Annotated in this window: 50 protein-coding genes and 2 tRNA genes (1 of these 52 running past the window's edge); 10 read left to right on the top strand and 42 right to left on the bottom strand. The window is 68.7% G+C overall.

Features of this window, described 5'->3' with window-relative positions; all coding sequences use genetic code 11:
* The 8 genes from ACR9ZG_RS02425 to ACR9ZG_RS02390 form a co-directional block, all read right to left on the bottom strand.
* On the bottom strand, window positions 1-1,426 hold the 5' portion of the coding sequence (locus ACR9ZG_RS02425) for a C-glycoside deglycosidase beta subunit domain-containing protein (protein WP_481283229.1). Its footprint begins 56 nt before the window's first position; only the first 1,426 of its 1,482 coding nucleotides appear in the window; its start codon is at window positions 1,424-1,426; its stop codon lies beyond the left edge, outside the window.
* A 21-nt stretch (window positions 1,427-1,447) separates the two neighbouring features.
* Window positions 1,448-2,752 (bottom strand): C-glycoside deglycosidase beta subunit domain-containing protein, encoded by a 1,305-nt coding sequence (locus ACR9ZG_RS02420; protein WP_481283228.1) that lies wholly within the window; start codon window positions 2,750-2,752, stop codon window positions 1,448-1,450.
* A 96-nt stretch (window positions 2,753-2,848) separates the two neighbouring features.
* The gene (locus tag ACR9ZG_RS02415) at window positions 2,849-3,646 is read right to left on the bottom strand and encodes an alpha/beta fold hydrolase (RefSeq protein WP_481283227.1); all 798 of its coding nucleotides are present in this window, start codon (window positions 3,644-3,646) and stop codon (window positions 2,849-2,851) included.
* 264 nt (window positions 3,647-3,910) lie between these two features.
* The gene (locus tag ACR9ZG_RS02410; RefSeq protein ID WP_481283226.1) at window positions 3,911-4,348 is read right to left on the bottom strand and encodes a hypothetical protein; all 438 of its coding nucleotides are present in this window, start codon (window positions 4,346-4,348) and stop codon (window positions 3,911-3,913) included.
* Between the two features lie 42 nt (window positions 4,349-4,390).
* Window positions 4,391-5,089 (bottom strand): pentapeptide repeat-containing protein, encoded by a 699-nt coding sequence (locus ACR9ZG_RS02405; protein ID WP_481283225.1) that lies wholly within the window; start codon window positions 5,087-5,089, stop codon window positions 4,391-4,393.
* 473 nt (window positions 5,090-5,562) lie between these two features.
* Window positions 5,563-6,099 carry a hypothetical protein gene (locus ACR9ZG_RS02400; protein ID WP_481283224.1) on the bottom strand — a complete coding sequence of 179 codons (537 nt, stop codon included), beginning with the start codon at window positions 6,097-6,099 and terminating at the stop codon, window positions 5,563-5,565.
* 45 nt (window positions 6,100-6,144) lie between these two features.
* A complete protein-coding gene (locus ACR9ZG_RS02395) occupies window positions 6,145-6,444 on the bottom strand; it encodes a DUF5597 domain-containing protein (RefSeq protein ID WP_481283223.1) in 300 nt (99 codons plus the stop codon).
* Between the two features lie 187 nt (window positions 6,445-6,631).
* Window positions 6,632-7,042 (bottom strand): MarR family winged helix-turn-helix transcriptional regulator, encoded by a 411-nt coding sequence (locus ACR9ZG_RS02390; RefSeq protein WP_481283222.1) that lies wholly within the window; start codon window positions 7,040-7,042, stop codon window positions 6,632-6,634.
* Between the two features lie 145 nt (window positions 7,043-7,187).
* On the opposite strand from ACR9ZG_RS02390, the gene ACR9ZG_RS02385 reads away from it, so the two are divergent.
* On the top strand, window positions 7,188-8,105 hold the full coding sequence (locus tag ACR9ZG_RS02385; protein WP_481283221.1) for an alpha/beta hydrolase: 918 nt from the start codon (window positions 7,188-7,190) through the stop codon (window positions 8,103-8,105).
* Between the two features lie 223 nt (window positions 8,106-8,328).
* Here the strand turns inward: ACR9ZG_RS02385 and paaI are convergent, their stop codons facing one another.
* The 13 genes from paaI to ACR9ZG_RS02320 all read right to left on the bottom strand — a co-directional run bounded on the left by paaI (window position 8,329) and on the right by ACR9ZG_RS02320 (window position 29,096).
* Window positions 8,329-8,763 carry a hydroxyphenylacetyl-CoA thioesterase PaaI gene (gene paaI, locus ACR9ZG_RS02380; RefSeq protein WP_481283220.1) on the bottom strand — a complete coding sequence of 145 codons (435 nt, stop codon included), beginning with the start codon at window positions 8,761-8,763 and terminating at the stop codon, window positions 8,329-8,331.
* A gap of 1,324 nt (window positions 8,764-10,087) precedes the next feature.
* Window positions 10,088-10,498 carry a helix-turn-helix domain-containing protein gene (locus ACR9ZG_RS02375; RefSeq protein WP_481283219.1) on the bottom strand — a complete coding sequence of 137 codons (411 nt, stop codon included), beginning with the start codon at window positions 10,496-10,498 and terminating at the stop codon, window positions 10,088-10,090.
* A gap of 600 nt (window positions 10,499-11,098) precedes the next feature.
* A complete protein-coding gene (locus ACR9ZG_RS02370; RefSeq protein ID WP_481283218.1) occupies window positions 11,099-11,314 on the bottom strand; it encodes a hypothetical protein in 216 nt (71 codons plus the stop codon).
* Between the two features lie 89 nt (window positions 11,315-11,403).
* On the bottom strand, window positions 11,404-11,937 hold the full coding sequence (locus tag ACR9ZG_RS02365; protein WP_481283217.1) for a hypothetical protein: 534 nt from the start codon (window positions 11,935-11,937) through the stop codon (window positions 11,404-11,406).
* Window positions 11,938-12,967: 1,030 nt separating this feature from the next.
* The gene (locus ACR9ZG_RS02360; protein WP_481283216.1) at window positions 12,968-13,336 is read right to left on the bottom strand and encodes a hypothetical protein; all 369 of its coding nucleotides are present in this window, start codon (window positions 13,334-13,336) and stop codon (window positions 12,968-12,970) included.
* A gap of 53 nt (window positions 13,337-13,389) precedes the next feature.
* Window positions 13,390-19,590: an RHS repeat-associated core domain-containing protein gene (locus ACR9ZG_RS02355; RefSeq protein WP_481283215.1), complete on the bottom strand. Its 6,201-nt coding sequence runs from the start codon at window positions 19,588-19,590 to the stop codon at window positions 13,390-13,392.
* 76 nt (window positions 19,591-19,666) lie between these two features.
* The gene (locus ACR9ZG_RS02350) at window positions 19,667-22,480 is read right to left on the bottom strand and encodes a LamG-like jellyroll fold domain-containing protein (RefSeq protein ID WP_481283214.1); all 2,814 of its coding nucleotides are present in this window, start codon (window positions 22,478-22,480) and stop codon (window positions 19,667-19,669) included.
* 456 nt (window positions 22,481-22,936) lie between these two features.
* Window positions 22,937-23,028 (bottom strand) — tRNA-Ser (locus ACR9ZG_RS02345).
* A gap of 67 nt (window positions 23,029-23,095) precedes the next feature.
* Window positions 23,096-23,779, bottom strand: a complete 684-nt coding sequence (locus ACR9ZG_RS02340; RefSeq protein ID WP_481283213.1) for a DUF2510 domain-containing protein — start codon at window positions 23,777-23,779, stop codon at window positions 23,096-23,098.
* A 100-nt stretch (window positions 23,780-23,879) separates the two neighbouring features.
* Window positions 23,880-26,900, bottom strand: a complete 3,021-nt coding sequence (locus ACR9ZG_RS02335; RefSeq protein WP_481283212.1) for a fibronectin type III domain-containing protein — start codon at window positions 26,898-26,900, stop codon at window positions 23,880-23,882.
* A 190-nt stretch (window positions 26,901-27,090) separates the two neighbouring features.
* A complete protein-coding gene (locus tag ACR9ZG_RS02330) occupies window positions 27,091-28,608 on the bottom strand; it encodes a SulP family inorganic anion transporter (protein ID WP_481283211.1) in 1,518 nt (505 codons plus the stop codon).
* Between the two features lie 111 nt (window positions 28,609-28,719).
* Window positions 28,720-28,971: a hypothetical protein gene (locus ACR9ZG_RS02325; protein ID WP_481283210.1), complete on the bottom strand. Its 252-nt coding sequence runs from the start codon at window positions 28,969-28,971 to the stop codon at window positions 28,720-28,722.
* Window positions 28,968-29,096, bottom strand: coding sequence for a DUF2599 domain-containing protein (locus tag ACR9ZG_RS02320; RefSeq protein WP_481283209.1), 129 nt, complete (start codon window positions 29,094-29,096; stop codon window positions 28,968-28,970). Before ACR9ZG_RS02320 ends, ACR9ZG_RS02325 begins: the two co-directional genes overlap by 4 nt.
* 212 nt (window positions 29,097-29,308) lie before the next feature.
* On the opposite strand from ACR9ZG_RS02320, the gene ACR9ZG_RS02315 reads away from it, so the two are divergent.
* Window positions 29,309-29,761, top strand: coding sequence for a hypothetical protein (locus ACR9ZG_RS02315; RefSeq protein ID WP_481283208.1), 453 nt, complete (start codon window positions 29,309-29,311; stop codon window positions 29,759-29,761).
* Between the two features lie 243 nt (window positions 29,762-30,004).
* Here ACR9ZG_RS02315 and ACR9ZG_RS02310 read toward each other — a convergent pair whose 3' ends face one another.
* The 3 genes from ACR9ZG_RS02310 to ACR9ZG_RS02300 form a co-directional block, all read right to left on the bottom strand.
* A complete protein-coding gene (locus ACR9ZG_RS02310) occupies window positions 30,005-30,793 on the bottom strand; it encodes a sugar phosphate isomerase/epimerase family protein (RefSeq protein ID WP_481283207.1) in 789 nt (262 codons plus the stop codon).
* Between the two features lie 9 nt (window positions 30,794-30,802).
* Window positions 30,803-31,369: a dihydrofolate reductase family protein gene (locus tag ACR9ZG_RS02305; protein WP_481283206.1), complete on the bottom strand. Its 567-nt coding sequence runs from the start codon at window positions 31,367-31,369 to the stop codon at window positions 30,803-30,805.
* A gap of 76 nt (window positions 31,370-31,445) precedes the next feature.
* On the bottom strand, window positions 31,446-32,201 hold the full coding sequence (locus ACR9ZG_RS02300; RefSeq protein ID WP_481283205.1) for an ABC transporter permease: 756 nt from the start codon (window positions 32,199-32,201) through the stop codon (window positions 31,446-31,448).
* A gap of 90 nt (window positions 32,202-32,291) precedes the next feature.
* Here ACR9ZG_RS02300 and ACR9ZG_RS02295 point away from each other — a divergent pair, with 90 nt between their 5' ends.
* Complete coding sequence (locus ACR9ZG_RS02295) at window positions 32,292-34,100, top strand: vWA domain-containing protein (protein ID WP_481283204.1); 1,809 nt, start codon at window positions 32,292-32,294, stop codon at window positions 34,098-34,100.
* A 7-nt stretch (window positions 34,101-34,107) separates the two neighbouring features.
* On the opposite strand, the gene ACR9ZG_RS02290 is transcribed toward ACR9ZG_RS02295, so the two are convergent.
* The gene (locus tag ACR9ZG_RS02290) at window positions 34,108-34,623 is read right to left on the bottom strand and encodes a MarR family winged helix-turn-helix transcriptional regulator (RefSeq protein WP_481283203.1); all 516 of its coding nucleotides are present in this window, start codon (window positions 34,621-34,623) and stop codon (window positions 34,108-34,110) included.
* 91 nt (window positions 34,624-34,714) lie between these two features.
* Between ACR9ZG_RS02290 and ACR9ZG_RS02285 the strand changes: the two genes are divergently transcribed.
* The gene (locus ACR9ZG_RS02285; RefSeq protein WP_481283202.1) at window positions 34,715-35,284 is read left to right on the top strand and encodes an NADPH-dependent F420 reductase; all 570 of its coding nucleotides are present in this window, start codon (window positions 34,715-34,717) and stop codon (window positions 35,282-35,284) included.
* A 25-nt stretch (window positions 35,285-35,309) separates the two neighbouring features.
* Here ACR9ZG_RS02285 and ACR9ZG_RS02280 read toward each other — a convergent pair.
* The 10 genes from ACR9ZG_RS02280 to melA all read right to left on the bottom strand — a co-directional run bounded on the left by ACR9ZG_RS02280 (window position 35,310) and on the right by melA (window position 45,601).
* Window positions 35,310-35,394: transfer RNA gene (locus ACR9ZG_RS02280), tRNA-Ser, on the bottom strand.
* Between the two features lie 128 nt (window positions 35,395-35,522).
* On the bottom strand, window positions 35,523-36,815 hold the full coding sequence (locus tag ACR9ZG_RS02275; protein ID WP_481283201.1) for an LCP family protein: 1,293 nt from the start codon (window positions 36,813-36,815) through the stop codon (window positions 35,523-35,525).
* A gap of 92 nt (window positions 36,816-36,907) precedes the next feature.
* Complete coding sequence (locus ACR9ZG_RS02270; RefSeq protein ID WP_481283200.1) at window positions 36,908-37,720, bottom strand: HAD family hydrolase; 813 nt, start codon at window positions 37,718-37,720, stop codon at window positions 36,908-36,910.
* A gap of 11 nt (window positions 37,721-37,731) precedes the next feature.
* On the bottom strand, window positions 37,732-38,997 hold the full coding sequence (serS, locus tag ACR9ZG_RS02265; protein WP_481283199.1) for a serine--tRNA ligase: 1,266 nt from the start codon (window positions 38,995-38,997) through the stop codon (window positions 37,732-37,734).
* Between the two features lie 33 nt (window positions 38,998-39,030).
* A complete protein-coding gene (locus ACR9ZG_RS02260) occupies window positions 39,031-39,990 on the bottom strand; it encodes a carbohydrate kinase family protein (RefSeq protein WP_481283198.1) in 960 nt (319 codons plus the stop codon).
* Window positions 39,987-40,895, bottom strand: coding sequence for a carbohydrate ABC transporter permease (locus ACR9ZG_RS02255; protein ID WP_481283197.1), 909 nt, complete (start codon window positions 40,893-40,895; stop codon window positions 39,987-39,989). The genes ACR9ZG_RS02260 and ACR9ZG_RS02255 overlap by 4 nt, the downstream gene beginning before the upstream one ends.
* Window positions 40,895-41,788 (bottom strand): carbohydrate ABC transporter permease, encoded by an 894-nt coding sequence (locus ACR9ZG_RS02250; protein WP_481283196.1) that lies wholly within the window; start codon window positions 41,786-41,788, stop codon window positions 40,895-40,897. The genes ACR9ZG_RS02255 and ACR9ZG_RS02250 overlap by 1 nt, the downstream gene beginning before the upstream one ends.
* 68 nt (window positions 41,789-41,856) lie before the next feature.
* Window positions 41,857-43,188 (bottom strand): ABC transporter substrate-binding protein, encoded by a 1,332-nt coding sequence (locus ACR9ZG_RS02245; protein WP_481283195.1) that lies wholly within the window; start codon window positions 43,186-43,188, stop codon window positions 41,857-41,859.
* A 62-nt stretch (window positions 43,189-43,250) separates the two neighbouring features.
* Window positions 43,251-44,132 carry an SIS domain-containing protein gene (locus ACR9ZG_RS02240; protein ID WP_481283194.1) on the bottom strand — a complete coding sequence of 294 codons (882 nt, stop codon included), beginning with the start codon at window positions 44,130-44,132 and terminating at the stop codon, window positions 43,251-43,253.
* A 119-nt stretch (window positions 44,133-44,251) separates the two neighbouring features.
* Window positions 44,252-45,601, bottom strand: coding sequence for an alpha-galactosidase (gene melA, locus ACR9ZG_RS02235; protein ID WP_481283193.1), 1,350 nt, complete (start codon window positions 45,599-45,601; stop codon window positions 44,252-44,254).
* A 104-nt stretch (window positions 45,602-45,705) separates the two neighbouring features.
* Here melA and ACR9ZG_RS02230 point away from each other — a divergent pair, with 104 nt between their 5' ends.
* Genes ACR9ZG_RS02230 through ACR9ZG_RS02215 form a run of 4 tightly spaced genes read left to right on the top strand, consistent with a single transcriptional unit; the run spans window position 45,706 to window position 48,537 of the window.
* The gene (locus ACR9ZG_RS02230) at window positions 45,706-46,521 is read left to right on the top strand and encodes a DeoR/GlpR family DNA-binding transcription regulator (RefSeq protein ID WP_481283192.1); all 816 of its coding nucleotides are present in this window, start codon (window positions 45,706-45,708) and stop codon (window positions 46,519-46,521) included.
* 3 nt (window positions 46,522-46,524) lie between these two features.
* Complete coding sequence (locus tag ACR9ZG_RS02225) at window positions 46,525-47,190, top strand: NADPH-dependent F420 reductase (RefSeq protein WP_481283191.1); 666 nt, start codon at window positions 46,525-46,527, stop codon at window positions 47,188-47,190.
* 9 nt (window positions 47,191-47,199) lie between these two features.
* Complete coding sequence (locus ACR9ZG_RS02220) at window positions 47,200-48,267, top strand: diacylglycerol/lipid kinase family protein (protein WP_481283190.1); 1,068 nt, start codon at window positions 47,200-47,202, stop codon at window positions 48,265-48,267.
* 6 nt (window positions 48,268-48,273) lie between these two features.
* Window positions 48,274-48,537 (top strand): hypothetical protein, encoded by a 264-nt coding sequence (locus ACR9ZG_RS02215; protein WP_481283189.1) that lies wholly within the window; start codon window positions 48,274-48,276, stop codon window positions 48,535-48,537.
* 6 nt (window positions 48,538-48,543) lie between these two features.
* On the opposite strand, the gene ACR9ZG_RS02210 is transcribed toward ACR9ZG_RS02215, so the two are convergent.
* Both ACR9ZG_RS02210 and pheA read right to left on the bottom strand, forming a co-directional pair.
* Window positions 48,544-49,194 carry a hypothetical protein gene (locus tag ACR9ZG_RS02210; protein ID WP_481283188.1) on the bottom strand — a complete coding sequence of 217 codons (651 nt, stop codon included), beginning with the start codon at window positions 49,192-49,194 and terminating at the stop codon, window positions 48,544-48,546.
* Between the two features lie 24 nt (window positions 49,195-49,218).
* Window positions 49,219-50,196 (bottom strand): prephenate dehydratase, encoded by a 978-nt coding sequence (gene pheA, locus ACR9ZG_RS02205; protein ID WP_481283187.1) that lies wholly within the window; start codon window positions 50,194-50,196, stop codon window positions 49,219-49,221.
* Window positions 50,197-50,235: 39 nt separating this feature from the next.
* Between pheA and ACR9ZG_RS02200 the strand changes: the two genes are divergently transcribed.
* Window positions 50,236-50,850, top strand: coding sequence for a GyrI-like domain-containing protein (locus ACR9ZG_RS02200; RefSeq protein ID WP_481283186.1), 615 nt, complete (start codon window positions 50,236-50,238; stop codon window positions 50,848-50,850).
* Between the two features lie 60 nt (window positions 50,851-50,910).
* On the top strand, window positions 50,911-52,533 hold the full coding sequence (pgm, locus tag ACR9ZG_RS02195; RefSeq protein WP_481283185.1) for a phosphoglucomutase (alpha-D-glucose-1,6-bisphosphate-dependent): 1,623 nt from the start codon (window positions 50,911-50,913) through the stop codon (window positions 52,531-52,533).
* Window positions 52,534-52,540: 7 nt separating this feature from the next.
* Here pgm and ACR9ZG_RS02190 read toward each other — a convergent pair whose 3' ends face one another.
* From ACR9ZG_RS02190 to ACR9ZG_RS02170, 5 genes are all read right to left on the bottom strand, one after another.
* Window positions 52,541-52,951, bottom strand: coding sequence for an ATP-binding protein (locus ACR9ZG_RS02190; protein ID WP_481283184.1), 411 nt, complete (start codon window positions 52,949-52,951; stop codon window positions 52,541-52,543).
* Window positions 52,944-53,276, bottom strand: coding sequence for an STAS domain-containing protein (locus ACR9ZG_RS02185; RefSeq protein WP_481283183.1), 333 nt, complete (start codon window positions 53,274-53,276; stop codon window positions 52,944-52,946). The genes ACR9ZG_RS02190 and ACR9ZG_RS02185 overlap by 8 nt, the downstream gene beginning before the upstream one ends.
* Entirely contained in the window at window positions 53,273-55,231 is a 1,959-nt protein-coding gene (locus tag ACR9ZG_RS02180; protein WP_481283182.1) for a glycosyltransferase family 2 protein, read from the bottom strand. The genes ACR9ZG_RS02185 and ACR9ZG_RS02180 overlap by 4 nt, the downstream gene beginning before the upstream one ends.
* Complete coding sequence (locus ACR9ZG_RS02175; protein WP_481283181.1) at window positions 55,228-56,403, bottom strand: PP2C family protein-serine/threonine phosphatase; 1,176 nt, start codon at window positions 56,401-56,403, stop codon at window positions 55,228-55,230. The genes ACR9ZG_RS02180 and ACR9ZG_RS02175 overlap by 4 nt, the downstream gene beginning before the upstream one ends.
* A gap of 68 nt (window positions 56,404-56,471) precedes the next feature.
* A complete protein-coding gene (locus tag ACR9ZG_RS02170; RefSeq protein ID WP_481283180.1) occupies window positions 56,472-57,368 on the bottom strand; it encodes a M15 family metallopeptidase in 897 nt (298 codons plus the stop codon).
* Window positions 57,369-57,398: the final 30 nt, after the last annotated feature.

Here is a 57,398-nt window from a genome sequence, read left to right as displayed (position 1 = left end):
TGCGCACGAGCACCAGCGGGTCGACCTCGCCGATCTCGGCGAAGGCGTGGCCCTCCCACTCGCTCGACCAGTAGCCGCGGTAGCCGCCCTCGACGAAGACCCGCACGAGCTCCGGGTAGTCGATGGCCGGCTCCTGGCCGTTCTCGTCGATGTCGTAGAACTTCGCGTGCACGTGCAGGATCTGCGGCATGATGTCCGCCCACTCGGTCGGCGGGATGTGGCCGTGCATGTTGAACGCGAGGTGCGCGAACGAGCCGAGGCGGCCCGGGTCGAAGTCGCGGCCTTTGAGGTAGCCGATGAACTCCTCCTGCCGCTCGCGCATCGAGGCGTCGGTCGCCCAGATCGCCTGCAGCCGGTCGATCGCCGCGTCGTCGAGACCCGCGCGGCGGACGGCCCGCAGCAACGTGGGCGACATGCTGTGCATCGTCGACGAGAAGTCGGCCACGAAGCCGAGCAGCGGCGAGTCGAGCTCGGCGTAGACATCGCGCACCTTCATGATCTCGGGCGAGTTGGGGCCGAGCGGCGCGTGGATCTCGTACGCGAGCTTGAGCTCCAGCTCTTCGGCGATCGGGAGGAGGCGGCGCAGCAGCTCCGGCTTGGCGCTCTGGATGCGCACGAGCGGAAAGCCGAGCTTCTTCGCCCCGCGGAAGAGCGTCTCGCTGAACTCGAACTCCTCGTCCGGGGTCATGTCGCGCTCGCGGCGGCGGCCCATGTCGAGGTTGGCGCCGAACGAGCTGGCGTCGAAGCCGTGCCGGTCGAAGGCCGCCCGCCAGGTCGAGACGAACTCGTCGGAGACCACCGGGTAGGTCGGCAGCACCTGCGAGGCGACGATCTCGATGCCCGGGCCGATGCCCAGCTCGGCGACGCGGTCGAGCAGGCCGTCGAAGTCGAACCAGCCGGCGCGGAACTCGGCGCTGGCCGAGTACAGGGTGAGGCCCAGCTTGAACGGGTCCTCCTCGGCGGCCGGCGGAGGCGGCACGAGCCCGGTCTCGAGCACCGGCGGCTCCGCGTCCCGATCGGTCGCGGTCAGCGTGAGCGTCTGGTGCACGACGTTCGGGACGTACATCCCCGGGCCGCCGTCCTCGCCCGGCTTGATCTGCATGTACGGCAGGCGGAGCTCGCCGTGGATCTCCACCTCGTGCGTCTCGCCCAGCTCGACGGCCGGATCGCGGCGGACGATGAGGAGCGGGTGCGCCTGGAGGTACCAGAGCGTCTCCGCCTGCTCCTTCAGCTCGGCGATGGCGTAGCGCACGCCGTCCAGCTCGAAGGAGAGGTCCTCCTCCGGCACCGGGGTGCCGTCGACCGTGAGCCCGATCGTCGTGACCGACGAGAGCCAGAGGCTGCGGTACCAGGGGATGGTGAGGGCGAGCGCGAACCCGTCCGGGTGCACCCGGAGGGCGGCGTCGTCGATGAGTCCGTTGGGCATGGTGTCTCCTGAGTGGGTGGTTCAGCCGAGCGAGTCGGCGATGGTGCGGATGAGGGAGTGCTGGCGGCGCACCTGTTCGATGGAGCGCCACGGCTCGCGTTCCCCCTCGTATTCGCTCGAGAGGTAGCCGGTGTAGCCCGACTCCTTCAGCGCTTTCAGGACGGGACGCCACGGGATCTGCTGATCCTCGAGGTTCTCGTCGATGTCGTGGAACTTGGCCTGGATGAACACCACGTACTGCACGATGTCCTTGAAGTCCTCCGGGTCGACGCCGATGCCGTCGAGGAACGGCGGCCGCGTCTCCCTGGTCTCGCCCTCGCGCAGCGGGATCGGGCGGTCCTGGAAGATACCGGTGTCGATCAGGAGGCCGAAGTGCTTCGTGCCCGTGCGCTCGATCAGAGCGATGTAGTCGTCCACGACCGGGTGCTTGATCGGCGTCGGCGAGTGGATCTCCGGGCAGATGATCACATCGAGCTCGGCGGCGAGGTCGAGCGAGCGCTCCACGGCCTCGGTCCAGATCGGGTCCGGGATGAGGTCGCTGGAGACGACGCCGATCTTCGGCCGGACGTACCGGAAGCCGAGCCGGCTGGCGAGCCGGAGGTCGCCCTGCAGCTTCTCTGCGCCCTCCAGCGCCGTCATCGCGCGAGCGTCGGCCCCACTGGAGTGCAGCCGCGTGTCGATCCACGACCCGTAGTTCGTGGGCTCCAGCGCGTACTTCTCGAGCAGCGCGAACCACGTGTCGATCCACTGCGCAGACGGCTCCGGATAGTTCTCGACGTGCCCCTCCCCCAGGATCTCCACGCCCGTCGCGCCGACATCGGCCACCGCGCGCAGAGCGGTCTCCAGGTCCATGACCGTGCCGTAGTCGGTCATGAAGCTGTAGAGCGAGACGCCGTACTTGAAGGGCTCGCCACCGCCGTCGGGCGACAGCGTCACGTGCTTGGTGAACCGGAAGACCGACGGCTGGTGCTCCTCGGGGATGTACGACATGCGCAGCCGCAGCTCGATGGAGACCTCGTGCACACCCTGGGGCAGGCCGCCCTCGAACGGCACGGTGATCACGGCCGCGTCTTCGAGCTGCCACCGGACGCCGTCGCTGTCCCACAGCTGCTGCAGCGTGTACGTGCGGTCGCCGAAGGTCCAGAGCGGGACGTCGGCCGGCACGTCGACGAGGTCGCCGACCCTGACCGAGACGCCGTCGATGAGCGACGCGGCCAAGCCGCGATAGTTCGGCATCCGCAGCCGCAGCTGGAACCCGATGACCCGGTCGCCCTCACGCACGTTGCGGAAGCCGACGGACTGGATGAGGTCTCTCTCGAGAAGCATCGTTGCTCACTCTCTCCTGGACGGTGGCGAATGCCGATCCCGCCCATTCTGTCTCTTTTCGACAGAAGAATGCAACTGCTAGACAGAACGCGACCGTTATCGGTCCAGCGTCAGGAAGGCCACGACCTCGTCGCGGAAGCGTCGCGGTTCCTCCGCGTTCAGCACGTGGCCGGCGCCGGCCAGGACGACGCCTCCGGCTCCCGGGATGGCGCCCGCGAGCGCATGGCCGTCTGCGGCGGGGATGAGGGCGTCCACCTCTCCCGAGATGACGAGCGTGGGCGCCGCGATGCCGCGGACCCGCGACCGGGCGTCGAAGGCCCGCACCGCACGGTAGAGCGCTCCCCACTCCTCCACGGACTGCGTCCGTTCCTGCTCCTCGGCCGAGGCGAAATACGGCGCGTTGCCCGGGTCGTCGATGAAGCGGGGCGAGTACAGCCAGGGCGCGAGAAGGTCGTAGGTGAGCTTGCCGGAGCGGTGCACTTCGTACGCCGCGAGCAGCGCATCGAGGAACAGCTCGGTCCGCCGCTGCAGGCGCGCGGCCGTGGAGACCAGCACGAGCCGCTCGAGCCGGCCCGGATGCCGCAACGCGAACTCCTGAGCCACCATGCCACCCGTCGAGAAGCCGACAAGGTCCGCCCGGTCGATTCCCGCTGCGTCGAGCACGGCGAGGAGGTCATCGGCAAGATCCGCGATGGTGAACGACCGACCGGTGCCGGGCGTCGAACCCGACCCGCGCAGATCGATCGCGACGACCCGGAACCGCGCGGACCACTCCTCGATCTCCCGCGCCCAGAAGCCGATGTCGCCACCGAGGCCGTGCAGAACCACCATCGGCCGGCCGGACCCGGCTGAGGTCCAATGGATCGGTCCCGCGGAGCCCGTGGTGACGCTCACGGTGGCAGGGTAGCCCATCGTCTCGGCGCTGATGAGTGCGCTCAGGCTCCCGATGGCGAGCTTGGCTATTCTGTTCTGCGAACCCGCCCAGGGCGCATCTACCCGGTAAGGGTGCGCCCTACCCGCAGTCGGCGAGGGTGGCTGCCCGTTCGAGCCGGGCCGGGTCCGGCGGTCTCACGGTTGCTGCGGGCACGGTCGGAGACCGCGCTTCCTTCGCCGGTCGTTCCTGCACGACAGAGCATCCTCTGCGCGACGAAGAGCCGCTCATCTCTTCGTGAAGACGAAGAAGTCATCATCGTCAGGGTCGCCGATCGGTGTGGAAAGCACGATCGAATCCGCGCCACCGCGGGCCGTCAGATAGGTGATCGAGCCAGACTCGCTGACCACATCACCATCAATCGTTTGATCGATATCGACCCACAGCTCGTCGTCGCTTCGCAGTTCCCACGTTCCCTTGACGTCGTAGACGCGCGTCCAGTCGAGTCGCCTGCCACCGAAGAGAACGACGCGGGGTATATCTCGTCCTGAGACTTCGCCGTCGGAGAGAAGTTCGAGTTCTGCTTCTGTCCCCCGCGGGCCGGAATGAACCCACGTACCCACGATCTCAGACGCTTCTACCTTGCCGGCACAACCACTGATCATGAGGACCGATACAACAAGCAGCACCAAGAAGCTTCCGCGTCGATGAGCCTTCATCGTCACCACTGAATCGTCCCCGAGAAGCTCCATGAGTCACGCACTCGTTCAGCTCCGCAAGGCCAGCGCGGCTTGCCGAAAATGATCGAGCACGAAATCAGCGAAGGATTCATCCTCCCAGCGGACGAGGTCCTCACGGGTGAAGATGCCGGTGGAGTCTTCATCACCGGGACGACGGAGGTCGTTCACGAGGATGGCCCTGAGACCGCGAGCGGCAGGTGTGTCGTCCCCAGCGATCCGCTCCAACACGTACAGCGCCGTCACGGGGAAGTGCGGGACGACAAGATGTTCTTGTGATGTCGGAAACTGAACGGACTCGAAACGCGAACCGCGAAACTCCACGTCGAAGAACTCTGCGTCCCGGAAGTCAACAGACTTCATAGGAAACCCGACAGCGCCCGGCTCGTCGAAGTCTCGGTTCTCGAACAGCACATCACGCATCGACCCGGCGAAACGCACCCTCTCCAACTTGGCGTGACGGAACGAAGTACCTCTCAGTTTCGCGTCGCTGAAGTCGACATCGATGAGATCAGCATTGTGAATAGTGGCATCGCGCATGTTGGCCTTGCAGAAAGTCACACCTCGCCACAGGTTGCGCCGGTACTTCGAGCCGGTCCCAATCGCGGCTCGCGAAAGGTCAGCCCGCTCGAAGGATGAGTCCGACATGGATGATTCCCACACCCGTAGCTGGTCAAGCGACGCACCGTCGAACACGCAGTCCTCGACCTCGAGTGAGAACCAGCGCATGTGGTCCAACCTCGCGCCACGAAAATCGAGCGATGTCCACCTCACACCTGTCACGTCACCCCGGCTACCGGAGGGGTGACGACTGTCCAGGTGGTGCATCGGGAACCCGCGAAGGTCCACGCGACCGTCGACAACATCCAGTCCACCCGGGCGCCGACGAGCCTGCCCGTGAAGCCACGCGGACGTCTCGGATGCGAGGCTCCGCCCCTCCGAGGTATCCCATCGCATGCGCAGTTCTGACGCCGTCATAGGGACAACCGGTTCTTGTTCCGGCCCTCTGACTTGCTCGTGGGCATTGGCGTTTCCGGACTATCCCACAACGTGCACCCGCCCAAGAGCAACGCAATTGAGAACGAGATAGCGAGTGCCGCTCGTCCTCTAGCTGGAACTGCCATGTGCAGGGCCCTCCTTCCCCTCGGGTTCGATGACGGTCCGCGCAGATCTTGAAGTGCCGGAGGAAACCGAATCAGCCACTAAGCGTTCGTGCCGCCGATGTAGTCGACTCTGCTGGGCACGAAGTCGGATTGCCAGGTGGGCATCTTTCTCCACAACTCCTCGTCGGAATCGAAGCCATAGTCGGGCGGTGGGACATCGACCCGGCTGGTAGACGACGTTCCGAATCGGATCTCCAAGCGCGCGCACTCGATCATCACTTCGGTCCGGTGGCCGGTGAATGCGGCACGTACGCGACGCTCGGACTGTTCGATCGTCTTGCTTCCGACGGTCCAGTTCCATAGGTCGCGAGCGGGCCGCACGCGAGTGTTCAACTGTTCCACACCGTCCGCGACGATTAGGGCGGACTTGTATGCCTCGAACTCGCCATCGAAAATTATCAACCCCACGCGGTTTCGGTATACAACGTCCCGAACGTCAGCGATCGCCCAATCGTCGAGAATCGAGTCTTCTCGGGAAAACAAATCAATCCGAGGGAGCGTCCCCACCCGCGTCGACGTTCGGAGTTCACTTTCGTATGTAGACATCTGCTCTCCGCTTGCTGACCAGCGGTCCATCGTACTTCTTCAATTGCTGCGCTCAGGTTCCGTGCTTACTCCGGGTCACGGCGGCCTCGGGGATGCGGGCGGGGATCGCGCGGCCGGGCAGCAGGGTGGAGCCGGGGGTGGGAACGGAATCAGCGTGCCGCCGGCCGTTTCGTCGCCATTGAGCTGCCGGGCCATGGTCAACCGGCCATCTGCGTGATCGTAATGGGTCGCCGAGAGGAAGGAGGTCTTCCGACCGTTCCGCGGCTCGAGCGTGATCCAGAGCCCGAGGCCGGACCCGAGACAGAGGCACAGCTGGTCGTCCGGGAGTCGACGGGGGGTCGGTGAGCGGGCCCGGCGCAGCCAGCCAGTACCCATCCGTGGTGGCTAAGAATCCCCCAGGTCGCAGGGATGTCAGCTCCACCAGTTGCATCCACGATCGCAGCCGCTGTCTCCGGCCGAATCGTCAACCACGCTGCGCGAGAGGCGATCGACCCTCGGACGCGCCAGGTGCAACTCCGACGTTCCTCACGAGCACTTGCGGCACGTAGCTCGGGAAACGCGACTAGTTGAGCAGTTTTGCCAGCAGCCGCTGAAGTTCCGTTTGCTCGTCGGTGTCGAGGCGCACGAGCCATTCCTCGAATTTGGCGGAGAGGACTTCGAGCGCCTTGTCGAGGGTCTTCACACCTTCCGGCGTGACAGCCAGGCGGTGCCGTCGGAGGTCGGCGGGATCGATCTCCCGGCGGACGAAGCCCTTGGCTTCGAGGTTCTTCAGGTACACGGTCACGCTCGGTTTGGGGAGGGCGAGACGAACAGCCAGCTCCGCGGGGTACCGGCAGTCGTCGACTTCTCCGAGCACAAAGAACTCCTTCGCCTCCAACCCAAGAGCCTCGATATCCGGGGCGCAATCGTTCATGACGCGGGTGAGCACCTGGTGATTGAGCGACCAGATTCGCGCAGCGTTCGACGTGGGCAAGCGACCTCCTTCCCGAGGTGATACAGTTTCGTACTAGTTCCATATAGAACAAAGTGTCATCTGTACTTACTGCGTCTGGAACAAGCCTAGTGGCTGCCCGCGTTCTTCCTGAAAGGACCCGATCAACGTGTCTTCAACTCACGACGTGACGTTCTCCAACGACACCTTCGACCTCGCTGGCCAGTTGCACCTGCCGGATGGTTTCAGCGAGGACCGCACATATCCTGCGATCGTCATCTCCACCCCGGGGAGCAGCGTCAAGGAGCAAATCGGTGCCAACTACGGCCGAAGCCTCGCTGACCGGGGCTACGTCGCGCTCGCCTTCGATCCGGGCTTCCAGGGCCAAAGTGGTGGGCACCCGCGCGACCTCGAGAACCCGGCCGCACGGGTAGACGACATCCGGTTCGCCGTCGATTACCTCACGACGCTTCCGTACGTCGATAACTCCCAGATCGGAGCTCTCGGCATTTGCGCCGGTGGTGGCTACGCGGTCAGCGCGACCATGACCGACCATCGGATCAAGGCGCTCGGAACGGTCGTGCCCGTCAATATCGGGCGTGCATTCCGCCAAGCCGACACCTCCTTGAAGGGTTCCGCGATCGCGATGATCGACGCCGTGGGCGCTAAGCGCACGGCGGCAGCCACCGGCGAGGATGTCGACCGCAACATATGGATCCCCGACACCGAGGACCAGGCGGCGGCCTTCGGCATCACCGACGTCGACACGCTCCAGGCGGTGCGGTTCTACCGGACCCCGCGCGGATACAACGAGAACTCCACCAACCGCCGCTACTTCACCAGCGACGCCATGATCCTCGGCTATGACGCCTTCAACCTCGTCGACGAACTCCTCACCCAGCCGCTCCAGGTCATCGTCGGCGGCCGGCTCGGTACCACGTTCTCCTACTCCGACGGGCTCGCGCTCTGGGAAAAAGCGCCCAATGCCAAGAACTTCCACGTCGTCGAAGGGGCTGGCCACTACGAGATGTACGACGAGCCGAAGTACGTCGACGAAGCAGTCGAGACCCTGGACTCCTTTTTCCAGGAGCACCTCGCCAACTGAATCTCTCGGCAGCGTCTGCTGCGAACGCCGAGGGGGCGCTGCCGCTCGTGAATCTCCACGAGTCGCAGCGAACGCCGCACGGTCCAGCAGCGGGCTGCTTCCAGAGCCCGAACCCTGCGATCGATGCCATGCCCGCAATCGCGTACGGCCGCCGGGCGTGGACCCCCAGGCTTCCACGCCGGAGCGGTCGATGAGCTTGTACCGCTCCCGCCGAGCACCTGATTCAGTCGATGGCGTCGCGGGCGTCTCCGGCGTCACGATTGGTGATGAGCGAGCGGCCGCGGAACTCCGCGACCACCTCGCTGCTCTCGTCGGTCACGGTGACGTCGTAGACGCCGGTGCGGCCGACCAGGCTGCGGCGCACGGCGTGCGCCCTGAGCGTTTGACCGGCTCGGGTCGACTTGAGGAAGGTGATGTCGGCTCCGGCCGCCACGGTCACGCGCTCGTCCTCGTTGCACGCGATCGCGAACGCGGTGTCGGCGAGCGCGAACACGAGGCCGCCGTGCGTGATGGCGAAGCCGTTCGTCATGTCGTCGCGCACCCGCATACTGACGATCGACTCGCCGGGCTCGTCCTTCTCGACCACCATGCCCAGGGCCGCAGAGGCGCGATCGCGCTGCATCATCGAGCGTACCGGCCGCACCGGCTCGGCGCTCATGAGCGCACCAGGGGCCGGACCCCGCTCGTCAGGAACGCGTCGGACATCGCCATCCTCACCCGCCGAAGGATCGGCGCATCAGCTGAGAGGCGCCCAATTCCTTACCGATCGTTCGGTAATACTCGCATCCGGGCGGCACTCCCGCAACCGCGATTTCCGCCAGGCTTCCCCGCGCGGCGCAGTTGGCGACGGTGGCTGCCCGTTCGAGCCAGGCCGGGTCCGGCGAATAGCCGCTCATCTCTTCGTGAAGACGAAGAAATCACCATCGTCAGGGTCGCCGATCGGTGTGGAAAGCACGATCGAATCCCCGCCAACCCGGGCCGTCAGATAGGTGATCGAGCCAGACTCGCTGACCACATCAGCCGAGAAACGCCGTGTCCCCCCAGGCGATAGAGGTTCCTATCGCAAAACAGATGTAACAGGTGAGAGAGAAAACCGCTGCGGCTGCGACGGACCAGAGAACCGGTCGCCTAGGTAGCGTTCGGAGTCTCATCGCTTCCCCTGCTCGATTAGTGCCCTCAGATTAGCGGCTTGTTGATCCCATACCGGGCCAGTGTTTTTCCAACACGCCCTGGTTGCCTCCGCCAAGACTCGGTGGCACGGCCCCGCCAGGCAGGCTGTTCGGGAATTCCCACAGCCGTCGCAGTATGTGGCCGCCTAGGCGTCGACCCACAGGAATCTCAGGGTCGCCTCAGGCTGGCCCGGACGTCGTGTTCACACGACGACTGACCCATGAAATCAGGATCACCGTCGATGACGCTATCGAAGACGGGCTGGCGGTTGCAATCGCGACAAGCACGTAGATTACAGCGACGACGCCAGCACAATTCGAGCCTCTTTGAAGCGCATCAAGATGAGAAGCGCGAGCATCAGCACGTGCGGGCCCATCTAAGGTCCCCTGCGGCCCAGCGCTGGCCTGGGTGCAGTTCTTGAGAATCCCCTGGGACCGGGAAAATAATCCCCCGGACGGTTTCGCCGCGCTCGCCCGTCAGGACGCGGTCCCTCCGGTATCCGCTTAGTCCCTGAGCTCGAATGGCACGTGCCAGACCTCGGCGCGATAGTCCCCATACCGTAAGAGTGATGGTCAGTTGCCGGGGCCGCTTCAAACGGTCCTGTTCGCCTGCATGGACGAAGGTACAGGCATCTAAACGATTGCCCTAGAGCGAGTCGAGCTCACGCGTGCCCTCGACCGTCGTCGCGGTGTCTCTCCGGGGTCGCCATGAGGCCCTCGCACTCGACGACCTCACCGTCGGTCCGCTTGACGTGGACGCGAGTCGCGACCGCGAGCGCGCTCGCCGAACGAGGGCCCCGCTTTTAGAGTGCTTTAGACCTTTTTGACTTCGACGCTCCGGCTCTGGTCCTGTATTGGTCGGGAGGCGAGGTGTGCCGCGTGATCCCTCAAGTACTCGCGCAGGAACGGCAATGCGAAATCCACTTCCCCGTGTTTCGTGGCGGAGATCATTCTCGCTTCGATTAGTCTCCCGCGATACACAGATGCGTACTTCAAGTCGACGCCAAGTCGCTTCGCGATGTCAGACGTGCGCGACGGGCCGTCGTCGTGACTCATGGCGACGAGATAGCTGCGATCCACGTCGGAGAGGTCAGCAAGAGCGGTTTCGTGGACCATCGCTCCGAGGCGTTTGCGTGCCGCTGCGACTCCTTCCGTCACTGCACCCATCCCGATGGGGTCACTCGGGGCTTTGCGCCAGATGTGGTAGCCGACAAGCTGGATCATGAACGGGTACCCGCCGGTCGCCGTAGTACGAGCGGCCCGCGGTGTTCGACATTGAGAGCCTAGGCGGCCCAGATGTGGCGTACACGCGCCGGTCGACGACCTGGGTGGTGTCGATTCGGCAACTGGGCGAGCACGAGCCGTTTACGTGAGGTAGCGCGCGTTTCGTCGCCGCGATTGAGGCCGTACCACTGCATGTCGCGGTCTAGCTGTCGCGCGGCTGAGTCACCTCAACCCGATGGAGCGGAGGCAAGTGATCCGGCACCTCATCCGTCCACCACGCATACTCCAGCCCAGTCAGCCATCCGTTACTTACCCAGATGAGTAGCTCGCCCACGGTGTTTCCACTCGCTTCGTGAACCAGTGCTTCAACTGGGGCCGGTCCGTCTCCGCAGCCGGACCTCGGGCTTTGTTCGTCCGTGCACAACTCCAACATCGTGACCGGGCCGCCGACGACGCAGAGGCCACGAGCTTGAATGACAAGTTCGTCGCGTCCGTCAAAATGGACCTGGGCAAGGATCCCCAGTAGAAGAGTTCTGACCTGCTGGTCGGTCGCGTGCGTTCTTTCCATCATCGCGTGAAAGCCGTCCCGATCTCTGTCGCTCAAGCCTCTGCTGGGCGAAGCGGTCTCCGCTCCTCTGCCTGCGTGAGCAACTGCGGGATCCGGGCGATGTCGTCTGCGCTGGCGAGACTGTTGTCGACGCTCACCAACGCCAGCAACTGAACCGGCAGCCCAGCCTCGGCAGCGGCCTCCATCTTGTGGTGCCCGTCGAGGAGGAAGTGGGTAAGACCCCAGTGCCCGTAGTAGTCCGTGGACATACCGTCCATCGCCGGCTGGCATACATCCAGGGTCGACAACGCAACGGCCGTCGGCGTGATGCCGCCCCGCAGGAGCTCCGCGTAGTGAGCTACACGCTTCCGGTCGTTCCATCCTGGGGAACCATCGGAACGACGAACTCAAAGAGGTGCGCATCGGACGAGACTCGTGTCTCGAAGGTCCGGTAGTAGAAGCTCCGCGGGTTCTCCGGCATCCCCCAGAACGGATCGATACCCCACGTGTCGACCTGCTCGTGCGTGAAGTAGTCTCGTTCGTCGTTGGGTGCGACCAGTTGCGGCCGCAGTTCAAGCAGAAGCGGCAAGTAGTCTCCGCGGGGAAGCAACGGGCTGAACGCTTCGATGACCTGATCGCTCACGCTGGAGAGCGGCCTTCCCAGCATGCTCAGTCGCTCCTGCTCGGCGGAGAACGTGTCGTTTGCGCCTTCCTTCCTCTGAAACAGGAAAGGACAGCTGCCACACCACAGCGATAGCTCGAAAGCCGGCTTGCCCTTCAGGAACAGGAGACGCGCCGAGAACGGCTTCGCTGGGTCTGCCTTTCCAAAACGCAACGCACTCTTGGACTCACGAACACCGAGCCGACGCCGGGGCATTTCAGTCAGCAACATGGAACGAGCCTACGGGCGCGGCACGTCGCGGAAGGAGCCGTTCGAGACAGGAAAGGCGACGAGGCATGCTGGTGTGCGACGATTCGAGCATGGGCCGATTCCGCGTCCTGCTGGCAGCGGGCGTGCTTGCCGCCGCAACCATCGGGCTCACTGGCCTGCGCCGTGCCGATTCCGGATGATGCGCTGGCTCGTGCCTGGCAGAGCGAGCCGGGGCCGGAAGGCCAGCGCGCGGTCCTCGTCGTGACAGCGACGGAACCTTCCGAGCGTGCGAAGTGCCGTCGGTGCTGGAGACGTGGCTTGCCACCACGGCCAACTCGAACGTGCGAGTCGACTTCAGCGACGGTACCCGGACTTCGACGCCGAGAACCGCGACCCACTAGGCACGCAACCGCACGTCGCATTCAGCAACTGGCTGGACGTAGGTGAGGACTTCGGCGGGGTGAGCCTTTTCAACTATCTCGGCGACCCGGATAACTATGACCGGTTCTCGTTCCGGCCCTCCGCGCCGGCAACCTGCTCTCCAGCCTGACCGGGCGCGGCGACGACCTTCAGTGACCATGACAGGGCCTCAGCTATTGTGTTCGACGAACCCGCCCAAGGCGCATCTACCCGGTAAGGGTGCGTCCTACCCGCAGTCGGCGAGGGTGGCTGCCCGTTCGAGCCGGGCCGGGTCCGGCGGACCGAATCGAAAGCGTCCCAGTCAGGCGTGCCATCCGGACCGCGGGTCGGGGTGCCGTTTGTTGATTCCCAATTGCAGCTTCCGAGACCACCGAAAACAAGTTGGCCCCGCGTGAAGTTGTATGCCTTACCTGCGGCCGGTTCTTGGTACTCGGGATGACTGCGGTCGAGAGCGAAATCGACCACGAACACCAGCCGACCTGGATGGAGTTGGAAATCCAAGACATAGCTCTCCTCCAGCAGGAAGTTGGCCAGGGTGCGATGCTCTCTGACGCGGTCGTCGAATCCATTTCAGGCTCTTTTCAGATTGTCGATGAACAGCGCATCACCGGCACGCGTAGAAGTGTGAGCGCTACTTTGCTTTGTCGCTCTCGCGGATGAACTTGTGTTCACTACTCGGGCTGTCAGGATCACCGGAGTACGTAACGAGGACCGTACGAAAGTTGTCCCATTTCGAACTGAAGTGGAATCCGCTACTGGCGATCTGTATATCGACGATTGGGCCTTGAAATTCTCTTAGGTACCACTTACCTTGCCCCGTTGGCGGGTACCCGCCAGGGATATCACGGATCGAAGCAGTTCCATCCTCGCGGAAGACAGCAACCCCTGGTCCACCGCTCGCATCTATCCAGGTCCCAACGACATCAGACCGCGAGAGTTCGACCGGGAGGTTCACGCGGACGTAGTAGGCCACGCCTAGACCGAGGAGGATGAAGACCACGATCCCGATGGTCCAGCCGATCGTCGAACGTCGGCGGCGATTTCCTTCCTGCATCACTCTGGCACCACCTCCGTCCACCGGATGTCCTGCCGGACTGGGAGGAACAATCCGTGCTCGAGCATCATGATGTCAAGCCCTCCTTCCAAGCTGATCCCCGTTCCCGGGACTCGCGTCGCGGACTCGCTGGTTGTTTCATTCCACGCATGAATTGAGACGATCGGTCGATTTTCACTATCGCGACCGGTGACCCGATATTCGTAGCTGAAGGTCCCGATGAAGGTCTCCGCCAAGTTTCCAACAGCTCCCTGGCTGCCAGCGACGACAATATCCCCCATAAAGTCTCCCACGGTCGCATGGGATGTCGAGGTGCCCGAGAGGTTCCCCCCTTTGACCTGCTCAGCGATCAAAGCCTCGACGTGTTTGACTCGATCACCTTGGATGAATTCCTTTCCAAAGGCAGAGTCGGGACCGAACGTGTAGCGGCGCGGCCCTTTTCCAGTGATAAACGCCGCCAGTAAAAGCCACGTCATCTGATTCGCCTGCGTTCGCTGGTCTGGGTTCTTGGTCTTGCTTTGCTGCGGTGACGATGCAGAATCGTTGTTGCCGGGCGGCGGCGGGGTGTAATCGGAGCTCGATTCGCCTTCAGCGGAAGGGCCGCCTCCGTCTGCTACTACGCCAGCGCCATTTCCTGCTGCACTGCCCGACGACTTAACACAGTTGGTGTGGAAGTCGAGCGAGTCAGAACCCTTGTTGTAACAGTCCCCGCTCGGATCGCTTGCGCTGATGGGGTTGTTGGCAGAGTAACTGTAGCCGTTGTTCTGTTGCGGGTTCTCCGCCGAGAACACCGCATCCACCGATACGAAGTGGCCGAGCACAGGGTCGTATCCACGCGCTCCGAGCTGAGTCAGCCCGTCAAACGAGTCGACTGGCTTGTTGAGGTACCCGTTGCCGCTGGACCACGCCGGAACTGCGCCTCGTGCGTTCCCGAACGGGTCGACGTACCTACGGGTCACCGCACCGCTCGTGACGTTGATCTCCGCGTAGACCGTATTATTCGCGTCCGTGAGCGTGTAGTAGAGCACGGACCCTGCCACGCCAGCCTTCGTCACACGTTCCGCAGTCACGGATCCGGCAACCATGTAGTCGCGGACCGCGGAAGCAACCGTTGCCCCTGCTGCAACGTGCAGCTGGGTCTCACCGATGAAAAGTGTCGACCCGTTCGTCGGATCCGTTTGGAGGAGCAAGGACCCATCGGCCGAGTAGACATTCGACTGGGTCTTGGCATTCGCCACGACGGTCGCGAGCTTGCCTTGCGGCGACCACGTCAGCGTCTGCCCCGGGCGAACGGTGGTGTTCCCCGCCGCGTCGTACCCGTACGAGCCCGTCCCGGTCGCTCCACCCGTCTTGGTAACCGAGGTAACAGCGTGCGGATGAGCACTGCCGGCCGCGGGGTACGTGTACGTGCTGGTGGTCGTCGCACCCCCGGAGACGGTGGGGTGCGCGACCGTCTTTGTCCGGTTCCCGGTGATGTCATCGACGCCGTAACTGGTCCAGTAAGGTGCCCCACCACCGAGCGCGACAGTTGCCGCCGGGGCTGTCGAACTGCACGTGTTGTTCGCCGGTGTCCACGCCTCGGTGAGGTTTTCGAGGTAGTCGTAGACGAAGCACTGCGTGTCGGTGCTGGAGACGCCCACGTTCTTCAACGATGTGACATTGCCTGCAGCGTTCCTCGTGTAAGTGAGGGTTGCCGGCTTGGTGAAGGTGCCGTTGTTGTTCTCGGTCTCGGTCTTGCTGACGAGTGCGCCGGTGGCCGCATCGTACGAGGAGCCGCTGATGACCTCCATATACAGTCCGCGGTCGATCTGTGCGACCTGGCCGATGGAGGAGTAGAGAACGGATCCGTAGTCGTCTGTCCCGAATGTGTCGTAGGGGCGTCCGTTGGCGTCGTAGCTATACCCGATTCGTTCCGCGGCGAGGCCGCCCATCGCCGGGATGGCGCGGGTCTTCAGCGTCTCGTCGCGGTTGTACGTCATCGCGTAGGCGTAGCTGGTGTTCGCGAACGCGGGCGCGCCTGCGGGGATGCTGATGGTCTCGCCGGTCGGCTGATACGCGCTGTCGTAGCCCGTGATGGCGTCGGTGTAGGCAGCCCCTGGCGCGCTGGGGGTCGAACCTTGGTAGCTGATCGACGAGGCGAGCTGGCCCTTGGCACCAGTGACGGTGTCATAGGTCCACTTGGAGAGCAGTGGGCCTGCCGTCGATCCGGAGTAGACCGCCGTCTTCCGGTTGAGGGTGTCGTAGGTGTACGCAAGGGTCTGCCCGCGGCCATCTGTGCTGGTCAGGACGTCACCGGCGAGGTCGTAGGTGCTGCTCGAGGACCCGGTGTCAGGATCCGTCGCCGCGACCTGGTGGCCGAGGAGGTCGTAGGTCCAGGTCCAGCTGTTGTGCGACTGGTCCTGCATGGAGGCGAGGTTGCCCCTGTTGTCGTAGCCGTAGGTGGTCGTGATTGTCGGCGCCGAGCCCGAGATAGCGGCAGCCTGGTACTGCACGAGCCGCGTCTTCTGGCCGAGCGAGTTCGTGAACGTTGATGTCGGCGTCCCGCCCGCCGGGGGTGTGACGTTGGTCTGGTCGGTGTACGGGTACGCCGTGGTGGTGCGGAACCTCTCCGCGCCGACGGAACGTGTGATCACCGCCGTCACCCGACCGGCGCCGTCGAACGTGGTGGCGGTGGTGGAGGGGATGTTGCCGGCGCTGGCGGGAACGAACAGCTTCGACGAGGGCGAGACGGACAGCGTCCAGTACGGGTTGTAAACGAGGTTTGCCTGGCCGAGCGAGTCGTACCCGTGCTCAGTGATGACAGCGCCGCTGCCTGCAGCGTTCTCCTGCGACTGAAGCAGCTGGCCCAGCCCGTCGTAGATGTCATAGGAGGTGACCTTGGTCGTCGCCTTCAGGGAGGTGGTCGCGATCGATGACTGCACCGTCTGCGACAGGGAGTACGTGTAGGCCGTGTTCGGGTCTGCGGCGTGTGTCGCCTGGTCGTTGCCGGGCAGCCAGACCGCGGTCCGCCGGCCCAGCGCATCATAGGTCGCAGTTGTGACTTTCGCGTTCTGATCCGACACGGAGGTGATGGCGCCCCACGCCGGGTTGAACTTCGTTGTGGTGGCCCACGCCACCGGAGCGGTCGCGTTCGTCACCGTCTGAGCCGTCAACGAGCCCGGCTCTGCGGCACCCGCTGCGGGCGTGTATGCGGTGACGGTTTTATGGTCCTGGCCGTCGATCACCGTAAGCAGTCGGCCCATGCTGTCGTAGGTGTTCGTCGCCGTGCGCACGAATTGCGGCGTACCGGAGGCATAACCGGTCGCGACATCGGTTTCCGTCACGTCGCCGATCGTGGGCATGGCGCTCGTCGACGTCGCTCCGTCGTAGAGGGTCTGTGTCTCGGAGACCAGATCGGCAGGCAGGGACGGCGTCGCTGCGCACGTCGCGCTCACCGTGGTGACGTCCGTGGGAAGCCCGATCAGCCAAGCCGCTCGGTTGGGTGGCGTGTACGCGGTCGTCGTGCAGCTGGGTGTGGCCCCATCGCTGTGCTGCACGTCGACGGATACGGGGAAGCCGAACACGGTCTCGTGCGTGGTTGTGGTCGTCGTGGTGGTCGTGTGATTGGCGCCGCTGCTTGTGGGCGTGGTCACCGAGACGACACCGTCACCGGTCAGATAGGCAGACCCGAACGGGTCGGTCGCGGTGGCAGACGGGGACACCCACGGCGTCGAGACCGTGTCGGAGATCACGGCCCCCGCCGCCCCGTTGAAGACCTTGGTGTCGTACACCTTGCCCGCGAACCAGAGCGAGTCCGCCACGGCCGAGGTGCCGGCGACCACGACGCTCTTCTGCCCGCCAGAAGCATTCGCACGGTCCTTATCGAGACCCTGATAGAAGGTGTAGTCGGTTCGCTTCTGCGTGGTTGGAGACGCCGGATCCCCGACCTTGACGGACACCGTATCGAAGCCGGCGAAGCGGGACCAGGTCCGTTCCTTGTCCGGGACGAGCGGCGATGTCTCATACCGCCACCCGGGCGTCCCATAGCTATAGCTGGTGACCTGGACATCGTCGTTCAACGTCTTGTTGACCGGGTCAGCGGCCACACTCGCCACCACGTACTTGTGGAACAGGTCCGTTCGCGGCTGGTTCTGCGGCGGAACCCAGGTCTGCGGGAAGCAGTAGGCATTGTTTGCCCACGGATTCGCTTCGATGGTCGGCGCCTGCTCAGGAGTGCACTGCGGGCTTGAGTACGTGACCGTCGTCATGCCACCAAGGCTGTTGCGGATACCTGTGAGCCGGTACTTGTTCAACGGAGCGAGCCCGTCCACCACCCAGACACGGTTCTGCTTCGTGCCGCCCAGGAAAACTGTTGGCGGTTCACTGACGGCCGTCGCTCCCGCGTATCCGGTGTGGTCGATCTTGGTCAGCCACAGGGAAGCGGCGCCACCGTCCTGAGGGTCGGGGAAGGAGTGCCCGAGTGTCCAGACGTCGACCTTCGTCGCGGTCCCGGCCGACCATGACGTAGTCGTCACGGTGTTCAGCATCGAGTTGGTCCAGAAAGTGGGCGACAGGAGGGTGGCACAGCTCCCGCTGGTGCAGTTCTGGTCGTAGGGGACGTCGGTGTAGTTCGCGGCGTGCGCTGGTGTCGTCGCGAATCCGGTTGTCGGCTCCGTGGTGCAGTTGGCGTGCGTGGTGTCGTTGCATCGACCGTAGGCGTCGTACCCGAAGCTGACAGTGGCGGACGCCGCCTTGGCGACAGCGACGTTCGCCGCGGTCATGCCGTAGTCGATGTGGTCGAGCTCTCCTCCGCGTACGTACATGGTGGCCGTCGTCCCGGAGCGCGAGTAGATGTTGTTCTGCGCGTTGTAGTAGAAGACCTCGGCGTTGTCATGGACGTCGATCACCTCGTCGAGGTTCCATCGCCAGCCCTGCATGCACCAATCGCTGTCGTGGCACGGCTCGCCCGGATCATTGCCGAAGACTGGCACCGTCCACGCCGACTGCGACGCAGAACGCGACCCGAAGAAGTAGCGCGTGCCGTTGGTGGTCGTGACCACCCAGCAGTCGCTGTCGTAGGTGCCGTTGGAGGTGCAGTTCGGGGAGCCGGCGACATGCTGAATGCGGGTTCCGTCGTCGGACTGAAGGCGCCACTCCCCCGACGTGCCGATCTGGATGAGCTGGCCGGCGTGACCGCCGAGGGAGAGTGTGGCGTTGTCCGCCTTCCAGCAGAGGTCACCGGATCCTGCGATCGGTCCGGTGGCGCCGTTGTCGACGGCGCACGGCACGTAGTTGCGCTCGATGAAGCCGCCGCCGCCGAGACTCCAGCCCTCGCCGATGGATGAGGTCTGGTTGTTCGTGGAGGACGTCTCACCGTCGACCGACTGCGAGTCGTAGTTGAGCGACAGCGACGGCTGCGGACCCGCCGACGCCGGCGGCGTCCGCAGCGGATACGACCACGAGAAGTCACCGGTCTGCGCAGAGACATCCCACATGGTCGACGCGTTCAGCGGCGTCGCGGCGAAATCGCCCGTTCCGGTGGACGAGGTCGGCGTGGCGGTCGCGACCAGCAACATGGCCTTCGTGGAGACCGTCGGGGTCACCACGGTCTCTCCGGGCTGAATGGACGATGAGACCGCCGTAGCCTTCTTGGAGACGTCCGCTGCCGTATTCGTCGCCGCCGAAGGCGCCTGCACCCACCGGATGCGTGACGCGTAGTCGGCGCCATAGACCTGATCGAGCACCTTGGTGGGGACCTTGACCGCTAAGGGAGACGTCACGCTGCTCTTGTCGGTCCGGACGATGGAGAGCACGAGCCCGTGAAGGCCATGCTTCTTCAAGCCCGCGGCGTTCAGCACCGACACAGCAACTGAAGAGGCGGCGTCATGCGACTTCGCCTTTGTGGCACTCGTCGCCGCGCGTGCGACGCTGATCCCGGTGTCACCTACCGGCACCCAGGCGCCGAAGCGGCTCGCCTTTTTTGTGGCCTTCGATGAGGCACCGGAGAGCGGAAGCTCGGTCTTGTATGTTCCGGTGTGCAGTGATCCGGCGGACGGTGTTTCTGATCTAAGAGTCTTCGGACTCGAAGCCACATCGGTAGAACTGGCACCAGGGACGGGCGTTCCAAGGTCAGGGGCGGGTTTCGACCATGCCTGCGCCGGCGCAGCGAGACCCGTCACGCTCAGCGTCGCGATGACAGCGACGGCCAGGGCTGCCAGCATCGTCCTTCGACGACCGGAGGAGGAATGATGAGGCACGGTAGGACCTTTCATGAGGTTGCGACCCGGTCGGTACTGGCTAGATCGGTCGCTGCTGAGAGAAATACTTCAACTGGGCGGCGGTGATGACCCCGGGAAGCGCGACTGGATCGTCGAGTTCACCTTTCCATCCGGCAGCCACCTGGCCCGTAGCGGCGGAGATGGCTCCGAGGATCAGCGGGCTGGTGACACCGGGATCAGCAGCATCGTCCGTGAATTGCACAGCGGCGACAGGCGAGATGCTGTCGTTGATCAGCAGCCGAACCTGTTTGTTCGCGACGTCCCACACCCCGGTCAGCAAGGTCCAGTTCGTCGTGCTGAGGACGCTGCTCCCGTCAGGTTTCGGTTTCAGTGTCGCGCATGCCTGCGTCTTGGACCCGGGGGTCTGACTGTGCACGCAGAAGCTCGGGATACCCGCGTTCACGGAGAGAATCGACGCCCACGACGACACGGCGCTGCGCTGCGAGAGGGCTGCGTAGGAGCCGGTCACGGTAGAGGGCTTGACCCACACTGACATGGTCATCGATCCCGCGGAGGTTGCGTTCGAGCTAAGCCGAAGCGGCGAAGTCATCGATGGCACGCCACCGGCCGCTCCCGTGTAGTTGAGCGCGTAGCCGTTGCCCGTGCTGAGGGGGGTGGGATCGACAACCGGCGTCGCATCCGTCCCGGCCGTAAGCGCGACCGGTCCCGGCTGGTTCTCGTCGGCAAAGGTAGTGGGAAGAGGCCCGTTCGGGTCATAAGACGAGTTCGGGCCATTGAGGTACCACGCATGACCGGACGAATCGAACGAAAGTGTGCGGTCGGGCGCGAAGCTCCCGCTTCCCTTACTGGGAAGGAAGGTCCCGTCTTGCTGAAGGACGCCTCCAACTTGTCCAGAGGCGTCGTAGGGGGCTGCCCCTACACTCATCGTTGCGTCGAGCACCGGGACGTTGACGGTCGTGCTGTTGCACGCGAAGCCCCACACCGTCCCGTCGGAGTTCACAATCTGAGGCCGGTTCGCGCAGGGGATGGTCACGTTGTAATCAAATGCATCCCTACCCGCGTCAGGGACTGGTCCGGGATCGCCGCCCAGCTTCGACCAATAGATAAAGCCCGCGACCTGCGAGTTCGCGCTCTTCAAGGCTAGTGAAACCTGATCGACCGTTCCGATGATCGCATCGGTCGGGAACGTCACATTGATCGTCGCGGACGGCGGCTTCGTGTACACCCTGAAGTAGCAGTCGATCGAGTGCGGTCCGGCCAGAATTCCATCGGTTGGCACGACATACCACTTGTAGAGGTGACCATGAGTCACCCCTGTCGTGCCGGGATCCCAGTTCCAATTGAAGACGCTCCCCGAAGCACCATTCGGTGAGGTGTACGAGGCAACCGCTACGGGCGTACCGCTCTGCATGTCATTGACGTAGAACACGCCATGAAGCGCCTGAGCGGCTGTGGGCACATCCGCATCCGCAAGCGTCGCTGCCATCGGAATCTTCTGACCGCCAACGGTAGTGATGATGGTGGGGTTCTGCGCCGTTCCGCACGATTTCGAACCAACCGGGCTGGCGTAGGCGAACTTCAGGTTCGTGGGCACGGCCGGAGGCGTGTCGTACGTCGTCACGAGGGTCGCGTTCCACTGGTAGTGCTTCCGCGTCAGCGAGTTACCCTCGTCGGCTACGCGGAGACCCAACGTCAGCGATCCAAGCGAATGGCTCGCAGCGTAAGCCGTCCCCTGCGTGACATCCCATCCCACAGTCGCCGGGTTCGGCGCGCACGGCCCACCGTTCGCGTTGCCCTGCTGGTCGAGAAGCTGCGCCCACGCCGGCACTTCGTGATTCCAACTGAAACCTGTAGCAGTCGAGTCATACCTCCACGCCTGCACGAGGGTCGTGTCGCAACTGTTCGCGTATGTCTGCAGCATCCCAAGATGGGACGAGTTGATCGTCCGGCCAGCGAGATTCGACGTGTTGAACTGGAAGAACGCGCGAGAAAGATAAGCGACACCGTTCTGGATGCCGTAGCCCACGCTGTCTTCCGGCGGATCGAAGTACGACTGATCGGGAAACGCCCGGTCGTCGTACCAGTCGGCCATCAGGTAGGCGTTGTTGGTGGACCAATCCGGATCCACGTACAGCGGGTATTGAACCTCGGGTGACGACGCGACGCTTCCCACATCCAGCGACACAGTGTCACTCGAGGGAGTCGTGTACTTCAGCGCTTTGGGCTCGGCTGCCCCCGCTGTATCGAAAGCCGCACCGTCCGCCGATGAATCCCACCACAGCGGCGTCCCCGAGCCGATAACCGCGCCGCTCGGAGTTGTCGCCTCCACCGTCTTCGTCTCGGTATCGATGGACGTCCTCGCGCCGTCGAGTTGGAACTCCAACGACTTCAACTCAGGGTTCGCCTGAGCCGCTGGCGTCTTCACGACCAAGACCTCGGCCATGCCGACCTCGGTTGCGGACAGCTTCAGATCAACGTCAGGCAGCACGTTCGAGTAGGTCGCCGTCGATCCCTCCACCCTGGGTGTGGGAAGCGTGCCGTAGGGCCAGGACTCCGTCATGTACGTGCCGTCCGACGAGCGCACTCGAGCGATCTCTGTGCCGCCGCCAGTCGAGAACTGCACCGGAGCTGCCGCAGCCACGGGGCTGACCCAGCCCTCTTCATCACGAGCGAGAGTGGTGTCTTCAGCGACCCACTCGCCGTTCTGCTTGACCCGAGCCGGGACGATGCTCGCCTCCGAGGTGAACCCGCCGTTGGGATGAGCTGTCACCAACATCGTCGGCGACGTCTCACCGTCAACAATCACGTCGTGTCCGAAGGTCTGCGCGATAGCCCGCGCAGCGTCCGCGGTCGAAGCCAAAGTCGCGTCCACCGGCTGCGAAGTATCCGGTGCGTCAGCGCCGGCCGGTGGAGCGACACTCACCACCCCGAGGACCAGAACAGCAGCAAGCGAAAGCCCGATAACATTCCGCAAAGCACGAACCCCCCGCGTTCTCTACGGTCCCCCGTGGTCCGCGGGTCACAAGCTATAGCGCCGAAGTGATTATTTGAAAACACAAAGAAAGTCAACTTCCGCGTGATCTAGGGGTCGCGGCCCCCACAACTGGGGGCGCTAGCGGCGCTTCAGAATTTGTGCTGGTTGTGTTGAGTGCCAGCCTGCCCGAAAACCGAACACCACGGCTCCATCCGCCGCATCTGCGTCAGGGGATAGGTACTCACAGCGGCCTTTCTGGAGCAGAAAGACAGAAAAACGGCTCCGCAACCGCGGAGCCGTTTCCTTCAGCCGGAGATCTCAGATCGACTTTGCGGCGACCTAAGATGGCCCCGATGGCGGAGACGGAGGGATTTGAACCCTCGGTCCCCTATCGGGGACTCCACCTTAGCAGGGTGGTGCACTAGGCCTGACTATGCGACGTCTCCAGCGCGTCCAGTGGACGCACGTCAGCCATCATAACGGACGAATCCGTCGCCTCCCGACACGGGGCTCTCAGGCTCCGACGAGCGTGGGGTCGAACGATGTGGTGAACAGGCTCGACATGACCGACACCGTCCAGGCGATGCTGACGACGACGCTCACCACGTAGACGACCGCCGTCACCACGATCGGCGCAACGGCGCTGCGGCTCGTCACCTTCCGGAGCACCACCGCGCGGCCGATCGTGTAGACGAGGCCGCCGAGGAACGACCATGCCCAGTGGAAGGGGCGCTCCACGCCGCGGGCGGTCAGCGCGCGGTGGTCCAGCCACGCGCAGACGATCGCCGCCGCCGACACGGCCACCGACGCGAACTGCACCACGAAGAACATCGGGCCGCCGAACAGCGCGAGAGGATCGCCCACGAGGGTCCCGGAGGAGGTCGGCCGCAGTGCCACATGCGGCTGGACCAGCGGCAGCAGCAGCACCGACACCAGCGGCAGCAGGGCCACCAGCCACACCCACACCGTCTGCACCGGGGTCTCGGGATTCAGCGGCCGGCGCGGCAGGGTGCGGGCGACGTGCGGGGTCCACGCGGCGCCATCCCACCAGCGCAGCGGGGCCGCGCGCCACGGGTCGGCGTACCATCCCGCCACGACCGCCGACCCCGGCCCCGGCGCGACCGCTCCCGGCCCGACACCTCCCTGCGCGACCGCCTGTCCCGACTCGAATGCCGCCCCGGGCGAGACCTGACTCATCGCTCCCCTTCCGTCCTCTGCACCTTACCCGCCGGGCGCCGCGGGAGACGCGCGAACGCCCTGGGCCGGTCGGGCCCAGGGCGTCCGTGCTGCGGCAGGGTCAGACCCGGCGGCGGCGCAGTCTCGTGATCACGAGGGCGGCGGCACCCGCAAGGAGCAGCGCCGCTGCGGCACCGCCGGCGATCATCGCGGACGCGGTGTTCGAACCGGTGGTCGCGAGGTCGGCCGCGGTGCCCGCAGCAGCCTCCAGGACCACACCGGTCACGGCCGTCCGCAGCTCCCCATCGGCCGACAGACCGTTGATCTGCAGCGTGTGCGCCCCGGCCGGAGTGCTCGCCGGGATCGCGTAGGTCGCCGCGAAGTCGCCGTTCTTGTCCACGGTCGGCTGGCCCAGCAGGACCGGGGTGCTGAACAGCCACAGGTCGGCCGTCGAACCCGGCTTGAAGCCGTCGCCGGAGACGTGGACCGATCCGCCGCGCTGGATCACGATGCGGCCCGCGGCGTCGGTCCGCACACCGTCCTCGTCCTCTGCGCTGATGCTGATCGAGTAGCCGTCGCCCTGGATGGTGAGCACGCCGTCTGCGATGGTGACAGCCACGGTGACGAGCTTCCCGTCGATGTACATCCGGGTCTGTCCCGGCTCGAGTTCGGGCAGCGCCTGACCCCCGTCGCCGCTCACCGTCACGGGCGAGACCGTCGCCCGGACGGTCCGCACCGCGGTGGCCGCGCCCGCACCCGCGGCGTTGACCGCTCGCATGGTGAAGGCGTGGTCCGTCCCGTTGTCCAGGCCGCCGATGACCAGCGGGCTGACCCCCGCGTCGACCGGCGTCCAGGTCTTTCCGCCGTCGAGCGAGTACTCGTAGCCGGTGATGGGCGCCCCGCCGTCGTTCGCCGGCGGAGTGAACGCGATCGTGATGGTGTGGTTGCCGGAGGTCACCGACGTGACGGTGACCTCCGTGGCGGTGGTGCGGGCCGTGGTCGATGCCGGGTCGCTCGCGGCGCCGGGTCCTGCCGCGTTGATCGCGCTCACGCGGAACGCGGTCACGGCGCCGTTGACGATGCCGTCGGCGGTGTACTGCGTCTCCGTCGAACCGGTGTCCGCGATCACGACGGCCCAGGTGCGGCCGCCGTCGGTCGACTTCTCGACGCGGTAGCCGCTGACCTTCGCACCGCCGTCGCCGGCCGGGGCGTTCCAGGTCAGGACGGCCTGGTGGTCGCCCGGCCGGGCGGTGAGCCCGGTCGGCGCTCCCGGCGCGGTGCGCGGGGTGGTGGAGGCTGTGTCGCTCGCCGCGCCGGCCCCGCCCGCGGTGATGGCGCTGACCCGGAACCGGGCCTCGGTGCCGTTCTGCAGCCCGGTCACCGTCTGCGCGGTGGCGGTCGTGCCGGTGTCCGCCACGGCCACGGTCCAGGTCTGGCCGCCGTCCGTCGACGTCTCGATCCGGTACCCGGTGAGCGCGGCGCCGGCGGTCCAGTCGGGTGCGTTCCAGGAGAGGTTCGCGGTGCCGTCGCCCGGCTCGGCCCGCAGGCCGGTCGGGGCGTGCGCGACGCCGGCCGTGGGGACGGTGATCGTGATGTCGAGCTGCTGCTGGGCCTGCTTGCCGTCGGCCGACACGCTCAGCGTGAACGAGTCTGCGGCGCTGACGAGCACACGGTCGATCGCCGCCGCGTCCGGGACGAAGCGGTAGGCGCCCGTGGCCGAGTTCAGGTACAGCGTGCCGTGAGCGCCGGCCCGGGCCACGTCGAAGCCCGCGACCGTCGTGCTGGCCGCACCTCCGGCGATCCCGTAGACGAGCCCGGTGCTGTCGGGGTCGGTGCCGGCCAGGGTGCCGTTCTGCTCCGCGAAGACCTCGGGCGCGGCCTCGGTGTTGGTGTAAGCGAGAGCGGAGGGTGCCGCGAGCGTCGGCGCGTCGTCGACCGGCTCGATCGCGACGCCCGGCTGCGTGCCGGCCGCGGTCTTGCCGGTGTTGTCCTTCACGCTCACGGTCACCGTCTGCGGCTCGGTCGGCGGGTTGTCCGAGGTGCTGGTGTAGAGCAGACGCCGGGCGATCTCCTGCGCGGCGGCGTCGTTCGCCTTCGTGCCGTACACCCGCACGTTGTCGATGAACAGGGACGCGCCGGCGGCCTGGCCGCAGGTGGCGTCGAAGGTGCCCGCGATGAACACGAAGCGGTAGTTGCCGTTCTTGGGGATCGTCGCGTTGACCGTCGCCCATTGCGTGTCGCCGACGTCGCTGCCGGTGGCGTCGAGGACCGGTGTCCGGGAGCCGTCGTCCGCGTTGAGCACGTAACCGACCACGTCGTACGCGTCGGCCCCGTGGAAGGCGCGCCAGTCGAAGTAGATCTGGTCGCCCTGGGAGGCGGGGAACGGGTCGCTGTACACGGCCGGACCGTGCACGACGTCGCAGCCCTGCAGGGTCCGCATGCCGGTCGAGGAGAGCGAGAGGCTCCACCTGCCGTCGGTGAACTGGCTGCTGTCGCGCTGCACCGAGAGCGTGCCGAGGGTCAGCGGGACGTTGTTGTCCTGATTCGCCGGGCCGGCCGGATAGGTCCCCGGTTCGAACGCGGGGTAGCCCGCGATCGGGGTGACGCCCAGGTCGATCTGCTGCGTGACGGGCGTCCAGCCGACGATGCCGTCCTCGAAGCTCGAATTCGAGAACGGGCTCGTGAAGTTCACGCGGAGGTGCCCGTTGCTGCCGTCGATCTTCTCGTCCACCGATCCGATGACGTCGGCGCTCGTGCCGTTGCCGCGGTAGGCGATGCCGTCGACGATCGAGATGGTTCCGAGGGTCGTGGCCGGAGCGGCGTCGCTCTGCAGCGACAGCAGCGCCGAGGCGGGGTCGCCGTTGATCTGGAAGTCGATGTAGCCGCCGCCGTAGAGGGTGGGGCTGCCCGTGTCGCTCGTGATCGTCACGTTCTGGCCGATCGGCACGGGCGCGCCCTGCTCGGTGTAGGGGATCGGCGAGCCGGAGCCGCCGACGACCGGAGCGGCGCTCGCGGCGAGCGGCCAGGCCGAGGTCAGCAGCGCGGCGGCGCCGATGGCGGCGAGCAGGCGCCGGCCGAGGCGGGGGCGCCCGGCGGATCGGGCCCGCGTGCGGGCAGGGTCGGGCAGGGCAGGGCTGGGCATCATCGCGACCTCGGGCGGGGTTCGGGTTCGGGTTTCGGGTAGTGAGAAGCCGCCACCTCGCGGCGCGCTCGAGCTGCGTCGACTGCGACAGGTGCGGCAGGTTCCCGCTCTGACGTTATCGATACCCGAGGTTCGGTGTATGCCCCACGTTCGGGCCAGCGAACATCGACCGTCCGCGCACTCCGCCTCGCTACCCGCCGAGCTCGCCCGTCAACCGGCCGTGGAACATCCGGCTGTGCTCGTTGAGGCCGATCAGCTCGACCGACGCCCCGTGCGCCGCGTACTTCGTCTCGACCGCGTCGAGGGCGGCGACGCTGGAGGCGTCCCACACGTGCGAGCCGCTGAGGTCGATGACCACGCGGTCGGGATCGTCGACGTACGAGAACTGCTCCGCGAGGTCGTTGCTCGACGCGAAGAACAGCGGGCCGTGGACGCGGTAGTGCGCGACCGCGCCGTCCGCGGAGAGCGTGCGCGACACCTCCACCACATGCGTGATGCGGCGCGCGAACAGCACCAGCGCGAGCAGCACGCCGACGCCCACCCCGGTCGCCAGGTTGCCCGTCGCCACGACGACCGCCACGGTCACGAGCATCACCAGCGTCTCCGGCACCGGCATCCGCCGCAGCGTGGAGGGGCGCACGCTGTGCCAATCGACCGTGCGGAGGGCGACGATCATCATCACCGCCGCCAGCGCCGCCATCGGGATCGCCGCCATCACGGGCGACAGCACGGCGACGAGCAGCAGCAGGAACAGGCCGGCGACCAGCGTGGAGATGCGGGTCCTGGCGCGGCCGAGCTGCACGTTCACGACCGTCTGGCCGATCATCGCGCAGCCGGCGACGCCGCCCCATGCGCCGGCGAGGAGGTTGGCGACGCCGAGGCCCCACGACTCCCTTCCCTTGGCCGAGCGGCTGTCGGTGAGGTCGTCGACGAGCTTGGCGGTCAGGAGGCTCTCGAGCAGCCCGACGATCGCCGCCGCGAACGCCGTGGGCGCGACGATCTGGAGCGTCTGGAGGTCGAACGGCACCGTCCACGGCGTCAGGCCGGGCAGCCCGCCGCTGACGGAGCCCTCGTCCCCGACGGTCGGAACATCCATCCCGAAGAAGAAGGCGGCGGCCGTCACGACCACGATCGCGACCAGCGGCGCCGGACCCGCCTTCGTGAACCGCGGCAGCACCAGGACGATCACGATGGTCGCCGCGAACAGCGGGTACACCTGCCACGGCACGTCGATGACGTGCGACACCTGGGCGACGAAGATGAGGACGCCCAGCGCGTTGACGAAGCCGACCATCACCGAGCGCGGGATGTACCGCACCAGCCGCGCGAGCCCCGCGACCCCGAACACGATCTGGATGAGCCCGGTCAGCAGCACCGTCGGCAGCACGTACCCGGTCCCGTGCGCCTGCACCATCGGCGCCAGCACGAGCGCGACCGAGCCGGCCGCGGCCGACACCATCGCCGGCCTCCCGCCGAGGAACGACATCGCGACCGCGAGCACGACCGACGAGATCAACGCGACATCCGGCCCGACGCCCGAGATGAGCGAGAACGAGATCACCTCGGGGATGAGCGCGAGGGTCGTCACCAGCCCGGCGAGCACCTCCGTCGTCAGCATCCGCGGGCGGCGCAGCACGGCGAGCGCCGGCACCTGCCCGTTCGGGAGGCGGAGGTCGGTGGACGGCGGCGCGGAGGGGGCGACGGGCATGGGAGGGTGCGCCGGACGGCCGCGGAGACCGCGCGGCAGTCCTTTCGGCAGCGGGGGGAGGGTGTCTACGTTACCGGGATGGCGTCCCGCACCCGGTTCGGCACCCCCGGATCAGCCCTCGCGCATTCGGCGCACGAACCAGACGGTGCCGCATATCACCGCCGTGGCGAAGCCGACCGTCACCGCGACCAGGCTCCCGACCAGTAGAAGGTCCTCCCACCACAGCGTGTACCCCGCCGTGCCCGTCGCATCCGCGTACACCCCGCGCTCGCCCAGCGTGAACCACAGCCACACGAGCGCCACGACACCGAGCAGGGAGAGGGTCAGTCCGGCGAGCGCGGCGACGGCGAGCCACCTGGTCAATTGCACTGCCTTCTGATCAGGGTCCAGTAGTCGTACGCCGGTCGGCCCAGGTCGAGGTTCCAGCTGACCTTGTTCGGCGCCCGGAATCGGACGAAGTCGAAGTGGCAGTAGAACTGGTCGCGCATCGAGGGGTGTTCTCACGGTTGCCGGGAGTCTTGGCCACGACCTCATCCCACCCGGCCCAGCGAGCTGCCACGCCCGCGCTGGCCCACGGGTTGGCCTGTGCCCACCACGTGGGATACACGCGAAGCGTGCTGCCGCTCCATGCTGTCCGGTCGATGAGCGCGATGCCGAGCCACGGGTCTGCGACCACGGGATACGCGACATCGGCGCCGCTGTGGTCGACGACCTGGACGAGAGTGTCCCCCTCGATCTCGTACCTGGTGCCGACGTCTTTCCCGTCGGCGTCCGTGGCCCATGGCGCCGCGACGCCGCCGATGAATCGGCCATCGGCGTCGACGATCGCGACCCCGCCGCCCTCGAGGTCTTGCAGCGTCCCTCCCGCAGGCAGCTGGAGGTCGTACTCATACCTGCTGGGAGCCAGGGAGTCCTCGATGACCGTGGTGACCTGCACGCTCCCATCGTCTTTCACGATCGGGATCGTCGTCGAGCCGTTCTCGTTGTCGAACTGGACGATGCCCTCGGCAACCCGCTCCGCATCCGTCGCCGTGGCCGAGAAGGGAAGGTGGACGGCGACACTCTCCTCGCCGCCTTCTGCGCCCAGGGTGATGGCCGAACCAGGGTCGGCCGGGACGACGATGCCGACGCCGTTCACAGTGGCGCTGAGTGAAGCATCGTCGTCGTCCGCCTCCACAGGGGCGACGTTCGAGAGAAGCTCCCCGCCCGGCGTGCCGTCTGCGACCGCCGTAAGAGTCTCGATCACATCGCCGACCGGATCGTCGCCGTGCGCCGGCAGCGCCACGGCGCTCCCCAGCAGCATCCACGCCATGCTCGCCAGTAGGAGTGGTCTTCCGATCTTCATTCCATTCCCTTCGAAAGGATTGAAGATCAACCTAGTGAAATTTGTAATGTCTCACATGTCATCTTTAAGGGGGACCCGCCCCTCCACCAACTCCACCACCCGCCGCCGGTTCCGGATCACCGCGTCGAGCGTCGGGCCGCGGAACTCGTCGAGGCCGATCACGAGGGGGGCCGCCGGGGGCACGAGCGACAGGAAGGCCGGCCAGTCGAGTTCGCCGTCGCCGACCGCGACCTGGTCCTCGTTGGCGCCGGTGAGGGGGCCGTCCTTGAGGTGGACGGCCAGGATCTTCTGACCGAGCGCACGGATCGTCGCCGGAACGTCGACGCCGGCGATCGTCGCCCAGTACGGGTCGAACTCCACGCCGATGGAGGGGCCGACGCGGTCCATCAGGGCGAGGAGGGCGGGCCTGCCTCCCGCCGTCGCGCGGAGGTCGTCGTCGTGGTTGTGGAAGGCGACGCGCATCCCCAGCGGCGCCGCCAGCTCGGCCGCGCGTTCGAGGTCGTCGGCGATGCGCCCGACCGCGAGGCGCCCCTCGTCGCCCGGCTCGTGCCAGCGCTCGGCCGGGAACGACGGATGCATCACGAGGGTCGCGCCGGCCTCCGCCGCCGCCTCGATGGTCCGTGGGAGCTCGTCGCCGACCAGCTCGCCGTGCACGGTCGGCGTCGTGATGCCGGTGCGGGCGAGCGCGGGGGCGAGCTCCGGGAGGGTGCGGGAGACGTGGAACGGCTCGACGTGCTCGAACCCGGCCGCGGCGAGCGCGTCGATGACGGCGTCCCAGCCGCGCTCGGCGATCTCCTCCCGGACGCTCCACAGCTGGACGGATATCAACGGAGCGCTCATCGCTTCAGGCTAGCGGGAGGTGCGGGGACGATACCGGAGCAGCACCACGCCGTTGCCGAACCGGCGCTCGTCCAGCAGTTCGAGGTCGACCCGCGCCCCGACGGGCAGCCCCGGCTTGCCTCCGCCGACCGCGAGCGGATGGACGAACAGCTGCACCTCGTCGATCAGCCCGGCGGCGAAGGCCTGGGCGGCGAGGTCTGCGCCTCCGATGACGAGGTCGCGGTCGGCGGCCGCCTTCACCTCCGCGACTCGCGCGGGGTCGAACTCCCGCTCGATCCGGGTGTCGGCGGTGGAGGCGGCCGGGAGCGTCGTCGAGTAGACGATCTTGCTCGGCCCCCGCCACGCCGCCGAGAAGTCGGCGAACGCGGCCGACTGCGCGGCCAGTCCGGGATCGGTCTCCCAGACGGCCATGCTCTCGTACAGCCGCCGGCCGTAGAGGAGCGTCCCCGCGGACCGGATCAACGCCGTGTGCGTGGCGAACACCTCGTCGTCGAGAGGAAGCCAGGCGAAGTCACCCCGCTCGTCCTCGATGTAGCCGTCGACGCTCACGTTCGTCGGGTAGATCAGCCGGGCCATGCGGAACCTCCTGGTGTCGGCGGTGTCGGGCACCAGCTTGCCCGGCGACGGCGGTCCGCCACCAGTGCCCGGCGCGTCACCGCAGCAGCGCCGACACCGGCCGCACCCGCACCGGCGCGAGCCACGCCGACACGATGACGGCGGTGATGGATCCGGCGCAGATGATCGCCGCGAGCACCACGACCTGGAACCGCCCGGCCTCCAGGGGCGAGACGCCGCCGAAGATCGCACCGACGAAGGCGCCGGGCAGCGTGACGAGTCCCGTGGTCTTGGTCTGGTCGACGCTCGGGATGAGCGCCGAGTACACCGCCGACCGCGCCTGCTCGAGGGTCGACTGCCGAGGGGTCGCGCCGAGCGCCAGCCACCCCTCCACCTCGTCCCAGTGATCGTCGACCGCCTCGGTGAACCGGCGACCCGTCAGAGTCGCGATGCTCATCGCGTTGCCGATGACGATGCCCCCGATCGCGAGCGCGTACCGGGCGCTGAATTCGATCGCCCCGGTCACGAAGACGACGGCGAAGGTCACGACGACGCCGGTCGCCATCGCCGCCGCCATCATCGCCGCGTGATCGACGGACCAGCCGACCCGGCGCGTCGCCGTGGCGGCGGCGACGCCGAACATCACGAGCAGCGCGAGCGCGACCCAGACCGGGCTCGTGATGACGCCGGTGAGGATGACGCTGATGACGGCCAGCTGCGCCGCACCGCGCAGCACCGCCAGGAGGGGCGCCCAGCGATGCGGCACCCGGTACGCGGAGAGCACGGCCGTGGCGAGCAGGACGAGAAGAGCGACCCCGAGCAGCGTGGGCGCGAGCTCGCGGACGATGGTCACGGAATCGAGCCTACGACGGGCGGAGAGGGCGGAGCGGCCGGGTCGCTGCCGGGTCTTGCGCCCACGCGACCCGTACCGGAGGGTGGATGCATGGGGTTCCGGGGTCGTCTGTCGTCCGCTCTCACCGTCGCGGCCGTGTCGCTCGCCGTCGTCGTCGCTCTCCCGGCGGCACCGGCGTCGGCGGCGGTGCCCGCGCCGGATGCCGCCTCGGCCGTGGTCACCGTGCGTGTGGGCGGCGACCGGGCGACCGACACCGCGATCACCGGTCTCGCAGGCGTCGAGCTGGGCCTCTTCTCCGGGGCGGATGACGCGGCTCCGGTGCAGACCTGCGTCTCGGATGCCGACGGCGACTGCTCCTTCATCGTGACCGGCGGCCTGCTCGGCACCGCGCCGTGGGTGAAGGAGGTCGCGGCCCCCGCCGGCTGGTTCTCGAACGACGCGTTGCGCACGGGGCCCGGCAGCGGCAGCGGATCCGTGCAGAGTCCCTACCGCTTCCAGACGCCCGTGCTGGCGGCCGGGAGCACGTACCGTTCGACGTCCGACTTCATGGTCAGCTCCTCCAACTCGCTGCCGACCCGCTCCAACGGCGTGTGGCAGCAGTCGCGCGTGAACCCTGCGCTGCCCGCCGGCTGCGGGATGGATGTCGCCCTCGTCTTCGACCTCTCGGCATCCGTCGGCTCGGCGCTTCCGACCCTCATTTCGGCGGCCGATGCGTTCGCGGACGCGTTCGTCGGGACGCCGTCGCGGCTGGCGGCGTACAGCTTCTCGGCCCAGTCGCCGAGCGTCGAGGCCGGGACGGGCACGGTGGACACCAACCGTCCCGACCTCGTGTCGGTCTCCACCCAGGCGGGCGCCGACGCGTTCAAGGCTCAGTACGCAGACTGGAGGCTCGGGGCGGGGACCAACTGGGATGCGGCGCTGCAGCGTGTGGCGGAGTCGGGCATCCACTACGACGCGGTGGTGGTGCTGACCGACGGCAACCCGACGCGCTGGGGCGGGACGACGCTGCACGGCGACGGCTCGAACACCCACTTCACCGACGTCGAGGCCGCCGTGTTCTCCGCCAATGCGATCAAGGCGCAGGGGACGCGGGTGGTGTCGTTCGGCATCGGTGCGGGAGTGTCGGGCCTCACCGCGCTCAACCTGGCGGCGATCTCCGGCCAGGAGGCGTTCGACCCCGTGGCGGGAAACATCGCCACGGCCGACTACTTCCAGATCCCGGACTTCTCCGGTGCGGGCGACGAGCTGCGTCGCCTCGCCATCTCCAACTGCTCCGGGCAGCTGGCGGTCATCAAGCAGATCGCCCCGACGACGACCACGGGTGAGGATGTCACCGGCGCCGTGCCCGCGGGCGCCGGGTGGACCTTCGGCGCGACGGCGGTGACCCCGGGCGCCTCGGTCGATCCGGGCAGCGCCACGACGCCGGCCGACGGCACCGGCGGCGTCGCGTTCGACGTGGGTTTCCCCGCGGGGGCCACCAGCGCGGAGCTCGGGGTCGCCGAGACCCAGCAGCCGGGGTACCAGCTCGTCACGCAGGCGGGCGGCAACGCTGTCTGCACCGACCTGGCCGACGACGCCCCGGTCGCGGTCGTCGATGACGGAGCCCTCGGATTCCGCGTCGCGGTCGGCGCTGACCAGGCGGTCAGCTGCGTCGTCTACAACCGGGCGTCCACGACCACCCCGCCCGTCACTCCGCCGACCACACCGCCGACGACACCGCCGGTGACGCCGCCGGTGGCACCGCCCGCGGACCCGCCCGGCACCGCCGGAGGAGGTCAGCAGCTCCTCGCCGACAGCGGCTCGGAGACCGGGGGCATGCTGTGGGCGGTCCTAGCGGGCGCGGGCCTGCTCCTCGTGGGCGTCTCGCTGCGGTTCCGCCGGCGCCGCGACATCGGGTAGGCGACGGTCAGGCGACTCGCGATCCCGCGGACTGCACCACCGACTCGCACACGTCGCTCGGCCGACGGGCCGGATCGATGCTGCCGATCAGTGCGGCCGAGATCTCGGCCAGCTGAGCGACCTGTGCGGCCGTGAGGGCTCCGAGCAGCTTCTCGCGGACGCCGTCGAGATGTCCCGGAGCGGTGTTCGCCACGAGCTCCGCACCGCTGGGGGTGAGCACGGCGTTCGTCGCCCGGCCGTCCTCCTCGCAGGCGACGCGTTCCACCAGACCGCGCGACTCCAGCCGCTTGATGACATGGCTGAGGCGCGACGCGGAGGCGCTGGTGGCGGCGGCGAGCGCGCTCAGGCGCATCCGCCGGCCGGGTTCCTCGGCGAGCCGAGACAGCACGAAGTACTCGTAGTGGGTGGATGCGGAATCACGCGAGGCGTGACTGTCGAGTACCGGCGGAAGCAGCTGGGTGAGTGCGATCAGGCCGAGCCACGCGTCACGCCGCATGTCGTCGTGGGTCTCTTCGCTCGCCATGACACGGATTCTACCAAATAAGTTGAAGCTTCAACGAAACGGGTCTATCTTTAGTTGAAGATTCAACTAACTGCGACAGGAGAGGGACACCATGACTACGGTCACGATCATCGGCAAAGGCAACATGGCGAACGCGATCGGCGGAGTCGCCGCTTCCGGCGGCAACACCGTCGAATACCTCGGACGGGAAGGCGGCACGGTCAACGGCGAGATCGTCGTGTTCGCGGTTCCCTACCCGGAGGTCGACGCTGTCATCGCGACGTACGGCGACGCGCTCGTCGGCAAGACCATCGTCGACATCACGAACCCGCTCGACTTCGCCACATTCGACGGGCTCGTCGTCCCGGCCGACAGCTCTGCGGCCGCCGTCATCGCCGGCAAGGTCCCCGGGGCGAAGGTCGTCAAAGCCTTCAACACGACCTTCGCGGCGACGCTGTCGTCGAAGACCGTCGGCGGCCTGCCGACGACCGTTCTCATCGCCGGGGACGACGACACCGCCAAAGAGACCCTCGTCGAACTCATCACCGCGGGCGGTCTCGGCGCGATCGATGCGGGTTCGCTGAAGCGCGCCCGCGAACTGGAGGCGATCGGCTTCCTGCAGATCAGCCTCGCGGCGACCGAGCGCATCTCGTGGACGGGTGGCTTCGCCGTCGCACCGTGAGCAGGCGAATCCCCCGGACTCGGAGCGGAGGGCGTGGGATTCGAACCCACGAGACATTTCTGCCCACCAGTTTTCAAGACTGGCTCCATCGGCCGCTCGGACAGCCCTCCTGGCGCCGGCGCACCGGCGTCGCCCGCGAGTCTACCGGGCGCCGCCCGCACACATCCGAAGAGCTGGTTGACGCAACACGCCGTCTGGCCGGGCGGCCAGACGGCGTGTTGTGACAAACGGTGGCGGGCTACTCCTCGAACGGCTTCGAGCAGGTGACCTGCGCGGCCGTCTGGCCGTGGACCTCCGAGGGCAGCGTCACCGCGCCGGTCCCGTCCGCCGAGCCGGTGCCGCCGGAGGCGTCCGTCGGCGCCTGCGTCGCAGGCGCCTGCGTAGCTCCGTCGGCGGGAGCCTGCGTCGCGGGCGCCTGCGTCGCCGCGTTCGGGTCGGCCTGCGAGCCCACGCCGGTGTCGCCGGTGAGCGTCACGGGCTGGTCGTTGCGGAGGGCCGCCATCAGGGTGTCCGCATCGTCCTCGCTCGGGGCGACCCCGCCGTCCACGTAGTGGTTCGGGTACTGCACGAAGACGACCTTGTTGATGTCGACGTTCTTGAGCGCCATGGCCATGGAGGCGATGGTCGTCACGTTGTTGAGGCTCTCGGAGAGCTGGATGTTGCTGGTCGCCGCCTTCGCGAGCCCGTAGACCTTCACGGGGTTCGAGAGGGTGTCGGCGCTCTTGATCGTGCGGACCAGCGACGACATGAAGACCTGCTGGTTGCTGATGCGGCCGAGGTCGGAGCCGTCGCCGACGCCGTGGCGGGTGCGGAGGAACGCGAGCGCCTGCGCGCCCTGCAGCGTGTTCTCGCCGGCCTTCACGTCGAGGCCGGTGTACGGGTCCTCGATGTCGCCCGCGACGCAGACGTTCACGCCGCCCACCGCGTTCGACATCTCGATCACGCCGTCGAACTCGATGACGCCCGCGTACGGGATGTCGAGCCCGGTGAGCTTCTCGACCGTCAGCACCGTGCACGCCAGGCCGCCGTAGCTGAGCGAGGAGTTGATCTTCTGCCGGCTCATCGCGTCGAAGCTGCCGCCCTGGGGGTCGGGGCACGACGGGATGGCGACGAACATGTCGCGCGGGAAGCTGACCACGGTCGCGTTCTTGTGGTCGGCGGAGACGTGCAGCAGCATCGTCACGTCGTTGAGGGTCTCGCCCCGCTCGCCGTACGCCGCGTTGCCGCCGCCGGAGTCGCTGCCCGCGAGGAGCACGTTGAAGGCGCCGTCCATCGCCCCGATCTTGGGGGTGCTGACGTTGCCCTTGGCATCGACGAGCTTGACGGAGGGCTTGAAGCTGGTGGCCACGTCGTAGGTGGCGTACGCCGCGACGCTCGCGGTGCTGATGCCGATCACGGCGACCGCGGCGGCGAAGATGCCGAGAAGGGTCTTGAGCGGATGATGCTTCTTGAGACGGCCGTGGCGGGCCACGGACGGTCCGGCCGACTTCTCCTGCGCACGCGTCTGCGCGCGAGTGGGCATCTCGCTCATTCACTTCCTTCCGGCGGGAGACATGGTCGTGGCGCACGCAGAAAATGGGCGCACGCCACGCACCACCCTGCCAGGTCACCCTGGCAATGCACTCAAAGGGAGTCGAGGAGCTCCGCCAGCCCGTCCTCCACGACGGGGCCGACCACCCGGGTCGCGACGGCCTTCACCTCGTCGGGCGCCTGCCCCATCGCGGCCGAGACGCCCTCGGCGCCCGCCCACTGCAGCATGTCGAGGTCGTTGCGGCCGTCGCCGACGGCGACCAGGTTCGCGCGCGGGACGTCGAGCGCGTGCCGCACCCGCTCCAGCGCGGTGGCCTTGTTCACGCCCTCCGGCGCGATGTCGAGCCAGGCGGTCCAGCCGATGGCGTAGCTGACCTTGTGCAGGCCCATCCGGTCGACGATCGAGAGGAACTGCTCCTCGTCGTGCTGCGGCGACACGACCACGACGCGCGTGGCCGGGTGCCTGGTCAGCTCGTCGAAGGTCACCTGCTCGGCGTTGACCAGCTCCCAGTCGCTCATGCCCTCGGTGTAGCGGCGGAAGCCGGTCGGGTCCTCGACCATGAAGCTGCCGCGCGGGAGGTGCGGGCGGATCGTCTCCAGCACCTCCGTCGGATCGAACGTCTCGATGAACTCCCGGCGGTAACCGCCCTCGACGGTGTCGTCGCGGCGCATCGTCAGCGCGCCGTTCGCGCACACGACGAAGTCGCTGTGCAGGCCGAAGCGCTCGTGGATGGGCTGCGCCGTCTCCCAGCTGCGGCCGGTCGCGAGCATGACCTCGTGCCCGGCGTCGCGCACCCGCGCCACGGCCTCCACGACCCGCTCCGAGACGCTCTCGTCCTCGTGGATGAGCGTCCCGTCGACGTCGAGCGCGACCAGCAGGCGGTCGCCGCGCCGCGCGTCGCTCACGGGGCGAGCGCTCACCGGGCGACCGGCTCGATCACCTCGAGGCCGCCCAGGTAGCCGCGCAGGGCCTCCGGGACCAGCACCGAGCCGTTCTCCTGCTGGTGCGTCTCGAGGATGGCGACCAGCCAGCGCGTCGTCGCGAGCGTGCCGTTGAGGGTCGCGACCGGCGCGGTCTTGCCGCTCTCGGTGCGGTACCGGATGTCGAGGCGGCGGGCCTGGAACGTCGTGCAGTTGGAGGTGGAGGTCAGCTCGCGGTAGCGGCCCTGGGTCGGGATCCACGCCTCCACGTCGTACTTGCGCGCCGCGCTCGACCCGAGGTCGCCCGCGGCCGTGTCGATGACGCGGTAGGTCAGCCCGAGGGCCTGCATCATCTCCTCCTGCCAGCCGAGGAGGCGCTCGTGCTCGGCCTCGGCCTGCTCCGGCCGGGTGTAGACGAACATCTCCAGCTTGTCGAACTGGTGGACGCGGATGATGCCGCGGGTGTCCTTGCCCGCCGAGCCCGCCTCCCGGCGGTAGCAGGTGGACCAGCCGGCGTAGCGCAGCGGCTGGTCGACGTCGATGATCTCGTCGGAGTGGTAGCCGGCGAGCGCGACCTCGCTCGTCCCGGTCAGGTACAGGTCGTCGGCCGGGAGGTGGTAGACCTCGTCGGCGTGCGCGCCGAGGAAGCCGGTGCCCTGCATGATCTCCGGCTTGACCAGCGTCGGCGTGATCATCGGGATGAAGTCGTTGGCGACGGCCTTGTCGAGCGCCATCGTCATGAGCGCGAGCTCCAGCCGGGCGCCGATGCCCCGCAGGTACGAGAAGCGCGTGCCGGAGACCTTCGCGCCGCGGACCATGTCGATCGCGCCGAGCAGCTCGCCCAGCTCCAGGTGGTCGCGGGCCTCGAAGCCGAACGACGGGATCTCGCCGACCTCTTTGAGGACGACGTAGTCGTCCTCGCCGCCCGCGGGCACGCCCTCGACGATCGGGTTCCCGATGCGCCGCAGCACGTCGTTGAAGTGCGTCTCGGCCTGGTTCGCGGCCTGCTGCGCCTCCTTCACCCGTCCGGCGAGCTGCTGGGCCTGCGCGACGAGGGCCTGCTTCTCGTCCTTCGGCGCCATGGCGACCTGCTTGCCGAAGGCGTTCTGCTCGGCGCGCAGCTCTTCGAACGCGGTGATCGCGGAGCGGCGCTCGATGTCGGCCTGCAGCGCCTCGTCGACCAGCTGGACGGAGTCTCCGCGAGCCTGCTGGGAGCGGCGGATGACGTCGGGGTTCTCGCGGAGCAGGACGGGATCGATCACGTGCCCCAGCTTATCCAGTGGGAGCGGGCCGGGTCAGCGGACCGCGGCGCCCGCGAGCGCGCTCTCGAGCTCGTCCCTCGTCGCCTGCGCCCCCGTTCCGCCGAGACCGCGCACCGAGAGCGAGCCGGCCGTGGCCGCCCACCGCAGCCGCTCCCCCTCGTCGGCGACCCCGTTCGCGAGCGCCGCGAGGTACCCCGCGTCGAAGCTGTCTCCCGCCCCGGTCGTGTCGACAACGTCGAGCGTCAGGCCGGCGGCACGCGCGACCAGGCCGCCACGCTCGTACGCGCGGCCGCCCTCCGCCCCGGCCTTCACGACCACGCGGCAGCCGAGCTCCGAGAGGGCGGAGGCTGCGGCGTCGATGTCGTCCGGCGCCTGCCCGCGCACGGCGGCGGCCACGGCCAGCGTCTCCTCGGCGTTCGGGAGGAACACGTCGACCCGCGGCAGCACCTCCTCCAGCCCGGTCCAGCGCTCGGCCGGGTCCCAGTTCGTGTCGAGGCTCACGGTGACCTCCCGCCGCGCCAGCTCGTCGAGCAGCCCCGGCAGCGCCGCCGCGAGGCCGGGCTGCAGGAAGTACGACGCGAGGTGCACGTGCCGCGGCCGCAGTCGCTCCACCGCCTCCAGCGCCGCCTCGGCCGTCAGCGCCGGGATGGTGCCAGGGAGGGTCAGGATGGCGCGGTCGCCCGGCTCGGACAGCACCACGGAGAGGCCGGTGGGCCGGTCCGCCGAGACGGTGACCGCGGAGACGTCCACCCCGCGCGAGCGGAGGGTGTCGAGCACGAACTCGCCGAACCGGTCCGCTCCGACCACCGCGGCGAGCGCGGTCCGCACGCCCAGCCGGGCGAGGCCGCACGCGACGATCGCGGCGCTCCCGCCGAGGAGCAGGTCGGCGCCGTCGAGCAGCTGCTCGGCCTGCCCGAACCGCGGCACCGTGTCGCCGGTGAGCAGGAGGTCCGGGTTCGCGTCGCCGACGACGAGCACGTCGACGCCGCTCATCCCTTGAGCCCCGAGAAGGTCATCGTCGCGATGAAGTGCCGCTGCGCGAACAGGAAGAAGAGGATGAGCGGCAGCGTCGCGACGACGTTGCCCGCCATGATCAGGCTCCAGTCGGTCTGGTGCGCTCCCTGGAAGTTCGCGATGCCGAGCTGCAGGGTGAAGGAGCGCTGGTCGTTGATCGCGATGAGCGGCCAGACCAGGTCGTTCCAGGCCCCCAGGAGGGTGAAGATGGCGAGGGTCGCCAGCGCCGGGCGCGCGAGCGGCAGGACGATGCGGAAGAAGATCTGCCAGCGGTTGCAGCCGTCGACCGCCCCCGCCTCCTCCAGCTCCGCCGGCAGCGACAGGAAGAACTGCCGCATCAGGAAGATGCCGAACGCGGTGGCCAGCCACGGCACGATCGCGGCGCCGAGCCCGTTCAGGAGGCCGAGGGTGGCGAACAGGATGTAGGTCGGGATCATCAGGAGCTGCGTCGGGATCATGATGGTCGCGAGGATCATCAGGAAGCCGACGTCGCGCCCCGCGAACCGCAGCCGCGCGAAGCCGTAGCCGGCGAGCGAGCACAGCACGAGGTTCGACACGATCGCGACGCCGGAGACGAGCACGGTGTTGCCGAGCCAGAGGAGCACGTCCGTCGTCGTGAACAGTTTGATGTAGCCGTCGAGCGTGAAGGTCGACGGGACGAACGGCGGCGGGAAGGCCACGAGCTCCTTCGCCGGGGAGAACGACGCGAGCGTCATCTGCGCGAACGGCACCAGGAAGAGCACGGCGATCGGCAGGAGCACGAAGTGCCAGCCGCTGATCCGGAAGCGGCCCCCGCGCCTGCGCGTGGACGGCCCGGCCGCCGGCAGCGCGGCCGCGACCTGCTCCGACGAGTCGACGACCCGCTCCAGCACGCTGTCGGACATCAGAACGCCTCCGATCCGCGGCGCCGCTGGTACACGACGACGACGATGGTGATGATCAGGGTCGCGGCGAAGAGCACGTAGGCCGCCGCGGACCCGTAGCCGAACTCCAGGGAGCGGAACGCCTTCTCGTAGAGGAAGTAGACGATCGTCTTCGTCGCCCCGAGCGGCCCGCCGCGCGTGGTGGTGTAGACGAGGTCGAAGAGCTGGATGGCCTGGATCGTCTGCCAGATCGTCACGAAGACGGTGACCGGTGCGAGCTGCGGCCAGACGATCCGCCAGAAGGTCTGCCACCGGCTCGCTCCGTCGATCCTGGCCGCTTCGATGATGTCGGCCGGGACGTCCTGCAGCGCGGCCAGGTAGATCACCGTGGTGAAGGCGGCGGAGCCCCACAGCGACATGATCGCGATCACGAGCATGGCCTGGCCCGGGTCGTCGAGCCAGCCCTGCTGCGGCAGGTGCAGCACCCGGAGGATGTTGTTCACCAGGCCGAACTGCGGGCTGAACAGGTAGGTCGACAGGATGCCCGTTGCCGCGGCCGACGCCACGAACGGCACGAAGATGGCCGTGCGGTAGAACGACATGAAGCGGATGCGCCGGTTGAGCGCGACCGCCAGGAAGAGCCCGGCCAGGACCGACGCGGGCACGAAGAGCACGGTGTAGCCGAGGGTGTTGCCGACGGCGCTCCAGAACTCCCCGTCGCTGATCAGGTCGGTGTAGTTCTGCGTGCCGACCCACTGCGCCTCGCTGAACCCGTCCCAGCTCTGGAACGACAGCACCAAGGCCCAGAGCGCCGGGAAGATCGACAGCCCGAGCACCACGATCATGGCCGGGCCGACGAAGCCCCAGCCGGTGAGCGCCGAGAGCAGGCCGGAGCGCCGACGGGCCCGCCGCATGGTCGCGGCGTCCCGCCCGGGTCTCCGGCCGGCCGGACGTACGACGGTGTCCGCCATCGCGACCCGCCCTACTTGCTCAGCTGCTCGTCGGCGGCGTCCGCAGCTTTCCGGAGGGCCTCCTCCGGCTGGCCGTCGCCCTGCAGGACCGAGGAGATGGCCTTGGCGATCTCGACAGAGAGGGCCGCGTAGCCCTTGGTGGTGGGGCGGGCCTGCTCGACGTTCTCGGCGTTCTTCACGAGCACGTCGTAGCCCGGGTACTCCTCGTTCTCCTTCACGACCGCGTCGGAGGCGGCCTCGGAGGAGCGCAGCGGGAGGTTGCCCAGCGCCACGTTGAACCGCTCGTCCTGCTCGGCCGAGGTCAGCCACTCGGCGAACTGCGTCGCCCAGTAGGCGCGGTTCTTGTCCTTGTGGTCGAACAGTGCCCACAGGTCGGGGCCGGACACCGTCTGGTGGTCGCCGTCGGTGCCGGGCAGCTGGACGACGCCGTACTTCGTGCCGCCGGTCTTGAGGTCGGTGAGCTGCCAGGGGCCGGAGGTGATCATCCCGATCCGGTCGCTGACGAAGAGCTGGCCGAACTTGAGGTCGGTCTGGTCGAGGTAGACGCTCTTGTCGTCGACCGCCATCGCCTGCAGGAAGCTCAGCGCCTTCACACCCTCCGGGGAGTCGAAGGCCGCCTTGCTGCCGTCGTCGCTCAGGATCTTGCCGCCGTTCTGCCACAGGTGCGGCCAGAACTGCCAGGTCGTCTCCTCGCTGCCGGAGACCGAGTAGCCGTACCCGTAGACGTGGTTGGCCGAATCGGTCAGCGTCTTGGCGGCGGCACGGAAGTCGTCCCACGTCCAGTCGTCGGTGGGGTACGCCAGGCCCGCCTTGTCGAACAGCGTCTTGTTGTAGAAGAGGCCGATGTTGTCGACGACGGCCGGGAAGCCGATGACCTTGCCGCCCGTGGGCTGCGCGGTCTTGCGCGCCGCAGCGGTGAACTCGTCCCACTTCACCTCGGGCTTCTTCACCTCGTCGGAGAGGTCGAGGGTGCGACCGGACGACTCCAGCTCGCCGGCCCACGAGCCGAAGGCGTAGGAGATGTCCGGGTACTGGTTGCCCGCGAACCCGGCGGAGAGCTTCTGCAGCAGCTGCTCGGTGGAGGAGGCGCCCGGCGACACGTTCACGGTGACGTTGGGGTGCTTCTTCTCGAACTCGTCGGCGAGGCCCTCGATGAGCTTCTCTGCCGTGTCGGCCTGGCCGGACCACACCTGGATGGTGACGTCGGCCTTCGGGTCGAGCGTGGTCGCCCCCTGCGACCCGCTGCACCCGGCCAGAGCGATGCCGAGGGCCGCGGCGGTGGCGAGGCCGAGGCCGCGCAGGGTCCTCGCCGTGCGGGGGCGTCTGCGGAGTGGAGTCATCATCGTCGGTTCCTCTTCTCTCGGGTGCGGTGCCCGGTCCGGCAGTCGGTGGGGGGAGGCGGGGCTCAGTTCAGGACGATCGACCGGGTCAGGTTGCGGGGGGTGTCGGGGTTGAGCCCGCGGTGCTCGGCGATGGCGACGGCGAGGCGCTGCGCCTGCACCAGCTCCACCAGCGGGTCGTGCGTGCTGACGACGACACGGGCGCCGGTCACGCCGATGTCGTCGACGATGCCGGGGGCCTCGTCGCCGATGATCCACACGACCGAGCTCTCGCCGGCGACGGCCAGCGGGCCGTGACGGTAGTCGAGCTGCGGGTACGACTCGGACCAGGCCTGCGCCGCCTCGCGGATCTTGAGCGCCGCCTCCTGGGCGAGTCCGTAGGTCCAGCCGCTGCCGAGGTAGACGAAGTGCGAGAGGGAGGCGGGCTCGAGGTCGAGCGCCCGGGCCAGCGCGGCCTCGGCCTGGTCGGGCAGCCCGCTGACATCCTCGCCGAACGCGGCCCGGGCCAGCAGCAGGAAGGTGGTCGGGAAGCGGGTCTGCACGACCGACTCCTCGTCCGCGAAGTCGAGCAGCAGCACGTCGTCGGCCCGCTCGGCGACCGGCGAATCGGCCACACCCGTGACCGCGATGGTGCGGACACCGGCCGGGATGCGGTCGAAGGCCTGGACGACCTCGGTCGTCGTGCCGGACCGGCTGAGCAGCACCACGGCGTCGTAGCCGCGCCACGGCCACGGCTCGGACGCGTAGGCCGCGTCGGTCTCGCCGAACCCGGCCTGCTCGCGCAGCGCCGCGAACGACCCGGCGGCGAAGGCGGACGTCCCGCAGCCGAGCACCAGCACGCGGGCCCCCGGGAGCGGGAGCAGCTCGCCGGCGCGGGCGGACAGCGTATCGAGCGCCCGCCGCCAGATGTCCGGCTGGCTGTCGATTTCGCGGGAGGTGAGTGTCACGTGGTGCTCCTGGTGTGTCGTGCGGGGGCGGGTGAGCCTCCGGATGCCTTCATCATTGGGCGAGCACTGAGCGTTTGACAACAGTTTTGTGCGAAACGCTCACTTCTGCTGCTCGTTCGTTACAGCGGGGTTTCGGGATGCGTCGCCGCCGCCGCGACCGGCTCGGTCCGGAGCCGCCCGCCGAGCGCCTCCGGCAGCAGGTCGGCGTGCCGCTCGGTCAGCTCGTCGCACAGGGCCCAGATCTGCTCGGGCGTCAGCGACGAGCTGGCGTTCGGATCGGCGAGCACCGCGCGGCGGACGAGTTCTGGGTCGCCGGTGCGGGCGGCCTCGATGGCGAGCTCCGCGACCGACAGGTAGGCGCGGTTGAGCGCGGCGCCCTGCACCGGGATGTCGCCGAACGGCTCCGGGTGGACCCCGGACGCGTCCACGCGGGCGGGCACCTCGACGACGGCGCCCTCCGGCAGGTTGCCGATCAGGCCGCGGTTGACGACGTTCGCGTGGATGGTGCGCTCGGTTCCGGTGAGGATCGAGTGGATGACCTGCGGCGCGTACTCGGTGGCGCTGTCCTCCAGCTCCAGCGGTCGCCCCTCGGCGAGGAGAGCCTTGGCCTGGCCGAACTCGGCGACGTTCTCCTCCGAGATGCCGATGTACTGCAGCGGCTCGATGCGGAACCGCTCGATCTGCTCGGGCGAGCGCAGGAACCAGTCGAGGTACTCCGACGAGTGCTCGCTCGTCTCGGTCGGGTAGAAGCCGATGCGGCGGAAGATCTCCACGCGCACCCGGCGGCGCAGCTCGGGGTCTCGCTCGATCGCCTCCCGGAGCCGGGGGTACAGGTCCTCGCCGTCGCGCGACCACTCCAGCAGCCAGGCCTGGTGGTTGACGCCCGCCGCGCGGTAGTGGGTGCCCTCCAGCGGCACGCCGATCAGCTCGCACAGGTCGTGGACGGTCCAGAAGACGCTGTGGCACAGGCCGACGGTCTTGAGCCGTGGTGCGACGACCGAGAGCCACCACACGTTCATGGCCATCGGATTGGTGTAGTTGAGGAACCACGCGTCGGGGCAGAGCTCCATCATGTCGTTCGCGATCCCGGTCAGGACAGGGAAGGTGCGGAGGCCGCGGAAGACGCCCCCGACGCCGGTGGTGTCGCCGATGGTCTGCAGCAGCCCGGCCGCGGCCGGCACCTCCAGGTCGATGCGGGTGGCCGCGATGCCGCCCACCTGGATCATGTTGATGACGAAGTCGGCCCCGGCGAGCGCCTCCCGGCGGTCCGCAGCGGCGACGATCTCGGCCCGGCGCCCGAAGCGCTCGGCGACCTGCTCGGCGGTGCCGCGGGCGACCTCCAGGCGTTCGGCGTCGATGTCGTGCAGGACGATGCGCAGCGGCGGGAGGTCGTCGAACCGGAAGAGGTCGGCGAGCAGCTGACGGGTGAAGACGACGCTCCCGGCGCCGAGGAAGACGATCTGAGGCATGGTGCGATCATCCGACAGCCTGTGTGATCCACGCAATGAAATGAGCGAATCGCGTATAAAGTGATCAGCACGACTGATCGCTTCGACGAATCGAAGGGGGAGCCATGGTCGCCGCCTCAGCCGAGGCCCTCATCGCGCGGGCAGCCTCCGGCCGCCGCTCGCAGCGCCTCGCCCGGCTGCTCGACCTCATCGCCGAGCGCGGCACTGTGAGCCTCGGCGAGCTGTCCGAGACGCTCGGCATCTCCCCGGCCACGGTGCGGCGCGACCTCACCGCGCTGGCCGACCAGAGACTGATCCTGCGCACGCACGGCGGCGCATCCGCGCTGGAGCGCGGGCGCGAGATCCCGGTCGCGCTGCGCGACACCCGCTTCCAGGAGGCCAAGCGCGCCATCGCGAAGGCCATGGTCCGGCGCCTCCCCGCGGAGCGGCACGTCGTCGCGCTCAGCGGCGGTACGACGACCGCCAGCGTCGCCAGGGCCCTCGCCGACCACGAGGACATCGCCGTGGTGACCAATTCGCTCACCATCGCCAACCTGCTGTCGGAGTACCCGGGCGTGCGCGTGGTGATGACCGGCGGCTTCCTCCGGCGCCAGTCGCTGGAGCTGGTCGGCGCGCTGGCCGAAGGCACCTTCAACGCAGTGAACGTCGGGACCGCCATCCTGGGCGCGGACGGCATCACCGCGGCGACCGGGGTGAGCACGCACGACGAGACAGAGGCCCGCACCAACCGTGCGATGGTCGCCAAGGCGCAGCGGACCGTCGTGGTCGCCGACGGCTCGAAGGTCGGCCGAGTGGCGCTCGCGCAGATGGCGGGCATCGACCAGGTCGCCATGCTCATCACCGACAGCTCGGCCGATCCCGCCGAGCTGAAGGCCATCGCCGCCGCCGGCGTCGAGATCGTCATCGCCGACGAGGAGTAGCCGGTGCGCGTCGGGCTGCTCGGCACCGGGAGCATGACCTCCGCGCTCGGCCGCCGGCTCGTCCGGGCCGGGCACGCCGTCGTGGTGGGAAGCCGCGATCCGGCGCGGGCCCTCGCGACGGCGGAGGCGCTGGGCGGGCCGGCGGCCGGTGCGTCGGGCGCCGACCACCGCACCGCCGCGCGCTGCGAGGTCGTGATCGTCGCGGTGCCCGATCCGGTGGCCCTGGAGGTCGTCTCCTCCCTCTCGGACGACCTCGCCGGACGCGTCGTCATCGACCTCGGCAACCCGCTGGAGCCCGGCGATCCGCTCGCGCCCGGCTACTGGGAGAGCCGGTACGGCAGCGGCCCGTCGCTCGCCGAGCGGATGGCGGCCGCCCTCCCCGGCTCCCGCGTGGTCAAGGCGTTCAACACCGTCTACGCCGAGCTGCTCGCCGGCGACCTGCGGCCGCAGACCTTCGTCGCCGCGGACGACGCGGACGCCAAGCGCCTCGTCCTCGCCCTGGCGACCGGGCTCGGCACCGACGCCGTCGACGTCGGTCCGCTGCGGATGTCGCGCCACCTCGAGCACCTGGCGGGATTCGAGGTCGCCCTGGTCGCCGGTGGGTTCGCTTCCGCGGTCGGGCTGCGCCTCTTCGCCGCGGGCGACGGATCGGAGCCCGCCGACCGGTAGCGTGAAGCCGTGGACGAGTGGGACGGCACGGTACGGGAGGATTCGGCGCCCGGGGATATCGCCCGCAACACCGGCCGCGACACCGATCACGACACCGCGCCCGACAGCGCCCCCGTCGGGCCGGTCGCCGTCGTGTGCAACCCCGTGCGTGTGGACCTCCCGCGCGTCCGCGCGGCGGTGGAGGCCGCTGCGGAGCGGGCGGGCATCACCGAGCTGATGTGGCTCGAGACCACGCCCGAGCAGGGCGGTCAGGCCCAGGTGCGGGAGGCGCTCGGCCGCGGCGCCCGGCTGGTGCTCGCCGCCGGCGGCGACGGCACGGTGCGGGCGGTGGCGGAGGCGGTCCGCGGGACGGACGCGACGCTCGGCCTCCTGCCCGCGGGGACCGGCAACCTCCTCGCGCGCAACCTCGGTGTGCCGTTCGCCGCCGTGGAGGAGGCGTGCCGCGTGGCGTTCGAGGGCGCAACGCGCCGCATCGACGTCGGCGTCGCCACGGCCAGGCGCGTCGACGGCTCCACCAGCGAGCACGCCTTCCTGGTCATGGCCGGCGTCGGCATCGACGCCGCGATGATCGCCAACGCCCGTCCCGCTCTCAAGCGCCGCCTCGGCTGGGTCGCGTACGTCGACGCGGCCTTCCGCGCGCTGCCGAAGGCCACGAAGGTCCGCGTCCGGTACCGGCTCGACGGCGGCCACGAGCACTCGGCGCAGGTGAGCACGATCCTGGTGGCGAACTGCGGCGTCCTTCCCGGCAACATGCAGCTCATCCCCGACGGGGAGGTGGACGACGGCCTCCTCGACGTCGCGATCGTGCAGCCCGCCTCGGTGTTCGGCTGGCTGGCGATCTGGCGCAAGGTCACGTGGGAGAACCGGGTGCTCCGCAAGAGCGCGCTCGGCCGCCGCATCATCCGCTTCACGGACCGGGCCATCCGCACCCGGCTGAGCTACCTGCGCGGCGCCGTGGTCGGCCTCCGCGTCGAGCAGCCGGAGCCGTTCGAGCTCGACGGCGACGCCTTCGGCTCGGCGGTGGAGCTGACCCTCCGGGTGGAGGAGCGGTCCCTGCGGGTGAAGGTGCCGAGCTGAGCGATCATGGCCGGCATCCGGGCGGACGCCACCGCGCGGGTCATCGCCACGGCCACGCTCGAGTATCCCGTGATCAACCTGGGCACGGCGATGCGGGCGACCGGCGCCAGCAAGCCGGCCGTGACGAACGGACTGGCCCAGCTCGTCGAACGCGGCGTGCTGGCGGTAGGCAACTCGAAGCAGCGCCGACGCGTCTGGGTGAACCAGGGGGTGCTGGACGCGCTCGACGCCTTCGCCGTGCGGGCGGGCCGGCGCCGTCAGTCGGGCTGAGGCCGCCTACAGCCCCTCGCCCTCCTCCTCGGCGCCCTCGTCCTCCTCCGCCGCCGCCGACCGCCGGCCGACGAGTGCCGTGAGGAACAGGAGGGCGACCAGGGTGAGCAGTCCGACGGTGACCAGGGGAGCCGCGAGCATCCAGCCCAGCTGGGCGATGACGAGGGAGCCGACGTCGCTGCCCGGGGCCGGTCCGGCGTACGAGATGCTCACCGAGATGCAGTAGAAGACGATGCCGAGGACGACGAAGCCCCCGCCGACCAGCCAGAGAGCGAGCATCCAGCGGTTGCGGCGGGGCGAGACGTCGAGACGGTCGAGGAAGCCGGGAGCGGCGACCACCACCGGCGTCCCGTCGGCGGGCGCACCGGGTGCGGGCGCACCGGCCACGGCGCCGACCGCGGCGGCGCCTGCGGGCGCGGGCGCAGCCGTCCGCAGGCTGCTCAGCGTTCCGGCCGGCCCGTCGGGGACGGCATCGCGCTCGTCGTCCCAGTCGGGCCGGCTCGGCCGCGTGCTGGTGCCGCGGTAGCCGGGCGTCCTGGTGCGGGTCCGCGAGACCTCCCCCGGCCGTGGCGTGTAGCCGCGCTGGAACGCCGGGTCGTAGCGCGGGTCGAAGTCGCCCGTGCGGGACACGTCCTGCTGCTCGTCGTCCGCGATCATGGTGTCCGCCTTTCGCTGCGCAGCCTACGCCTGGGGCGGCTCCTCGGTGAGCGACGCCAGCCACTCCCGCGCCTCCGTGAAGACCTCGTCGCGGTAGCGCTGGTCGAAGTCGACCGCCACCTCGTCGGCGCGCGGGTACGAGCCCAGGAAGATCACCGACGGGCTGAACCGGCGCAGGCCCAGCAGCGCGTCGGCGACCCGCTCGTCGTGGATGTGGCCGTCCGCGTCGATGACGAACCGGTACCGGCCGAGGGCGTCGCCGATCGGCCGCGACTCGATGAGGCTGAGGTTGATGCCGCGCGTCGAGAACTGCTCCAGCAGGTCGAGGAGCGCGCCGGGACGGTCGTCCGGCAGCTCGGCGATGAGGCTGGTCTTGTCGGCGCCCGTCGGCGCGGGCACGCTGCGCGTGGTGCTGACGAGCACGAAGCGGGTGACCGCGTTGGGGTTGTCGCCGATGTTCTCGGCCAGCACCTCCACGTCGAAGTGGTCGACGATGCCGGGAGGGGCGATGGCGGCGTCGGCCGGGCTCCCGTCGAACAGCGAGGAGGCCGCTGCCACGTTGCTCGACGCCGGGAGATGGCCGTGCTCGGGCAGCGTCGCATCCAGCCACCTGTGGCACTGGGCGTAGGCGACGGGATGCGCGTTGATGGTCTTCACGTCGGCGAGCGTCGTGCCCGGCCGGGCCACGAGCACGAAGTTCACCGGCACCAGGTACTCGCCGATGATGCGGAGGCCGGGGATGGTCGCCAGCGCGTCCTGCGCGACCGAGACGCCGCCCTCGATCGAGTTCTCGATCGCGATCATGGCGGCGACGCTGCGGCCCGCTGTGACGTCGGCGAGCGCCTCCCCCACGTTGTTGACAGAGCGCCAGTGCTTGCCGCGCGCCTCCGGCACCTGCTTGAGCGCCGCCTCGGTGAAGGTGCCGGACGGCCCCAGGAAGCTGTACACCTCGTCGACGGACGCGGGCAGTTCGGCGGTCGGCTCGGCGGGGGCGCTGGACATGGCGTTCAGCTTACCGACGCCCCGCGCTAGCCTGACGCCGTGCGGATCGACCTCAAGAAGGACCTCGAGCACCTCTACGCCCCTGGCGCCGCCGACTGGGTCGAGGTCGACGTGCCCCCGCGGCGGTACCTCGCGATCGACGGCCACGGCGACCCGAACACCGCGCCCGAGTACGCCGCCGCGGTGGAGTCGCTGTTCACCGCCGGCTACGCGACCCGCGCCGCCTTCAAGACCCGCAGCGGGGACGACTTCGTGGTGGGCCCGCTGGAGGGGCTCTGGTGGAGCGACGACTACGCCGACTTCGCCTCGCGCGCCAAGGGCCGGTGGAGCTGGACCATGCTCCTCCCCCTCCCCGACCAGGTCTCGGACGCCGAGGTGGAGGCGGGGCTCGCCACCGCACGCGCCAAAAAGCCCCACCTCCCGCTCGACCGGGTCGAGCAGCGGACGCTGGAGGAGGGCCGCTCCCTGCAGCTGCTCCACATCGGCAGCTACGACGACGAGGCGCCCGCGCTCCTCCGCCTCCACCGCGAGGTGATCCCCGGCCGCGGCCTGGTCGAGAACGGCCTCCACCACGAGATCTACCTCGGCGACCCGCGCCGCAGCGCCCCCGAGAAGCTGCGGACCGTGCTGCGGCAGCCGGTGCGCCCGCGCTGACGAACCCGGCGCCGCTCCCACCACTCGCCCGCGCCGGGCCGCCGTGGAAGCATAGGAGGCATGACCGATCGCGCAGGCACGCCCGCTCAGCCCTCCGACCTCATCGACGTGGATGCCCTCCGCCGGGCGTACTACGAGCTCAAGCCGGATGTCAGCATCCCGGAGCAGCGGGTCGTCTTCGGCACCTCGGGCCACCGCGGCAGCTCGCTGAACACGGCCTTCAACGAGGACCACATCCTCGCGACCACCCAGGCCATCGTGGAGTACCGCAACAAGGAGGGCATCACCGGTCCGCTCTTCCTCGGCGCCGACACGCACCTGCTGAGCGAGTTCGCGACGACGAGCGCCCTCGCCGTGCTCGTCGGCAACGAGGTGCGCGTGCTGGTGGACGAGTTCGACGACTGGGTGCCCACCCCCGCGCTGTCGCACGCGATCATCCGCTACAACCGCGAGGAGCACGGCGACCAGGCCGACGGCATCGTGGTCACGCCGAGCCACAACCCGCCTGCCGACGGCGGCTTCAAGTACAACCCGCCGCACGGCGGACCGGCCGACACCGACGCGACGAAGTGGATCGCCGAGCGCGCCAACGAGATCATCGCGAACGGGATGCGGGAGGTGCGCCAGGCCGAGCCGAGCGGCGTCGAGACGTACGACTTCCGCGGCCACTACGTGGACGACCTCGAGAACATCATCGACGTCAAGGCGATCAAGGACTCCGGCATCCGCATCGGCGCCGACCCGCTGGGCGGCGCGAGCGTGCACTACTGGGAGGCGATCGCCGAGCGCTACGGCCTCGATCTGACCGTGGTGAACCCGGACGTCGACCCGACCTGGAGCTTCATGACGCTCGACTGGGACGGCAAGATCCGGATGGACCCGTCGAGCCCCTCGGCGATGGCCTCGGTCGTGGCGCGCCGCGCCGACTACGACATCCTCACCGGCAACGACGCCGACGCGGACCGCCACGGCATCGTGACGCCCGACGGCGGTCTGATGAACCCGAACCACTACCTCGCGGTCGCGATCGACTACCTCTTCCGCACCCGCACCGGCTGGCGGAAGGACGCGGCGGTCGGCAAGACCCTCGTCTCGTCGTCGATCATCGACCGTGTCGCGGAGTCGCTGGGCCGGCGGCTCTGGGAGGTTCCGGTCGGCTTCAAGTGGTTCGTCCCCGGCCTCATCGACGGCTCGGTCGGCTTCGGCGGCGAGGAGAGCGCCGGCGCGAGCTTCCTGCGCTTCGACGGCTCGGTCTGGACGACGGACAAGGACGGCATCCTGCTCGCCCTCCTCGCCAGCGAGATCCGCGCGGTGACCGGCAAGTCGCCGTCCGAGCTGTACCGCGAGCTGACAGAGCGCTTCGGCGACCCGGTGTACCAGCGCGTCGACGCGCCCGCCTCCCCCGCCGAGAAGGCCGCACTCGGCAAGCTCGACGGCGACGCGATCGCCGCGACCGAGCTCGCCGGCGAGCCGATCACCGCGAAGCTGAGCCGCGCGCCCGGGAACGATGCTCCCCTCGGCGGCGTGAAGGTGCAGACCGAGAAGGCGTGGTTCGCCGCGCGGCCCAGCGGCACCGAGAACGTGTACAAGATCTACGCCGAGTCGTTCGCGGGCGAGGAGAACCTGCGCGAGGTGCAGGAGGAGGCGCGCCGCATCGTGAGCGACGCCCTCGGCGGCGCGTAGGCGGCGCCTAGGCCGAGACGCCCAGCGACCACCGGTTCCCGGCGGCCAGCGGCTCGTGCTCGAAGCGGTCGACCAGCAGGCCGACGAGCGCGAGCCCGCGGCCGCTCTCGGCCAGGTCGTCCTCGGGCAGCGCGGCGGCGTCCAGGTCGACGGCGGCGGGAGGCGCGGTGTCGGTGACCACGGCCTCCAGCCCGCCCGGGGTCGCCTCGATGCGCAGCTCGACCGTGACCGGCGGCCGGTCGGGGCTGTGCTGGACGACGTTGGTCACGACCTCGACGACGGCGAGCTCGAACGCCGACCTGGTCTGCTCGGGGAGGTCCGGGCGCTCGTCCGCGAGCCGGTCGAACATCCCGTGCACCCGCTCGATGGTGGCGAGGTCGGCGGGGGCGACGAAGGAGGCCGAGAACGGCTCAGTCACGATACGCGTCGTCCGGCTCGCCGTAGACCCGGAGGATGCGGTCGAGCCGCGTCAGCGCCAGCACGCTCGACACCTGCTCGCCCGCGCCGCTCAGCCGCAGGTCGCCGCCGGCGGTGCGCGCGGTCTTGAGGCCGCTGACGAGCGCGCCGAGGCCGGAGGAGTCGATGAACTCGACGCCGGAGAGGTCGACCGCGACGCGTGCGTGCCCCTCCTCCACGACCCGCTGCACCTCCCTCCGGATGGTGGGGGCGGTGACGACGTTCAGGCGGCCGTCCGCGGCGAGCACGGCGACCCCGTCCGGGCGGATGGTGGTGGAGATGTTCAACGCGTTCCTTCCTCGGCGGTCTCGGGCGGCGCGACGGCCGCCGGCCCGCGGTAGAGCGCGGCGCGGAGGATGACGCTCAGCACCACGACATCGTAGGCGACCCACACCGTGTTCACGAGCGTGCCGACGCCGTCGGCCGTTCCGGCGATCACGCGGCCCACGCCGATGATGGTGGCGAGCACCAGCACCGCCATCGCCGTCAGCTGCGGCCAGATCTGCCGCCACGGGATGGGCGCGCGCCCGGAGCGGGTCTTGGGCGTGACGACGAAGCCGAGCGGGCGGCCGAACCACACGTTGGCCGCCGCCGTGCAGCAGGCCCGGATCCAGAGGGGGAACAGGGCCAGCGCGTACTGCTGCCCACGCCACGTCCGCACGCCGTGCGCCGCCACGAGGAACATCAGCTGGCTCAGCACGAAGTACGGGATGAACCGGGCGAAGAAGTCGACGCTCCACGCGGTCACGGGCATCACGCCCGCCAGCAGGTAGATGGCGGGCGCGGCGAGGTAGACCACGGCCGCGAAGCCGGACAGATAGCTCCACATCGTCGCGAAGTACATCAGCCGCTGGCCCGCCGAGAGGCCCTTCTTGAACAGCGGGTTGTCCTTCAGCATCACCTGAAGCGTTCCCTGCGCCCAGCGCAGCCGCTGCTTCAGCATGGTGCCGAGGTCCTCCGGCGCCAGGCCGTAGGCGAGGATCTCGTGGTGGTAGACGCTCCGCCAGCCGTTGGCGTGCAGCTGCATGGCGGTGGCCATGTCCTCCGTGACCGAGATGGTGGCCATCGGCATCACCGGCTGCGCCTCGTCCGGGCGGTCGACCGCGACGGCGCCGACGATCGTCTGCACCGACTCGATCGCGCCGAGCGGCGACCACTCGCGCTCGGCCAGGCGCTCCAGCGACTCCTCGTCGACGACGAAGGCCGCCAGCTCGGCGTCGTGCTCGATCGGCAGCGACGCGATGGCGGCGAGGTCCTCCTGCATGGCGGCCAGGTCGCGGTCGACCGCGGACCGCGAGACGCGGTCGACGTCCTGCTGCAGCCGGTAGGTCACCTCGCCGACGCTGTCGCCCGCCTCCAGCCGGGCGGTCGCCTGGGCGACGTGCACGCGCACGTCCCGGATCAGCGCGGCGGTCTCCGGCTCGCGACGGGCGTTCCGCGCGGCCTTGGCCAGCACGCGATCGGAGGTGCGCAGCGCGGCGCGCACGGCCCGCTCGACGTCGCGGACGTACCCGACGATGCCGAGCTGCATCAGCGCCTCCCGGCGCAGCACGGCGTTGGAGCCGCAGAAGAAGGCGGCGTTCCAGCCGTCCTTGCCCTGCTGGATCGGGCCGTAGAACAGCGGCGCCTGGTTGCCGAGCGGGTCGGCCTCGTCGACGTTGGTGAAGTACTGCGGCGTCTGCACCAGGGCGACCTCGGGGTCGGCGAAGTAGCCGAGGGTGCGGTCGAGGATCTCCGGCTCCGGGATCTGGTCGGCATCGAGGATGAGCAGGAACTCGCCCTCGGTGGCGAAGAGCGCGTTGTTGAGGTTGCCCGCCTTGGCGTGCCGCGGCTTGTCGGTCCAGTCGTCGGAACGGGTCACGTAGCCGATGCCGGCCCGCTCGGCCGCCCGCCGCATCTCGGGCCGGGCGCCGTCGTCGAGGATCCACGTGCTGTGCGGATAGCGGATCCGCTGCGCGGCTTCGGCGGTCGTCATGACCAGCTCGACCGGCTCGTCGTACGTCGTGATGAAGACGTCGGCGGTACCGCGCGCCGGCGCCTCTGGCCCGGACCGCACCTTCAGCCGCCACATCGTCATGGCGAAGAACAGCGTGTCGATCACGCTGTAGGTCTCGGCGATCACGAGCGGCACGGCGATCCACCACGCCTCCCAGTTGATGGAGGCCAGCCAGCGCCAGACGACGTAGTTGACGCCCGCCAGCACGGCGAGCAGGGCTACGACGCGGAGGACCGCGAGCCTCACCGGCCGCTCCTCCGCACGACAACGGCCGTGATGTCGTCGATCGGGACACCCGCCCGGGCGGCGCCGACGATCCGGGAGACCGCTCCCGCCGCGGTGGGCGAGCTGCGGACGATCGCCTCCAGCCGCGAGAGCGCCCGGTCGCCGCCGAGCGCGTCGAGCACGCCGTCGCTCACGCAGACCAGCACGTCGCCGTCCCCGAGCGTGAGCGCGCCCGGCGTGCGCGGCTCCGGCCACGGGATGCCCAGCGGCAGGGAGCCGGAGGGCAGCCGGTCCAGCGGTCCGCGCTCGTGCACCACGAAGGCGAGTCCGTGGCCCGCGTCGACGTAGTCCACCCGGCCGTCGGCGTGCAGCCGGGCGTGGAAGACCGTCACGAACGTCGCGAGCTGGTCGAGATCCTCCTCGACGACCCGGGAGGCCGTGGCGACGGCCTGCTCCAGGTCGGCGAACCCCATGGTGCTGCGCAGCGCGGTCCGGACCGAGGCGGCGACGATGGCCGCGGCCATCCCCTTGCCCATCACGTCGCCGACGGTCACGCAGAACCCGTCGTCGGCGTCGTACCAGTCGTAGAAGTCGCCGGCGACGCCCCGGGAGGGCTCGCACGCGGCGGCGACGTCGTAGCCGGGCGCGGCCGGCTTGCGCCGCGGCAGCAGCCCCTTCTGGGCGACGGCGGCGCGGTCGAGCTCCTCCTCGCGGTCGAGCTCGGCCTGCACCCAGTCGGCGAGGTCGCGCAGCAGCCGCTGCTCGCCCGCGGTGAGGGTGCGCGGCTCGGTGTCGAGCACGCAGAGGGTGCCGACGGCCTCGCCTCCCGGCGCGTGCAGCGGCTCCCCGGCGTAGAAGCGGAGGTGGGGGTCGCCGATCACGAACGGGTTGGCGCTGAAGCGGTCGTCGGCTGCGGCGTCGTCGACGATCAGGGCGGCGTCCTGGCGCACCGTGAGATCGCAGAACGCCCCCTCGCGGGGAGCCTCCTCGGTCAGGCCGATCTGCGACTTGCGCCACTGCCGCTCGCCGTCGAGCAGGGTGACGCTCACCATCGGGACGCCGAAGAGCTGCTGCGCCATCCGGGTGACCCGGTCGAAGCGGTCCTCGCGACCGGTGTCGACGATGCCGAGACCGGCCAGCGCGCGCTGCCGGCGGATCTCGCTCTGCTGCACCGCTTCCATATCGAGCATCATGCTTTCACCATACGGGCGCGGGAGGCGCTGTCCAGTCGGCACAAGCGCCGACCCGCCGCCCCGTTCGGTCAGCGATATTCGGTGCCTCCCGGGACGGCGAAGAACTCCTCCAGCGTCGTCACGCCGGTGCGGTGCAGCTCGGCGGCCAGCGGCTCTCCGATGTACCGGAAGTGCCAGGGCTCGAAGGTGAATCCGGTCACGGAGACCTTGTCGGCCGGGTACCGCAGCAGGAAGCCGAACCGCCACGCGTTCGCGGCGAGCCACTCCCCCTGCGGCGTCTTCCCGAAGCAGGCGTCGAGCGAGCAGCGCGCCGGCACGGCGCTGATGTCGACGGCGAGGCCGGTCTGGTGCTCGCTGTGACCGGGACGGGCGGTGTCGGTGTCGGCGTAGGTCTTGCCGTGCTCGGCGACGTCCTCGTCGTAGACCCGCGTCTGCGAGTCGTACGAGCGGTAGGCGCTCTGCACCGAGAAGTCGAGCCCGGCCTCCCCCTTGCCGGCCCGGAACATGGCGACCAGGGCGGTGGCGACCTCCTGGCGCATCGGCTGCCGGTTCATGTAGCGCACGTCCGGGTACACCAGGTCGCTCGGCGCGTAGGTGTCGGGCGAGAGGGCCCGCGACTTGTTGACCACGACCCACGGGCTCGCGGGGTCGTCGATCGAGTGGGCGCTCCTGTCGAACGCGGGAGGCGCCGGCGGGGTCGACGGGGTCGGCGTCGCGGCCGGCGGCAGGGAGGTCGGGGTCGGCCGCGGCGTCGGCGTGACGGTCGGCGGCGGTGTGCGGTGCGGGGTCGCCGTCGGCGACCCGGTCGCGGGGTGCGAACCCCCCGGCCACGGCTCGTGTCCGGCCGCGGCGGCGCCGGGCGTGCAGCCGCTCAGCACCGCGCCGGCCAGGACCAGGAGCAGCAGGGCACCGGCCGGAACGGACGTCGAACGTGTCGCCCGCCGACGGGCACCCCCCGAGATCACGGCATGAGCATCTGTCTCTTATACACATCT

Source organism: Leifsonia sp. KNZ12-8B (genome assembly GCF_056755495.1).
Note: the sequence above shows the minus strand (reverse complement) of the source record. Positions and strands in the feature narration are given on the sequence as shown.

What these genes read in the sequence shown, in the direction of transcription:
- ACR9ZG_RS02255 (WP_481283197.1), bottom strand. Translation starts at nt 40,895, where the DNA reads ATGTCCGACAGCGTGCTGGAGCGGGTCGTCGACTCGTCGGAGCAGGTC.
- ACR9ZG_RS02305 (WP_481283206.1), bottom strand. Translation starts at nt 31,369, where the DNA reads ATGGCCCGGCTGATCTACCCGACGAACGTGAGCGTCGACGGCTACATC.
- ACR9ZG_RS02285 (WP_481283202.1), top strand. Translation starts at nt 34,715, where the DNA reads ATGACTACGGTCACGATCATCGGCAAAGGCAACATGGCGAACGCGATC.
- ACR9ZG_RS02230 (WP_481283192.1), top strand. Translation starts at nt 45,706, where the DNA reads ATGGTCGCCGCCTCAGCCGAGGCCCTCATCGCGCGGGCAGCCTCCGGC.
- melA (WP_481283193.1), bottom strand. Translation starts at nt 45,601, where the DNA reads ATGCCTCAGATCGTCTTCCTCGGCGCCGGGAGCGTCGTCTTCACCCGT.
- ACR9ZG_RS02295 (WP_481283204.1), top strand. Translation starts at nt 32,292, where the DNA reads ATGGGGTTCCGGGGTCGTCTGTCGTCCGCTCTCACCGTCGCGGCCGTG.
- ACR9ZG_RS02400 (WP_481283224.1), bottom strand. Translation starts at nt 6,099, where the DNA reads ATGGACCGCTGGTCAGCAAGCGGAGAGCAGATGTCTACATACGAAAGT.
- paaI (WP_481283220.1), bottom strand. Translation starts at nt 8,763, where the DNA reads ATGAGCGCCGAGCCGGTGCGGCCGGTACGCTCGATGATGCAGCGCGAT.
- ACR9ZG_RS02245 (WP_481283195.1), bottom strand. Translation starts at nt 43,188, where the DNA reads ATGATGACTCCACTCCGCAGACGCCCCCGCACGGCGAGGACCCTGCGC.
- ACR9ZG_RS02335 (WP_481283212.1), bottom strand. Translation starts at nt 26,900, where the DNA reads ATGCCCAGCCCTGCCCTGCCCGACCCTGCCCGCACGCGGGCCCGATCC.
- ACR9ZG_RS02210 (WP_481283188.1), bottom strand. Translation starts at nt 49,194, where the DNA reads ATGATCGCGGACGACGAGCAGCAGGACGTGTCCCGCACGGGCGACTTC.
- pgm (WP_481283185.1), top strand. Translation starts at nt 50,911, where the DNA reads ATGACCGATCGCGCAGGCACGCCCGCTCAGCCCTCCGACCTCATCGAC.
- ACR9ZG_RS02365 (WP_481283217.1), bottom strand. Translation starts at nt 11,937, where the DNA reads ATGTTGCTGACTGAAATGCCCCGGCGTCGGCTCGGTGTTCGTGAGTCC.
- ACR9ZG_RS02175 (WP_481283181.1), bottom strand. Translation starts at nt 56,403, where the DNA reads ATGATGCTCGATATGGAAGCGGTGCAGCAGAGCGAGATCCGCCGGCAG.
- ACR9ZG_RS02405 (WP_481283225.1), bottom strand. Translation starts at nt 5,089, where the DNA reads ATGCGCTGGTTCTCACTCGAGGTCGAGGACTGCGTGTTCGACGGTGCG.
- ACR9ZG_RS02340 (WP_481283213.1), bottom strand. Translation starts at nt 23,779, where the DNA reads ATGAGTCAGGTCTCGCCCGGGGCGGCATTCGAGTCGGGACAGGCGGTC.
- ACR9ZG_RS02275 (WP_481283201.1), bottom strand. Translation starts at nt 36,815, where the DNA reads ATGAGCGAGATGCCCACTCGCGCGCAGACGCGTGCGCAGGAGAAGTCG.
- ACR9ZG_RS02215 (WP_481283189.1), top strand. Translation starts at nt 48,274, where the DNA reads ATGGCCGGCATCCGGGCGGACGCCACCGCGCGGGTCATCGCCACGGCC.
- ACR9ZG_RS02330 (WP_481283211.1), bottom strand. Translation starts at nt 28,608, where the DNA reads ATGCCCGTCGCCCCCTCCGCGCCGCCGTCCACCGACCTCCGCCTCCCG.
- ACR9ZG_RS02355 (WP_481283215.1), bottom strand. Translation starts at nt 19,590, where the DNA reads ATGCTGGCAGCCCTGGCCGTCGCTGTCATCGCGACGCTGAGCGTGACG.
- ACR9ZG_RS02290 (WP_481283203.1), bottom strand. Translation starts at nt 34,623, where the DNA reads ATGGCGAGCGAAGAGACCCACGACGACATGCGGCGTGACGCGTGGCTC.
- ACR9ZG_RS02395 (WP_481283223.1), bottom strand. Translation starts at nt 6,444, where the DNA reads ATGGGTACTGGCTGGCTGCGCCGGGCCCGCTCACCGACCCCCCGTCGA.
- ACR9ZG_RS02370 (WP_481283218.1), bottom strand. Translation starts at nt 11,314, where the DNA reads ATGTCCACGGACTACTACGGGCACTGGGGTCTTACCCACTTCCTCCTC.
- ACR9ZG_RS02420 (WP_481283228.1), bottom strand. Translation starts at nt 2,752, where the DNA reads ATGCTTCTCGAGAGAGACCTCATCCAGTCCGTCGGCTTCCGCAACGTG.
- ACR9ZG_RS02260 (WP_481283198.1), bottom strand. Translation starts at nt 39,990, where the DNA reads ATGAGCGGCGTCGACGTGCTCGTCGTCGGCGACGCGAACCCGGACCTC.
- ACR9ZG_RS02310 (WP_481283207.1), bottom strand. Translation starts at nt 30,793, where the DNA reads ATGAGCGCTCCGTTGATATCCGTCCAGCTGTGGAGCGTCCGGGAGGAG.
- ACR9ZG_RS02250 (WP_481283196.1), bottom strand. Translation starts at nt 41,788, where the DNA reads ATGCGGCGGGCCCGTCGGCGCTCCGGCCTGCTCTCGGCGCTCACCGGC.
- ACR9ZG_RS02375 (WP_481283219.1), bottom strand. Translation starts at nt 10,498, where the DNA reads ATGATCCAGCTTGTCGGCTACCACATCTGGCGCAAAGCCCCGAGTGAC.
- ACR9ZG_RS02320 (WP_481283209.1), bottom strand. Translation starts at nt 29,096, where the DNA reads ATGCGCGACCAGTTCTACTGCCACTTCGACTTCGTCCGATTCCGGGCG.
- pheA (WP_481283187.1), bottom strand. Translation starts at nt 50,196, where the DNA reads ATGTCCAGCGCCCCCGCCGAGCCGACCGCCGAACTGCCCGCGTCCGTC.